Annotated in this window: 57 protein-coding genes, 1 tRNA gene and 1 pseudogene (1 of these 59 running past the window's edge); 43 read left to right on the top strand and 16 right to left on the bottom strand. The window is 54.8% G+C overall.

Annotation, left to right across the window (positions count from 1 at the left end):
* Positions 1-208 (top strand): annotated as a pseudogene (locus UF64_RS20565) (IS110 family transposase); the annotation flags it as partial.
* 30 nt (positions 209-238) lie between these two features.
* On the opposite strand, the gene UF64_RS13860 reads toward UF64_RS20565, so the two are convergent.
* Entirely contained in the window at positions 239-1,459 is a 1,221-nt protein-coding gene (locus UF64_RS13860; RefSeq protein ID WP_152630694.1) for a threonine ammonia-lyase, read from the bottom strand.
* 354 nt (positions 1,460-1,813) lie between these two features.
* A complete protein-coding gene (locus UF64_RS13855) occupies positions 1,814-3,301 on the bottom strand; it encodes an aldehyde dehydrogenase family protein (protein WP_044829190.1) in 1,488 nt (495 codons plus the stop codon).
* A 242-nt stretch (positions 3,302-3,543) separates the two neighbouring features.
* Here UF64_RS13855 and UF64_RS13850 point away from each other — a divergent pair, with 242 nt between their 5' ends.
* Together UF64_RS13850 and UF64_RS13845 are read left to right on the top strand one after the other, a co-directional pair.
* Positions 3,544-4,728, top strand: a complete 1,185-nt coding sequence (locus UF64_RS13850; protein ID WP_235285067.1) for a type III PLP-dependent enzyme — start codon at positions 3,544-3,546, stop codon at positions 4,726-4,728.
* A gap of 158 nt (positions 4,729-4,886) precedes the next feature.
* Positions 4,887-6,404 carry a malonyl-CoA synthase gene (locus tag UF64_RS13845; protein WP_044829220.1) on the top strand — a complete coding sequence of 506 codons (1,518 nt, stop codon included), beginning with the start codon at positions 4,887-4,889 and terminating at the stop codon, positions 6,402-6,404.
* A gap of 98 nt (positions 6,405-6,502) precedes the next feature.
* Here the strand turns inward: UF64_RS13845 and UF64_RS19945 are convergent, their stop codons facing one another.
* Positions 6,503-6,661, bottom strand: coding sequence for a DUF1127 domain-containing protein (locus tag UF64_RS19945; protein ID WP_081579314.1), 159 nt, complete (start codon positions 6,659-6,661; stop codon positions 6,503-6,505).
* Between the two features lie 480 nt (positions 6,662-7,141).
* On the opposite strand from UF64_RS19945, the gene UF64_RS13840 reads away from it, so the two are divergent.
* A complete protein-coding gene (locus UF64_RS13840; RefSeq protein WP_044829189.1) occupies positions 7,142-8,104 on the top strand; it encodes an HAD-IIA family hydrolase in 963 nt (320 codons plus the stop codon).
* Positions 8,105-8,196: 92 nt separating this feature from the next.
* Here UF64_RS13840 and hemB read toward each other — a convergent pair whose 3' ends face one another.
* The 4 genes from hemB to UF64_RS13820 all read right to left on the bottom strand — a co-directional run bounded on the left by hemB (position 8,197) and on the right by UF64_RS13820 (position 12,670).
* Positions 8,197-9,204 carry a porphobilinogen synthase gene (gene hemB, locus UF64_RS13835; RefSeq protein WP_044829188.1) on the bottom strand — a complete coding sequence of 336 codons (1,008 nt, stop codon included), beginning with the start codon at positions 9,202-9,204 and terminating at the stop codon, positions 8,197-8,199.
* Between the two features lie 56 nt (positions 9,205-9,260).
* A complete protein-coding gene (locus tag UF64_RS13830; protein WP_044829187.1) occupies positions 9,261-10,454 on the bottom strand; it encodes an MFS transporter in 1,194 nt (397 codons plus the stop codon).
* Between the two features lie 34 nt (positions 10,455-10,488).
* Positions 10,489-11,250, bottom strand: coding sequence for a DeoR/GlpR family DNA-binding transcription regulator (locus UF64_RS13825; RefSeq protein ID WP_052657646.1), 762 nt, complete (start codon positions 11,248-11,250; stop codon positions 10,489-10,491).
* Between the two features lie 133 nt (positions 11,251-11,383).
* A complete protein-coding gene (locus tag UF64_RS13820; protein WP_044829186.1) occupies positions 11,384-12,670 on the bottom strand; it encodes an O-acetylhomoserine aminocarboxypropyltransferase/cysteine synthase family protein in 1,287 nt (428 codons plus the stop codon).
* Positions 12,671-12,897: 227 nt separating this feature from the next.
* Here UF64_RS13820 and UF64_RS13815 point away from each other — a divergent pair, with 227 nt between their 5' ends.
* The 9 genes from UF64_RS13815 to UF64_RS13770 all read left to right on the top strand — a co-directional run bounded on the left by UF64_RS13815 (position 12,898) and on the right by UF64_RS13770 (position 22,513).
* Positions 12,898-14,037, top strand: a complete 1,140-nt coding sequence (locus UF64_RS13815) for an isobutyryl-CoA dehydrogenase (protein WP_044829185.1) — start codon at positions 12,898-12,900, stop codon at positions 14,035-14,037.
* Between the two features lie 3 nt (positions 14,038-14,040).
* A complete protein-coding gene (locus UF64_RS13810) occupies positions 14,041-15,132 on the top strand; it encodes an enoyl-CoA hydratase/isomerase family protein (protein WP_044829184.1) in 1,092 nt (363 codons plus the stop codon).
* A 98-nt stretch (positions 15,133-15,230) separates the two neighbouring features.
* A complete protein-coding gene (mmsB, locus tag UF64_RS13805) occupies positions 15,231-16,121 on the top strand; it encodes a 3-hydroxyisobutyrate dehydrogenase (RefSeq protein ID WP_044829183.1) in 891 nt (296 codons plus the stop codon).
* A gap of 676 nt (positions 16,122-16,797) precedes the next feature.
* Entirely contained in the window at positions 16,798-17,721 is a 924-nt protein-coding gene (locus UF64_RS13795; protein ID WP_044829181.1) for a branched-chain amino acid ABC transporter permease, read from the top strand.
* Entirely contained in the window at positions 17,721-19,241 is a 1,521-nt protein-coding gene (gene livM / locus UF64_RS13790) for a high-affinity branched-chain amino acid ABC transporter permease LivM (protein WP_044829180.1), read from the top strand. The genes UF64_RS13795 and livM overlap by 1 nt, the downstream gene beginning before the upstream one ends.
* Positions 19,238-20,092, top strand: coding sequence for an ABC transporter ATP-binding protein (locus tag UF64_RS13785; RefSeq protein WP_044829179.1), 855 nt, complete (start codon positions 19,238-19,240; stop codon positions 20,090-20,092). The genes livM and UF64_RS13785 overlap by 4 nt, the downstream gene beginning before the upstream one ends.
* 20 nt (positions 20,093-20,112) lie before the next feature.
* Positions 20,113-20,823, top strand: a complete 711-nt coding sequence (locus UF64_RS13780) for an ABC transporter ATP-binding protein (protein WP_044829218.1) — start codon at positions 20,113-20,115, stop codon at positions 20,821-20,823.
* 11 nt (positions 20,824-20,834) lie between these two features.
* Positions 20,835-21,191 carry a DUF6867 family protein gene (locus UF64_RS13775; protein ID WP_044829178.1) on the top strand — a complete coding sequence of 119 codons (357 nt, stop codon included), beginning with the start codon at positions 20,835-20,837 and terminating at the stop codon, positions 21,189-21,191.
* Between the two features lie 206 nt (positions 21,192-21,397).
* On the top strand, positions 21,398-22,513 hold the full coding sequence (locus UF64_RS13770) for a branched-chain amino acid ABC transporter substrate-binding protein (protein ID WP_044829177.1): 1,116 nt from the start codon (positions 21,398-21,400) through the stop codon (positions 22,511-22,513).
* Between the two features lie 121 nt (positions 22,514-22,634).
* Here the strand turns inward: UF64_RS13770 and UF64_RS13765 are convergent, their stop codons facing one another.
* Positions 22,635-23,054, bottom strand: a complete 420-nt coding sequence (locus tag UF64_RS13765; RefSeq protein ID WP_044829176.1) for a MucR family transcriptional regulator — start codon at positions 23,052-23,054, stop codon at positions 22,635-22,637.
* 464 nt (positions 23,055-23,518) lie between these two features.
* Between UF64_RS13765 and rpiB the strand changes: the two genes are divergently transcribed.
* The 9 genes from rpiB to thiL all read left to right on the top strand — a co-directional run bounded on the left by rpiB (position 23,519) and on the right by thiL (position 30,637).
* Positions 23,519-23,962, top strand: a complete 444-nt coding sequence (gene rpiB / locus UF64_RS13760) for a ribose 5-phosphate isomerase B (RefSeq protein WP_044829217.1) — start codon at positions 23,519-23,521, stop codon at positions 23,960-23,962.
* Positions 23,963-24,048: 86 nt separating this feature from the next.
* Complete coding sequence (glyA, locus tag UF64_RS13755; protein ID WP_044829216.1) at positions 24,049-25,323, top strand: serine hydroxymethyltransferase; 1,275 nt, start codon at positions 24,049-24,051, stop codon at positions 25,321-25,323.
* A 24-nt stretch (positions 25,324-25,347) separates the two neighbouring features.
* The gene (gene nrdR, locus UF64_RS13750) at positions 25,348-25,821 is read left to right on the top strand and encodes a transcriptional regulator NrdR (protein ID WP_008891109.1); all 474 of its coding nucleotides are present in this window, start codon (positions 25,348-25,350) and stop codon (positions 25,819-25,821) included.
* The gene (gene ribD / locus UF64_RS13745) at positions 25,821-26,942 is read left to right on the top strand and encodes a bifunctional diaminohydroxyphosphoribosylaminopyrimidine deaminase/5-amino-6-(5-phosphoribosylamino)uracil reductase RibD (RefSeq protein ID WP_044829175.1); all 1,122 of its coding nucleotides are present in this window, start codon (positions 25,821-25,823) and stop codon (positions 26,940-26,942) included. The genes nrdR and ribD overlap by 1 nt, the downstream gene beginning before the upstream one ends.
* 4 nt (positions 26,943-26,946) lie before the next feature.
* Entirely contained in the window at positions 26,947-27,534 is a 588-nt protein-coding gene (locus UF64_RS13740; RefSeq protein WP_044829174.1) for a riboflavin synthase, read from the top strand.
* Positions 27,535-27,540: 6 nt separating this feature from the next.
* A complete protein-coding gene (ribB, locus tag UF64_RS13735) occupies positions 27,541-28,695 on the top strand; it encodes a 3,4-dihydroxy-2-butanone-4-phosphate synthase (RefSeq protein WP_044829173.1) in 1,155 nt (384 codons plus the stop codon).
* Between the two features lie 4 nt (positions 28,696-28,699).
* Positions 28,700-29,164, top strand: a complete 465-nt coding sequence (gene ribH, locus UF64_RS13730) for a 6,7-dimethyl-8-ribityllumazine synthase (RefSeq protein WP_044829172.1) — start codon at positions 28,700-28,702, stop codon at positions 29,162-29,164.
* A complete protein-coding gene (gene nusB / locus UF64_RS13725; RefSeq protein ID WP_044829171.1) occupies positions 29,164-29,661 on the top strand; it encodes a transcription antitermination factor NusB in 498 nt (165 codons plus the stop codon). Before ribH ends, nusB begins: the two co-directional genes overlap by 1 nt.
* Before the next feature lies 1 nt (position 29,662).
* Positions 29,663-30,637 (top strand): thiamine-phosphate kinase, encoded by a 975-nt coding sequence (gene thiL / locus UF64_RS13720; protein WP_044829215.1) that lies wholly within the window; start codon positions 29,663-29,665, stop codon positions 30,635-30,637.
* A gap of 27 nt (positions 30,638-30,664) precedes the next feature.
* Here thiL and UF64_RS13715 read toward each other — a convergent pair whose 3' ends face one another.
* Complete coding sequence (locus UF64_RS13715; protein WP_044829170.1) at positions 30,665-31,114, bottom strand: outer membrane protein assembly factor BamE; 450 nt, start codon at positions 31,112-31,114, stop codon at positions 30,665-30,667.
* A gap of 165 nt (positions 31,115-31,279) precedes the next feature.
* On the opposite strand from UF64_RS13715, the gene UF64_RS13710 reads away from it, so the two are divergent.
* The 7 genes from UF64_RS13710 to UF64_RS13680 all read left to right on the top strand — a co-directional run bounded on the left by UF64_RS13710 (position 31,280) and on the right by UF64_RS13680 (position 35,855).
* Positions 31,280-31,831, top strand: coding sequence for a ubiquinol-cytochrome C chaperone family protein (locus tag UF64_RS13710; protein ID WP_044829214.1), 552 nt, complete (start codon positions 31,280-31,282; stop codon positions 31,829-31,831).
* 12 nt (positions 31,832-31,843) lie between these two features.
* Positions 31,844-32,422, top strand: a complete 579-nt coding sequence (locus UF64_RS13705) for a DUF177 domain-containing protein (RefSeq protein ID WP_044829169.1) — start codon at positions 31,844-31,846, stop codon at positions 32,420-32,422.
* A gap of 256 nt (positions 32,423-32,678) precedes the next feature.
* A complete protein-coding gene (gene plsX / locus UF64_RS13700; protein WP_044829168.1) occupies positions 32,679-33,758 on the top strand; it encodes a phosphate acyltransferase PlsX in 1,080 nt (359 codons plus the stop codon).
* 40 nt (positions 33,759-33,798) lie between these two features.
* The gene (locus tag UF64_RS13695) at positions 33,799-34,770 is read left to right on the top strand and encodes a beta-ketoacyl-ACP synthase III (protein ID WP_044829167.1); all 972 of its coding nucleotides are present in this window, start codon (positions 33,799-33,801) and stop codon (positions 34,768-34,770) included.
* 155 nt (positions 34,771-34,925) lie between these two features.
* The gene (locus tag UF64_RS13690; RefSeq protein WP_044829166.1) at positions 34,926-35,216 is read left to right on the top strand and encodes an integration host factor subunit alpha; all 291 of its coding nucleotides are present in this window, start codon (positions 34,926-34,928) and stop codon (positions 35,214-35,216) included.
* 11 nt (positions 35,217-35,227) lie between these two features.
* Positions 35,228-35,710, top strand: a complete 483-nt coding sequence (locus tag UF64_RS13685; RefSeq protein WP_044829165.1) for a MerR family transcriptional regulator — start codon at positions 35,228-35,230, stop codon at positions 35,708-35,710.
* A gap of 68 nt (positions 35,711-35,778) precedes the next feature.
* Positions 35,779-35,855 (top strand) — tRNA-Pro (locus UF64_RS13680).
* A 44-nt stretch (positions 35,856-35,899) separates the two neighbouring features.
* Here the strand turns inward: UF64_RS13680 and UF64_RS13675 are convergent.
* A complete protein-coding gene (locus UF64_RS13675; RefSeq protein ID WP_044829164.1) occupies positions 35,900-36,478 on the bottom strand; it encodes a histidine phosphatase family protein in 579 nt (192 codons plus the stop codon).
* 121 nt (positions 36,479-36,599) lie between these two features.
* Positions 36,600-36,845, bottom strand: a complete 246-nt coding sequence (locus UF64_RS13670) for a hypothetical protein (protein ID WP_044829163.1) — start codon at positions 36,843-36,845, stop codon at positions 36,600-36,602.
* Positions 36,846-37,199: 354 nt separating this feature from the next.
* On the opposite strand from UF64_RS13670, the gene cutA reads away from it, so the two are divergent.
* Both cutA and UF64_RS13660 read left to right on the top strand, forming a co-directional pair.
* On the top strand, positions 37,200-37,556 hold the full coding sequence (cutA, locus tag UF64_RS13665) for a divalent-cation tolerance protein CutA (RefSeq protein WP_052657645.1): 357 nt from the start codon (positions 37,200-37,202) through the stop codon (positions 37,554-37,556).
* A gap of 63 nt (positions 37,557-37,619) precedes the next feature.
* On the top strand, positions 37,620-38,183 hold the full coding sequence (locus UF64_RS13660; RefSeq protein ID WP_044829161.1) for a septation protein A: 564 nt from the start codon (positions 37,620-37,622) through the stop codon (positions 38,181-38,183).
* Between the two features lie 83 nt (positions 38,184-38,266).
* On the opposite strand, the gene UF64_RS13655 is transcribed toward UF64_RS13660, so the two are convergent.
* Entirely contained in the window at positions 38,267-39,466 is a 1,200-nt protein-coding gene (locus UF64_RS13655; RefSeq protein WP_044829160.1) for a bifunctional 2-C-methyl-D-erythritol 4-phosphate cytidylyltransferase/2-C-methyl-D-erythritol 2,4-cyclodiphosphate synthase, read from the bottom strand.
* 122 nt (positions 39,467-39,588) lie between these two features.
* On the opposite strand from UF64_RS13655, the gene ccsA reads away from it, so the two are divergent.
* The 12 genes from ccsA to UF64_RS13595 all read left to right on the top strand — a co-directional run bounded on the left by ccsA (position 39,589) and on the right by UF64_RS13595 (position 53,341).
* Complete coding sequence (gene ccsA / locus UF64_RS13650; protein ID WP_044829159.1) at positions 39,589-40,395, top strand: cytochrome c biogenesis protein CcsA; 807 nt, start codon at positions 39,589-39,591, stop codon at positions 40,393-40,395.
* Positions 40,396-40,653: 258 nt separating this feature from the next.
* Positions 40,654-41,664 (top strand): tRNA dihydrouridine synthase DusB, encoded by a 1,011-nt coding sequence (gene dusB, locus UF64_RS13645; RefSeq protein WP_044829158.1) that lies wholly within the window; start codon positions 40,654-40,656, stop codon positions 41,662-41,664.
* 56 nt (positions 41,665-41,720) lie between these two features.
* Positions 41,721-42,866 carry a nitrogen regulation protein NR(II) gene (locus UF64_RS13640; protein WP_044829157.1) on the top strand — a complete coding sequence of 382 codons (1,146 nt, stop codon included), beginning with the start codon at positions 41,721-41,723 and terminating at the stop codon, positions 42,864-42,866.
* Positions 42,863-44,311 (top strand): nitrogen regulation protein NR(I), encoded by a 1,449-nt coding sequence (gene ntrC / locus UF64_RS13635; RefSeq protein ID WP_044829156.1) that lies wholly within the window; start codon positions 42,863-42,865, stop codon positions 44,309-44,311. Before UF64_RS13640 ends, ntrC begins: the two co-directional genes overlap by 4 nt.
* Complete coding sequence (locus UF64_RS13630) at positions 44,308-46,584, top strand: PAS domain-containing sensor histidine kinase (RefSeq protein ID WP_044829155.1); 2,277 nt, start codon at positions 44,308-44,310, stop codon at positions 46,582-46,584. Before ntrC ends, UF64_RS13630 begins: the two co-directional genes overlap by 4 nt.
* A 47-nt stretch (positions 46,585-46,631) precedes the next feature.
* A complete protein-coding gene (locus tag UF64_RS13625) occupies positions 46,632-48,011 on the top strand; it encodes a sigma-54 dependent transcriptional regulator (RefSeq protein WP_044829154.1) in 1,380 nt (459 codons plus the stop codon).
* A gap of 42 nt (positions 48,012-48,053) precedes the next feature.
* Positions 48,054-49,433, top strand: a complete 1,380-nt coding sequence (trkA, locus tag UF64_RS13620) for a Trk system potassium transporter TrkA (protein WP_044829153.1) — start codon at positions 48,054-48,056, stop codon at positions 49,431-49,433.
* Between the two features lie 63 nt (positions 49,434-49,496).
* Positions 49,497-50,183, top strand: coding sequence for an HAD family hydrolase (locus UF64_RS13615; protein WP_044829152.1), 687 nt, complete (start codon positions 49,497-49,499; stop codon positions 50,181-50,183).
* A gap of 122 nt (positions 50,184-50,305) precedes the next feature.
* Entirely contained in the window at positions 50,306-50,563 is a 258-nt protein-coding gene (gene hfq / locus UF64_RS13610; protein ID WP_008891082.1) for an RNA chaperone Hfq, read from the top strand.
* Between the two features lie 7 nt (positions 50,564-50,570).
* Complete coding sequence (gene hflX / locus UF64_RS13605; RefSeq protein ID WP_044829213.1) at positions 50,571-51,902, top strand: GTPase HflX; 1,332 nt, start codon at positions 50,571-50,573, stop codon at positions 51,900-51,902.
* A 14-nt stretch (positions 51,903-51,916) separates the two neighbouring features.
* On the top strand, positions 51,917-52,744 hold the full coding sequence (locus tag UF64_RS13600) for an inositol monophosphatase family protein (protein WP_082049771.1): 828 nt from the start codon (positions 51,917-51,919) through the stop codon (positions 52,742-52,744).
* Positions 52,745-52,849: 105 nt separating this feature from the next.
* The gene (locus tag UF64_RS13595; RefSeq protein WP_044829151.1) at positions 52,850-53,341 is read left to right on the top strand and encodes a hypothetical protein; all 492 of its coding nucleotides are present in this window, start codon (positions 52,850-52,852) and stop codon (positions 53,339-53,341) included.
* Between the two features lie 31 nt (positions 53,342-53,372).
* Here UF64_RS13595 and mazG read toward each other — a convergent pair whose 3' ends face one another.
* From mazG to ectB, 4 genes are all read right to left on the bottom strand, one after another.
* On the bottom strand, positions 53,373-54,197 hold the full coding sequence (mazG, locus tag UF64_RS13590; RefSeq protein ID WP_044829150.1) for a nucleoside triphosphate pyrophosphohydrolase: 825 nt from the start codon (positions 54,195-54,197) through the stop codon (positions 53,373-53,375).
* A gap of 170 nt (positions 54,198-54,367) precedes the next feature.
* A complete protein-coding gene (locus UF64_RS13585; protein ID WP_044829149.1) occupies positions 54,368-55,873 on the bottom strand; it encodes an aspartate kinase in 1,506 nt (501 codons plus the stop codon).
* 83 nt (positions 55,874-55,956) lie between these two features.
* Positions 55,957-56,358 (bottom strand): ectoine synthase, encoded by a 402-nt coding sequence (locus tag UF64_RS13580; RefSeq protein ID WP_008891076.1) that lies wholly within the window; start codon positions 56,356-56,358, stop codon positions 55,957-55,959.
* 66 nt (positions 56,359-56,424) lie between these two features.
* Positions 56,425-56,588: the 3' end of a diaminobutyrate--2-oxoglutarate transaminase gene (gene ectB, locus UF64_RS13575; protein WP_044829211.1), read on the bottom strand. The gene runs 1,120 nt beyond the window's last position; only the last 164 of its 1,284 coding nucleotides appear in the window; its start codon lies off the right edge, out of view; it ends in the stop codon at positions 56,425-56,427.

The raw sequence follows: 56,588 nt of genomic DNA, 5'->3' as shown, positions 1-56,588 counted from the left end.
TGGCGGCGGACGTTTGGAAGTGCGCAATGCTCTTTACTATGCTGCATTACCGGCAATACGCTTCGATCCTCTGCTACGCGACTTCTACAAACGCCTGACTGAAAACGGAAAACCCGGCAAGGTTGCTGTGATTGCTGTCGTCAGAAAAATGGTCACCATCCTCAATGCGAGAATGCGTGACCATTATGCTTTAATACTTGACGGCTAATACCGCTGCTTTTTGTTTGTGAATTGTTGATCAGTCGAGCGAGGTGTTACCGAGCAGTCGACCGCCAAAGCCTTCCTTGATCAGGCGATCGATGACCTGCTGACCATGCAGGGTGTCGCGGACCTCAAGCACCATGTCGACATCGGTCTGCTTGGCCGGAACGTCATAGAAATGGCGCTGGTGATAGACTTCGATGATGTTGGCGTCTTCTTCGCCGATCAGGGCACTGATGGTCGAAAGTGCACCCGGCACATCCGGGATTTCGATGCGCACACGAACAAGACGACCTTCGCGCGCCATACCGCGCATCAGGACCTGGGCGAGCAGGCGGGTATCGATATTGCCGCCACTGACGATCAGGCAGACTTTCTTGCCCTTGAACCGTTCCGGGTGATCGAGAAGGGCAGCCAGCGGGGCCGCACCGGCACCTTCGACCACGCTTTTCTCGATCTCGATCAGCATCTGGATCGACCGTTCGATCGAGCTTTCCTCGACCAGAACAACGTCATCGAGCTTTTCCTTGCAGATTTCAAGCGTGAGGCCACCGGGTTGCTTGACAGCAATGCCTTCGGCAATGGTCACGCCACCGCCAGTAAATTCCTTGTCGTGCATGCCTTCATACATGGACGGGTACAGCTTGGTCTCGACGCCAACGACTTCGATGTCCGGGCGGCGCGATTTGATGGCGGTCACAACACCCGATGCCAGACCACCACCGCCAATCGGCACAACGATGGTGTCAATGTCGGTGTTTTCATTAAGGATCTCGAGCCCGACGGTGCCCTGGCCTGCGATGATATGCGGATCATCAAACGGGTGGACAAAGGTCAAGCCGCGTTCCTGCTGAATGCGTGCGGCGGCTTCGAGGCTTTCGGCAAAGACATTGCCGGTCAGAACGACTTCCGCACCGTGCGAACGGGTATGGTGGACCTTGGTGTAGGGGGTGTTTTTTGGCATCACGATGGTGGCGGGAATGCCAAGGCGCTTGGCGTTATAGGCCACACCCTGTGCGTGGTTGCCTGCCGAGACGGCGATAACGCCTTTTTCGCGTTCCTGGGGTGTCAGGCTTGCCAGTTTCACGTAGGCGCCACGTTCCTTGAAGGATGCGGTATATTGCTGGTTTTCAAGTTTAAGATAAACTTCTGCCTGGCAAATGTTTGACAGGGTTAGAGATTTTACCAGCGGCGTTTTCGCAACAATGCCTTCAAGCAAGCCGGATGCGCGAACGATATCGTGATAGGAAACAGTCATAATTTCCATGCTCCTGCGGCCACCATCTTTATGGTGAGGTGGCAATATTATCATGTGTTGGGTGAAAAACGGTAATCAACCGGACCTGTCATCCGCAGATGACAGGGATCACATTCGCAGGTCGGAAATGCCCATAATCATGGCCATCACACCGGCACGAAGCGTCGGGCGGGAGTGTGATGCGAGGATGTCAGTAGCTGCAGACATAGCCATGTACTTTCCGGGTTTGGATGTGTTTAAGAAGGGCACCTTTGCGGATTGCACGCGCAAGGTCAAGCACCGGAAAAGAAAAACCGGGTTGCGTGATGTGCAACCCGGTTCCTTAAAGTCAGGCGTATCTGACGGAAGACGATGTTATTCCATGTTCAGAATAACGGTTTTCTTGTAGGTGAAGTGTTCGAGCATGCTTTCAAGCGATGCTTCCTTGCCAAGGCCGGAAAGCTTGATGCCGCCGTAAGACAGGTTCGGCTGAACAACAAGGTTCTGGTTGACCTGTACAAAGCCGGCTTCAAGGCGCTTGGTTGCGACTAGGGCGGTTTTCAGATCCGTCGTCCAGACGGTCGCCGCCAGACCGAAGTCACTGTCATTGGCAAGCTCAAGCGCCTCTTCAAAGGTTTTGAACTTGAAGACGCAGGCGACCGGGCCAAAGATTTCTTCACGGGCCACACGGGCATTCGGATCAACATCGGTGAAGATCACCGGACGGACAAACAGGCCATCGGAAAGGGCGCTGTCGGTGGGAAGGGCGCTCAGTTCGTTCTTGGTCGCACCTTCTTTCTCGCCGGTTTCTATATAGCCGCAAACCTTGTCGAACTGTTTGCGGTTGATGATCGTGCCGATGTCGGTTTCTTCATCCAGCGGATCGCCCATTTTAAGGGTGTTGACCTTGTCAATCAGGCGTTTGACGAATTCGTCATGCAGGCTTTCATGCACCAGCATGCGCGATGCGGCCGTGCAGCTCTGTCCCTGACGGGTGAAGCGCATGCCGCCAATCGCACCAGCGATGGCCTTATCAAGGTCGGCGTCGCCCATGACGATCATCGGTGACTTGCCACCGAGTTCGAGGGTGACGGGAATGAGTTTTTCGGCAGCGGCGCGATAGACCGTGCGACCGGTTTCAACCGACCCGGTGAAGGAAACCTTTTTGACATCCTTGTGTTCGACCAGCGGGCCACCGCAAGACGGGCCAAAGCCGGACAGGATGTTGAATACACCAGCAGGCAGAACTTCCTGCATGATCTGGCATACGCGCAGGACAGCAAGCGGGGTGTCTTCGGCGGATTTGACAACGACCGCGTTACCGGCAACCAGTGCCGGGGCGACCTTGATCGCCATCAGCATCATTGGCACGTTCCACGGAATGATCGCACCGACAACGCCGACAGCTTCGCGCGTGGTCAGGGTCATCATGTTCGGGTTGAACGGAACCGTTTCGCCCTTGAGCTCGGATGCGAGACCACCAAAGAAGACGAACATATCGGCCAGGACAGATGCCTCGACCCGGCTTTCGGTGCGAAGGGCCTTGCCGGATTCCAGTGCGACCAGACGACCGAGTTCTTCGGAATGAGACATCAGGACGCGACCACATTCAGACAAAAGCTTGCCGCGTTCACGCGCCGGACGTTCTGCCCAATCCTTCTGGGCGGCCTTTGCTGCGGCGACGGCAAGTGCGCCGTCGTCGGCGTCACCGTCGGCTGCCTGACCGATGACCTTGCCCGTGGCAGGGTTGAGAACATCAAAGGTCTTGCCGTTTTTCGGGGCGACAAGTTTTCCGTTGATCAGATGATAGCCGGACAGTTCCTTGGCCAGAACGGTTGGATCAAGGATCGGATCGATGGGCATTTCAGGCTCCCTGTAGGTTGACGTGCGGGACCGCTCAAACGCGTGGGGCGCACGATATTGGTTATTTGGTATTGGTTTACCAAATTATCGGCAGGGCGATGCAATATCAAGCGCAATTACTGCCTATTACCTGCAAGGCATGCGCAAGGAGCATGACAGGGGGAAAAAGGGCTGGTACGCTAATCGGGCTAAAAGGCCAGCCCGGCGGCGGTACGTGTCTGGGCGCCTGATATTCGTAAACGATGGAGTATATTGTGCCACGTCATTTCGATACGACGTTCGATGTTGTTAAGGAACTCAAACCTTCCTATCCGGTGTATTGCCTCAGACCCAATATTCTTCGAGAAACAGCGCAGCGCTTTGTCGAAATGTTCCCGGGCGACGTCCTTTATGCGGTGAAATGTAATCCGCATCCGGAAGTCATGCGATATCTTCACGAAGGCGGGGTGCGTCATTTTGATACCGCTTCGCCCGAGGAAATCTCTATCGTGCGTCGTCAGTTCCCGGGGATGAAGGCCTATTTCATGCATCCGGTCAAAAGCCGTGATGCCATCCGCAATGCCTATCGGGTGTTCGGAATTGATCACTATGTGATCGATACCATCGAAGAGCTTGAGAAAATCCGCGAAGAGACCGAGGGCGACAAGAACCTGGTCATCCATGTCCGTCTGGCGACCCCGCCGGCCGGTGCGACCTATAACCTGTCGGCCAAGTTTGGCGCGCGTCCGATGGTCGCGGCCGAGCTTTTGAAAAAGGTTGATGAATACGGATACCATGCCGGGCTTTGCTTCCATGTCGGGTCGCAATGCACGACGCCGACCGGTTATCGGATCGCGGTCGAGATTATCCGTCAGGTCGTTGATTTTTCCGGTGTTAAGGTCAAGCATATTGACGTCGGGGGCGGTTTCCCCGGTCAGTATATGAACCAGCGCGGGGCGAGCCTTGACGAGTTCATGGACGAGATCAAGGATTGCATCCGCTGGCTTGATATGCCCGATACCACCTATATGTGCGAACCGGGCAGGGCGCTGGTTTCCAGTGGTATTTCCCTGATCACGCAGGTGCATCTGCGCAAGGAAGACACACTGTTCATCAATGACGGGGTTTACGGCAGTCTTTCGGAAACCGTGACCGGGCAATTGCGTTATCCGGTGCGCCCGATGCGCATTGATGGTGATTTCGATCCCGAGGAAACGCTGGACTTCACGATTTATGGGCCGACTTGCGACAACATGGATGTCTTGCCAGCAACCGTGACGTTGCCTGCCGATATTCGCGAAGGCGACTGGATCGAGTTTGGTCATATCGGGGCTTATAGCAACGCGCTTGCCACCCATTTCAACGGGTTCCATCCCGAGGTGCAGGTAACTGTTGGTGAGGCGTTCCCGTATATCGATGGTGAATTCCCGTCTGTCGCGCTGGATTAAGGCCAAACCCGCAAACCCGGTCTGTTTGACAGACAAAATTGACCATTGCGGTAAAAAGGTACTTGTTTACCTATAATGGTTGGTTGCACTATGCTGCCCGCACAAAAGACCGGCAGGGAAACCTGCCGGTCAAAACGAACTCTCGGGGAAGCAGTAAAGTGACCAACAGCCTATTCATGCGCATTCGTGACCGGTTTCCGGCAGACCTGTCTTCGGTTCTGATCGAGACGCCAGATGGCAAGACCTATAGCTATGGCGATGCCGATCATGCATCGGCCCGAATTGCAGGGCTTCTGACGTCGCTTGGTGCGAAAAAGGGCGACCGGGTTGCTGTTCAGGTCGATAAATCCCCCGAAGCACTGTTTCTTTATCTTGGCTGCATTCGTGCGGGCCTTGTTTACCTGCCGCTTAATACGGCCTATCAGGCAGGTGAGCTTGCCTATTTCATGGATAACGCATCGCCGGTGATTTTCGTGTGCCAGCCGCATCGTGAAGATGAGGTCAAGGCAATCGCGAGTGAGCAGGGTGTGTCGCATGTTCTGACACTGGGCATGCAGGCAGAGGGCAGCCTGATGGACGGGGCAGCATCGCAATCCACGGATTTTGCGCCGGTGGCGTGCGAAGATGATGAGCTGGCGGCCATTCTTTATACATCCGGCACGACGGGCAAGCCCAAGGGTGCCATGATGACGCAGATGAACCTGTGGTCCAATGCATCGACGCTGGAAAAGCTTTGGGGCTTCGCGGGCGATGATACACTTTTGCATGCCTTGCCGATCTTCCATACCCATGGGCTGTTTATTGCATGTCACTGCGTGATGCTGTCGGGATCGAAGATGTTCTTCCTGCCGAAGTTTGATCGTGACCAGGTGATGGCACTTCTGCCGCGCAGTACGGTGATGATGGGCGTTCCGACCTTCTATGTGCGTTTGTTGTCGGGTGATGATTTTACCGCCGATGTGACATCAAGCATGCGGCTGTTCATTTCAGGCTCCGCACCGCTTCTGCCCGAGACCTTTACTGCGTTCAAGGAACGCACGGGCAAGGCGTTGCTTGAGCGTTACGGCATGACTGAAATGGGCATGGCGACGTCCAACCCGCTTGATGGCGAGCGCATTGTTCATACCGTCGGCCCGGCATTGCCAGATGTCGAGGTGCGCGTGTGCGATGAAGACGGCAATGCCTTGGGTGTCGATGAGATCGGCGTGCTCGAAGCGCGTGGACTGAATGTGTTTGCCGGTTACTGGCAGATGCCGGAAAAAACCGCCGAGGAATTCCGCGATGACGGGTTCTTTATCACCGGTGACATCGCCAAGATCGATGCCAAGGGTTATGTCCATATCGTCGGGCGTGCCAAGGATCTTGTGATTTCCGGCGGGTTTAACGTGTACCCGAAGGAAATCGAAACCCTGATCGACAAGATGGATGGTGTTGTTGAAAGTGCCGTGATCGGCGTTCAGCACCCCGATTTTGGCGAGGCGGTTGTCGCCGTCATCGTCCCGGAAAAGAAAGGCGGCTTAAGCGAAGAGGGCGTGATTGCCGCGATCAAATCCGAGCTCGCCAATTTCAAGGTGCCCAAGCGTGTGTTCTTTGTTGATGAACTGCCGCGCAATGCCATGGGCAAGGTGCAGAAGAATGTCTTGCGTGAAGAACACAAGGCGCTGTTTGCCAACTAGTTCAGCGAGCGTTTGTTCCGCGATCCCGAAATGTAGACAAAGAAAAAGCCCCGACAGAAACTCTGTCGGGGCTTTCTCGTGGACGTTACGGTCGTGGCTTAGCGACCGAAAGCAACACGGTGTGCTACATCGTCGATCATGTCGCGGTTCAGACCGATGTCTGCCAGTTCGCGCGGATCGAGTTTGCGCAGCGCAGTCTGGGTCTGGTACTGAACGCGCAGAGCGCGAAGGAAAGCAAAAATCTTGGTTACGATCATTTCATCACCTATTTCAAACCGGCCGATTAATCGGCGTCTAATTCAGTTAACCGGCATGTTCTCACCGAGATATTCCGCATCGGAATAGTTAGCTGGTTTGACGTGTCGGTTTGCATGGGGTGTATCGAGTGATCAACTGCTTGGTGGCGCATTCATCAGTCGATACGTCCTATTCATTTCGTGAGGGCAATCTACGGGTGAATACGCAGTTAATCCAATGCGTTTTTTGCATGCCTGCGGCTTGAAAAGTGCAGAAACCGGTGAGATCTCTCGTTAACTGTTCTAGAAGGGCTGTTCGACGTGGGTTTTAGGCTCTTTGTAGGCATGCGCTGAGCGCATGGGTGGTCGGGCTGCGTGATGCGTTTTGGTTGATTATCCGCGTTTGTGGTGTTGCGAATAATTTTAGGTGTAATTAAAGCGCTAATCGGTTTGAATACGCCGGAATTTGAATGACGTGCTGTTTGTGTGGGAGAAACGACTATGAGTGCCAATCGGTTGCAACTGGATTTTGCGCAGGCCATGGATGCCTATTTGCGCTATGCACCGCGTCTGCCACAGGTTCAGCCCGATGCGGTTCCGGCCGCGACCGATTATGTCGATAACCTTCTGGCGATTGCCGATCAGTTTGACCTGATCGTGTTTGATGCCTTTGGCGTGCTCAACAGCGGCCAAAGCGCCATTCCCGGTGCGGTCAAGACGGTTGCCGCCCTTCAGGATATGGGCAAGAAGATTGCCGTTGTGACCAATGATGCCTCAAGCTCGGGCGAGGCCATTCTGGCGCGTCACCGCAATCGCGGTTTTGATTTTGACAATAACAGCTTGATCAGCAGTCAGCAGTTTGTCGCGCCGCTCATGAATGAATATGCCGATATCACCCATTGGGGCGCGATGGCACCGACCGACTGGCCGTTTGATATCCTGCCGGGCGATGTTGAGCCGCTTGGCAGTGATCGCGCGCTTTATGACGCGGTGGGCGGGTTCCTGCTGATTGATTCCGATAGCTGGACCGATACGCAGCAAGCCCTTCTGGAAGCGAGCCTTAAGGACAATCCGCGTCCGATCCTTGTCGGTAACCCGGATATCTGTGCGCCGATGGGGGATTTCCTTTCGGTTGAGTCGGGGTATTTCGCGCATCTGGCGGCCGATGCATCGGGTGTGATGCCGGAATGTGTCGGCAAGCCGTACCATCATGTGTTTGAGGAAGTGCTGAAACGTCACCCCGGCGTTGATCGCAGCCGTGTGCTGATGGTGGGCGATACGGTTCATACCGATGTGCTTGGTGGGCTGGCATCGGGGATCAAGACCCTTCTGGTGCACCGGGGCGGGTTCCTTGACGGGCAGGATATCGAAGGGGCGTTTGCCCGGTCCGGCCTGCGCCCGCATTTCTGCGCACGCGCGATTGGTCATGGCATTGAAGATGATGCTGGGGCGGTTGCTGTTTAACCCGCGCATGCCCTATCGGAATTAGCCAAAACAAAAGGGCCTCGATTGAGGCCCTTTTTTAATGCGGATTTCGTGGCTGTTTGGCGGGAAGGTTAGCCTTCCAGTGCCTCGGCGACTTCGATGGCGCTATAGGTCAGGACACCGGATGCGCCAGCACGTTTGAAGCAGGACAGCGTTTCAATGGCGCAGCCGATATAATCAAGCCAGCCGTTTTGACCCGCCGCACGCATCATCGCGTATTCGCCAGATACCTGATAGGCAAAGACCGGTACGCCGAATTCCTGTTTGACGCGATAGAGCACATCAAGATAGGGAAGGCCGGGTTTGACGATGACCGAGTCTGCGCCTTCATCAAGGTCATAGGCGACTTCGCGCATGGCTTCATCACTGTTGGCCGGGTCAAGCTGATAGGTTTTTTTGTCGGCCTTGCCAAGCGCACTGGCCGAGCCGATCGCATCACGGAACGGGCCATAGAAGGCGGATGCGTATTTGGCCGAATAGGACATGATCTGAACGTTCTTGAGGCTGGCTTCCTCAAGTGTTTTGCGGATCGCGCCAATGCGGCCATCCATCATGTCAGACGGTGCAACCACATCACAGCCGGCCTGTGCCTGCACAAGCGCCTGACGCACAAGTGCCTCGGTGGTTTCGTCATTGAGGATCTGGCCATCGACCACGATGCCGTCCTGCCCATCGGCATTGAAGGGATCAAGAGCGACATCGGTGATGACACCCAGATTGGGGCAAGCATCCTTGATCGCCTTGACTGCACGGCAAACAACGTTGTCGGGGTTATAGGCTTCGCGCGCGTCCTTGGTCTTCAGGCTTGCATCGATATAGGGAAACAGCGCCAGGGCCGGAATGCCAAGCTTTTCGGCATGTTTGGCAGTTTCGACCAGAATATCGACAGACTGGCGTTCAACGCCGGGCATGGACGGGATCGGGGTGCGTTCGTTTTTGCCATCAATGACAAAGACCGGCAGGATCAGATCATGGGAGGTCAATCGGGTTTCCGCGACCATGCGGCGCGACCAGTCGGTCATGCGGTTGCGGCGCTGTCGGGTGCTGGGGAAGGTGCCATAGGCGAATTTATTGACCATGATCTAATCTCTGTAATGTGAGGCTGGGCAATTTATGGGACAGATTGCGCCTTTGATCAACCATTGGCCGCAATTTGCAAGCGGCTACGCATGGTTAGCAGGTATACCGGAATGATCATGGCAAGGAAGATCGCGGTCAGGGCAAAGGCCGTGACAAGGCCAGCCGCCTCGCCAATCGCACCGATCACCGGTGGCCCTGCCATGATGGCGGAATAACCTGTTGCAGCAATGATCGAAACAACAGCGCCACCGCCCTTGCCGGTTGCCTGTGATGCGGCGGATAACAACAAGGGCAGAATCACCGCAAGCCCCATCCCGGCAATCGCACAGCCCAGCCAGGCAATGGCGATATGCGGCGAGAAGGTCAGAACAAGTGTCCCAAGCGATGCCAGCACGGAACTTGTCAGCAAGACCTGCACCCGGCCAAAGCGTGTCACCAGCGCATCACCCGACAAGCGGGTTGCGGCCATGGCACAGGAATAGATGGCAAAGCCGACGGCAGCCAATGTCGGGCCAGATGACAGTTCGGAATTCATGAATACCGTCGCCCAGTCGGTCAGGACACCTTCGCCGAACTGGCCGATAAAGGCGCAAACCCCGAATGGCAATAGCATCAGGAACAGGTTGCGGTCCTTTGTGGTCGCAGCGGTGTTTTGCGCACCGTCCTGTTTGCGGGCAAGGTAATCATGCGCATCACGGTCGGTCAAAAGCCCGGCCTGCGCGATCATGTGGGCGATCAGGAACAGCGACAGCACGATGGGCAGGTGAAACTCGTTGCCAATTGGCAGGGCAAACCATGCGGCAGCGATGCCAGCCCCGACGAACCCACCGAGACTCCAGAAGCCATGCAGGCCCGACATAATGCTGCGCCCCTTGACCCGTTCGACCTGCAGGCCATTGGCGTTCATAGCCACATCCAGAAAGGCGCCGGAAAAGCCAAGGGCAAACATCGCAATCGAAATGCTGAGGTAATCGGGCATAAAGGCCGGGATGCCGACCGCAATAAAGTAGAACAAGCCGGAAAAGCGCACCACGCGTTCGCTGCCAAACCGATCAGCAAGCCGGCCGGCAATCGGCATTACGGCAAGAACCCCGATGGCGGCGGCCAACAGAATGCCACCCAGATCATCATGCCCAAGGCCAAGACGTTCCTGCACCAGCGGGATATGGGGCACCCAGCTGGAAAAGGCGGCGCCATGCAAGAAGAAGATGGCGCGCACCCGGTTATGGGCAATGGCGTGGCTTTGCATGTTTTAAACGGCTCCGCAGGGCGAGGGGTGATGATCAGGCCTGAATGACATTCAAGCCGCGCCGGGTGTAATTGGAAAGATAACCGGTCGAAAGCTTCCGACCCGTCACCAGATGCGAAATCGCATCAATGTCACAGACCCGATGCGGCAGGCTGGTTTCAAGCTTGTCGGCGGTGGTGATGGCAATGACTTCTGCCGACTGGGCGATCATTGCGGCCTTGGTCGCGCGTTCTTCGGGGCTGCTGGTCGAAAGACCGGCTTCGGGGTGAAGGGCGCAGGTGCCAAGCAATGCGATGTCGGCATTGAATTTGCGCAGCTCATCAATGGTTGTCGGACCACATACCGCCATGTCGGTTTTGCGGAACGTGCCGCCCAGCATGATGACTTCGGCATTTGGATGATTGGCAAGTTCAACCGCGATCATAGGATTGACCGTGATCACCGTGCCCCGAAAGGACGGTTTCAGGTTGCGCGCGACTTCACAAATCGTGGTGCCACTATCAAAGAAAGCCACACAATCATCAGGGATCAGATCACGTGCGGCCTTTTGGGCGATGGCGGTGCGTTCGGGTTGCAGTTCCTGTGCGCGTTCCGTGTAGCTTTCATGCGCGGTATTGGGCAGAACCGCGCCACCATGAATACGACGCAAATGGCCGTATTCTTCCATCTGGCGCAGATCGCGCCGGATCGTATCGAGCGATGCGTGGAATAGGGCGGCCAGATCATGGATATGAACCGTGCCCTGACTGCGCAGAAGTTTCTGGATTTCGTCCTGACGGCTGGTAACGCTCGACATCGCATTGCCTGTTTTGCATGTTGTGCATGTATTGCCGATATTGGTTATCCCGGCCCTGCAAAAGCGTCAATAGAAAAACCGGCCAGACGAGGGTCTGACCGGTTCCTTGATCTCGTAGCGATGCGGTGATCGATCAGGCTTTATCAAGTGCCTGGGTCAAGTCCGCCAGAATGTCATCAATATGCTCGATACCAATCGAAAGGCGGACATAGCCGTCGGTTACACCCGATGACAGGCGATCTTGTTCTGACAGCTGGCTGTGAGTCGTCGTGGCCGGGTGAATGGCAAGCGAGCGCGTATCACCGATATTGGCCACGTGGTAGAACAGCTCCAGCGAGTTGATGAACTTCTCACCGGCGTCCTTGCCGCCTGCCAGTTCAAAGCCCATAAGGGAGCCAAGACCACCTTTAAGGTATTTGTCGGCGCGACGGCGGCTTTCGCCATCCTGTTTGCTGGGGTGAATGACCTTGGTGACTTTCGGGTGGGCAGCCAGGAAGTCGGCAACCTTGATCGCGTTTTCGCAATGGCGTTCCATGCGCAGCGGCAAGGTTTCCATGCCCTGAATGGTCTGGAACGAATTGAACGGGGATGCGGCGGCACCAACATCGCGCAAAAGCGTGCAGCGCAGTTTGATCGCATAGGCCACCGGGCCGATCGGCTTGACGGCTTCGGTCCAGACAGCGCCGTGATAGCTTGGGTCCGGTTCATTGAGAAGCGGGAAGCGCTTGGCGTGTTTTTCCCAATCGAACTTGCCGGAATCAACCACGATCCCGCCAACCGAGGTGCCATGACCGGCAATGAATTTGGTGGTCGAATACATGACAATGCTTGCGCCATGTTCGATTGGCTTGCAGATCACCGGTGCGGCGGTGTTATCGACAATCAACGGAATGCCAAGATCGTCACCGATATTGGCTACTTCGCGGATCGGGAAGACCTGAAGTTTCGGGTTGGGCAGGGTTTCAGCATAGAAGGCGCGCGTCTTGTCATCGGCAAGGCGACGGAAGTTTTCCGGATCTGCCGGATCGGCAAAGCGCACTTCGATGCCCATCTGTTTGAAGGTATTGGCAAACAGGTTCCAGGTGCCGCCATAAAGGTCAGTCGAGCTGACAATGTTGTCGCCCGCCTGTGCGATATTGAGAACCGCAAAGGTGGACGCCGCCTGACCCGATGCCAGTGCGACCGCCGCAGCACCGCCATCAAGGGCAGCAACGCGCTGTTCAAGCACATCATTGGTCGGGTTCATCAGGCGGGTATAGATGTTGCCCAGTTCCTTGAGCGCAAAAAGATCGGCGGCATGCTGGGTGTCGCGGAACTGATAGCTGGTGGTCTGATAGAGCGGCACGGCAACGGAACCGGTTGTCGGTTCGGCGCGATAGCCTGCATGTAGGACAATTGTTTCCGGCTTGGTCGAAGACATGATGAATGTTTCCCTGATTTATCGTTGTTCCTGACGCGAGGAGGGTATGCGCAGCCACCCGGTATCTGCAAGGAACATTTGGCGAAATAGCGCAAAGTCATGCACGTGCCGCGCGCTCGGGAGCCCAATTATGATAATTCGGTACGATTATACCGAATGAATTGACAAAATGCCGATTTCACGTTTACGTAAAGGGAAAATAGAAAAGCAATAGAGGCGGCGATCCAATGGAATTCAACCTGTCTGAAGATCAGCAGGCATTTGCCCAGGCTGCGCGTGATTTCGCGCAGAATGAAATGGCCCCGCATGCGGGCGACTGGGATGCAAATCATATCTTTCCCGAAGAAACCCTGCGCAAGGCAGCCGAACTTGGTTTTGCCGCGATCTATACCGGCGAGGAACATGGCGGTACAGGGCTTGGGCGCCTTGATGCGGCGGTCATTTTCGAAGAACTCGCCGCAGCCTGCCCATCAACGGCGGCCTATATTTCGATCCATAATATGGCCTGCTGGATGATTGATACGTTTGGCAATGACGCGCAGCGCGCGAAATATTTGCCCAAACTGGTCACGATGGAGCATTTCGCCAGTTACTGCCTGACCGAGCCGGGGGCAGGGTCTGATGCCGGGTCGCTTCGCACCCGTGCCGAACGCGATGGGGACCATTACATCCTGAACGGTGAGAAGGCGTTTATTTCCGGCGGATCGCGCAGCGACGTTTATGTCGTCATGGCACGCACCGGCGATGACAGCCCGAAAGGCATTTCGACGTTTATCGTGCCAAAAGACGCCGAAGGCCTGTCATTTGGCAAGCTGGAAGAAAAAATGGGCTGGAACAGTCAGCCGACCGCAGCCGTTATCTTTAGTAATTGCAAGGTGCCGGTCGAAAACCGTCTGGGCGAAGAGGGCGAGGGTTTCAAATTCGCCATGAAGGGCCTTGATGGTGGTCGCCTGAATATCGCGGCCTGTTCGATCGGTGGTGCACGTGCAGCCATGGAGCATGCCCGCGAGCATATGAAAGTCCGCAAGCAGTTTGGTAAAAGCCTTGATCAGTTTCAGGCGCTGCAATTCAAGTTCGCCGATATGGTGACCGAACTCGAAGCCGCCCGCTTGATGCTTCATAAAGGGGCATGGAAGCTTGATCACAAGACCGACGATGCCACACAATTCTGTGCCATGGCCAAGCGGTTTGCGACCGATATCGGATTTAATGTTTGTAACGAAGCGCTGCAGCTTCATGGCGGATATGGTTATATTCGGGAATATCCCATCGAGCGGCTTTTGCGCGATCTGCGGGTGCACCAGATCCTTGAAGGTACCAACGAAATCATGCGCCTGATTATCGCGCGCGCTGCCCTGAAAGACTAGGTTATGAGCACAGTTTCAAATTCATCGGAAAATACCGCCGAGGCACCAGTTCTGTTTTCACAGGATGGTCCGGTTGGCCGCATCCTGTTGAACCGTCCCAAGGCGCTGAATGCGCTTGATCTTGCGATGGTCGATATGATGATGGCGCAGCTGAAGTCCTGGGAACAGGATGCGTCGATCAAAGTCATCATCGTCGAGGGTGCCGGTGAAAAGGCGTTTTGTGCCGGGGGCGATATCCGCGGCCTTTATGATGCGCGGAAGATTGATGACGAAGAAATGCTCGATGCGTTTTACCGTCGGGAATATCACCTGAACCATTATATCGCGACCTATCCAAAGCCCTATATCGCGCTGATGGACGGGATCACCATGGGCGGTGGTGTCGGAGTTTCGATCCATGGCCGGTTCCGGGTTGTAACCGAACGGACCCTGTTTGCCATGCCCGAAACCGGGATCGGTTTCTTCCCGGATGTTGGCGGGGGATATTTCCTGCCGCGGTGCCCGGGCAAGATCGGGATATATCTTGGCCTGACCGGGGCGCGGATCAAGGCGGCCGATTGTCTTTATGCGGGCCTTGCCACCCACGGGGCACAAAGTGCGGATCTTGATGCGATCAAGGGCGCACTTGCCAGTGCAGAATGGGTTGGCGATGGTTTTGCCACTGCCGAGGAGATCCTTAAAAAGCATGAAACGCCGTTCGGTGTGGCACCGCTTTCGGAAATCCGCGACGAGATCAATCATTGCTTTGCGGGCGACAGTGTCGTTGCGATCTTTGAGGCCCTGCAAAATGCGGACAGTGCGTTTGGCACAGAAACGCTTGAGGTGTTGCGCGGTAAGTCACCGACAGCGCTTTGCGTCAGTTTCGAGCAGATCCGTCAGGGTGGCGACATGTCACTGGCCGATGTGTTGAACATGGAATACCGCCTGTCGCAGCGCATGGTCTGCAAGCAGGACCTGTTTGAAGGTGTGCGGGCCGTGATCGTCGATAAGGACCATGCGCCGAAATGGCAGCATGGCGATATCGGGCAGGTCGACCCGCGCGAGGTGGCGGAGTATTTCGAAATGCTGCCAGAAGACAAAGAACTTAATCTTTAGAATGGATTGGGCAGGGATCTTGTCCCGCCAGATCACCATAAATCAGAACAAAACACTCAGAACAAAACACCCGATCGGGTGACAGAGGAGACTTCAAAATGGCGAATATCGGTTTTATCGGGCTGGGCAATATGGGCGGGCCGATGGCGGCAAACCTGGTCAAGGCAGGCCATACGGTCAAGGTATTTGACCTGTCGGCAGATGCGGTGGCAAAGGCCGTTGATGGTGGTGCCAAGAAAGCAGCCTCGGTCGGTGATGCGGCAACCGACGTTGAGTTTGTTGTGACCGTTCTGCCGGCCGGGAAGCATGTTCTGGCGGTTTATGATGGCGCAGATGGCGTGATTGCCCATGCCAAGCCGGGTACGGTTCTGATTGATAGTTCGACCATTGATGTGGACTCGGCCCGTAAGGCATCCGACCTTGCCAAGGCGGCAGGGCTTGGCGTTGTTGACGCCCCGATTTCGGGCGGCACCGCCGGTGCGGCCGCCGGGACGCTGACCTTTATGGTTGGCGGTGCCGAAGCAGATTTCGCCAGTGCCGAGCCGATCTTGTCGGCGATGGGTGCGAACATTATTCATGCCGGTGACAGCGGTGCAGGGCAAGCGGCCAAGATTTGCAACAACATGGTGCTGGGTGTCAGCATGATCGCGGTTTCCGAGGCCTTCATGCTGGCAAAGCGCCTTGGTCTTGATGCGCAGAAGCTGTTTGAGGTGTCGTCAAAGGCATCCGGCCAGTGCTGGGCGCTGACAAGCTATTGCCCGGTCCCGGGGCCGGTTCCGACATCGCCGGCAAACCGCGATTATCAGCCGGGTTTTGCGGTTGATATGATGCTTAAGGATTTGAAACTGGCCCAACAGGCGTCCGCATCGGCAGGCGCGACGACCCCGATGGGCGCGTTGGCCGAAAGCCTTTATGCGCTCTATTCAAACGGCGGCAATGGCGGGATGGACTTCTCGGCCATTGTAAAGATGCTTGATGGCGAGAAATAAGCACTTTTCAGTCTAGGTCTGAATGAAGCGGGTCCGGTTTTCCGGGCCCGTTTTGTTATATGTTGCGTTGTTTGAAAATGGGAGCACAATAGCCTAGTTCGCCTAGTACAGTTTTCGCAACAGCAGTGCACAAATGACCCGACGATATAACACCTCAAACGAGATTTACTTTGAGCTCCGCCAGGTCGGAACCTATTTGCGGTGTACGGCAATCGACGGGAAAACCGGCGTGGAAGTCACGGTAGCCGGACCTGTCAGCCGGAATCCGGAGCAATTGAAGCGCGTTGCTGCACAAAAACTTGAATACGTCCTCAAAAAGGGATAATGTATACAATATAAAGCGAGGGTGACTTTCAAAGTCAGTGTTTTATGCCAATTTCAAATCCTGTTTTGGTGGTTTTCACTAAAATGTCAAAGCGTCTTGCGGGGTTTGAAATCGTGTGTCTAATGTCCTCGCTCTAATCGCGCTCTTTATGTATGGCCACAAAAAGAATGGCTGGCATAAGGGGTTAAAACCGGGGGTTACCCGATAACAATAAGACGGAGGCTTTGCGGGTTTGCCAGGGGGCTATGGGGAGACATTGTCTCATCCAATCAGTACATCTGTGTGTGAATTGATACCTTCTGTTGATCTGGCGAAGTCCTTGTATGTCTGTGCCAAATCTAAGGTTGTGCAATGGATTGGGCTTATTTCCTACAACAATTGATCAATGGTCTGACGCTGGGGGCCATTTACGGTCTGATCGCCATCGGCTACACGATGGTTTATGGCATTATCGGCATGATCAACTTTGCGCACGGCGAGATCTATATGATCGGTGCGTTCCATTCCCTGATTACCTTCCTGATCTGTCAGGCTGCGGGTATTAGCGGAATCCTTCCTCTTACGCTTCTTTTGATGCTGTTCGTTTCAATGGTTCTGACCTCTATATACGGTTGGGGCGTGGAACGGGTCGCATATCGGCCGCTGCGCGGCTCATTCCGTCTGGCTGCGCTGATTTCAGCCATCGGGATGTCCATCTTCCTGCAGAACTTCGTTCAGATTTCGCAGGGTGCGCGCGTGAAACCGATGCAGCCGCTTGTTGAGGGCGGCATTACCCTGATGGAAAGCGCGAATTTCGACGTCCAGCTGAGCTACATGCAGATCGTGATCATCGTTCTGACATTCGTTCTGATGGTTGTCTTCTCGCTGCTGATCGCCAAAACGTCGCTTGGTCGTGCACAGCGTGCTTGTGAGCAGGACCGCACGATGGCAGGTCTTCTTGGGGTTAACGTTGACCGTACCATTTCCACCACCTTTGTCATGGGGGCTGCCTTGGCATCGGTCGCGGGCATGATGGTGACGTTGTATTATGGCGTGATCGACTTCTATATCGGCTTCCTTGCCGGTGTTAAGGCCTTCACCGCAGCCGTTCTGGGCGGTATCGGATCGCTTCCGGGCGCAATGCTTGGTGGTCTTCTGATCGGCCTGATCGAAGCCTTCTGGTCGGGTTATCTCACGATTGAATACAAGGACGTCGCAACATTCGGCATTCTGGTTCTCGTGCTGATCTTCCGTCCGTGGGGTCTGCTCGGCAAGCCGGAGGTGGAGAAAGTCTGATGTCTGCTGCACTTGCTTCTTCTCGTACCAACGGCTCGGAAGTGGTCAAGGAACTTGCGTTCTTTGCTGTGATCGCGCTGTTGATGTCGGTCATGCTCCTCGGTGTCGAGACGGTTGACCGTCCGACCGGTCTGGAATTGGCCGTGCGTTGGGACCTTGTCCTGATTGCCATCGGCTCGACCGTGATCGGTCGTCTTGGCCTGATTTTCCGTCGCGAGAGCATTTCGCGTCTTTGGCAGGCCGTCCTGATTACGGTTACGGCTGTTGCGGTCTTTGAAATGTTCGTGCGTTTCCGCGAACTTGATGACCGCTGGGTTTCGCCGGTTGTTCTCGATATGGCGTTTGGCAGCGTGGTCAGCACGATCCTTGCCATTGCGTTTGTCGTCATCGTTTTTGCCACGGCATACTTCACCATGAAGGTGCAGGGTGCTGTTGAAGTCGACCAATCCAAAAAGCTGTCTGCAAAGATCCAGCTGACCTATCGTTCGAACACCAAGAAAATCGGTCTGATCGGGATTGTCTTCTTCTTCATCTTCCCGCTGCTGTTTGGTGATGATCGTTCCGCGATCGACCTTGCAACCCTTGTAATGATTTACATCATGCTGGGTTGGGGGCTTAACATCGTGGTGGGTCTGGCTGGTCTGCTTGACCTTGGATATGTCGCGTTCTACGCGGTCGGTGCATATTCCTATGCCTTGTTGTCGCAGAACTTCGATCTGAGCTTCTGGCTTTGCCTGCCGCTGGCCGGTATTTTTGCCGCAAGCTTCGGGATTATCCTTGGTTTCCCGGTTCTGCGTCTGCGCGGTGACTATCTGGCGATTGTCACACTTGGTTTTGGCGAGATCATCCGTGTGGTCTTGATCAACTGGTATGACTTTACCGGTGGTCCGGACGGGATTTCGTCGATCGAACGTCCGAGCTTCTTCGGCCTTGCCGATTTCTCGCGGCGGGTTCCGGAAGGGGCGGTATCGTTTGGCGATCTGTTCGGTCTTGATTACTCGTCAATGCATCGTCTGATCTTCCTGTACTACCTGATCCTTGTGCTGGCACTGGTGACGAACTTCGTAACCCTTCGTCTGCGTAAGCTTCCGATCGGGCGTGCGTGGGAAGCGCTTCGCGAAGATGAGATCGCCTGCCGTTCGCTTGGCATCAACCCGACCAACACCAAGCTGTCGGCATTTGCCATCGGCGCGATGTTTGGTGGTTTTGCCGGTGCGTTCTTTGCCACCCGTCAGGGCTTTATCAGCCCGGAAAGCTTCACGTTCCTTGAGTCCGCTGTGATTCTGGCGATTGTGGTTCTGGGCGGCATGGGCAGCCAGATCGGTGTCGTGTTGGCAGCAATTGTCATGATCGGGTTCCCGGAAATGTTCCGTGAACTGGCAGAGTATCGCATGCTGATCTTCGGGGCAGGCATTGTTGCCATCATGCTCTGGCGTCCGCGCGGTTTGTTGTCCTTCCGTGATCCGACCATTCTGCTCAATATGAGTCAGAAAGAAAAAGTTGCCGGAGAAATCAAATGACCGACAACAAACTGCTTGAAGTCGAACACCTGACCATGCGTTTCGGCGGTCTGGTCGCGATTGATAATCTGTCGTTCAACGCCAACAAGCGTGAAATCACGGCGATTATCGGCCCGAACGGGGCAGGGAAAACCACCGTGTTTAACTGCCTGACCGGGTTCTATGTTCCGACCGAGGGGCGTTTGACCCTTCATGCCGAAGATGGCCCGCGTTTGCTGGAACGGACCGAAGGGTTCCGCATTCCGCGCAATAACGGCGTTGCACGTACGTTCCAGAACATTCGCCTGTTTACCGGGATGACTGTTCTGGAAAACCTGATCGTTGCCCAGCATAACCGCCTGATGGAGGCTTCTGCCTTCTCTATTGCCGGTTTGTTCAACCTTGGCTCCTATGCCAAGGCGGAAAAGGAAGCGGTCGAAAAGGCAAAATTCTGGCTTGAGAAGGTTGGTCTGTATGAACAGGCCGACTGGAATGCCGGTAACCTGCCTTATGGTTCCCAGCGTCGTCTGGAAATCGCACGTGCGATGTGCACTGATCCCTCACTTCTGTGCCTGGATGAGCCGGCAGCGGGCCTTAACCCGCGTGAGTCGGCGGAACTGAACATCCTGTTGCAGAGCATCCGTGATGATCAGGGCGTTGGCTGCCTTCTGATCGAGCATGACATGAGTGTCGTCATGCAGATTTCCGACCATGTGGTCGTTCTTGATTACGGTAAAAAGATCGCCGATGGCGATCCTGAAGCCGTCAAGAATGATCCGGCCGTTATCCGCGCCTATCTTGGCGAGGAAGAGGATGACGAGCTGCCGCCGGAAGTCGCTGCCGACCTTCATCTTGATCCGAAAGCGCATTGAGGGAGTCCATCGATATGTCCATGTTAAAAATCGAAGGTGTTCATACCTTCTATGGCAATATCGAAGCCCTCAAGGGCATTGATATGGAAGTCAATGAAGGTGAAATCGTAACCCTGATCGGTGCCAACGGTGCCGGCAAGACCACCTTGCTGATGACGTGCTGTGGTTCGCCGCAGGCCAGCAAGGGGCGCATTCTTTTCGAAGGCCAGGATATCAGTCGCATGCCGATGCATGAGATCTGCCAGCTTGGCATTCAGCAGTCGCCGGAAGGGCGTCGTATTTTCCCGCGTATGTCGGTTTATGAAAACCTACAGATGGGCGCGATCACCCAGGATCCGAAACATTTCAATTCGGATATCGAAATGGTGTTTGATCTGTTCCCGCGTCTGAAGGAACGCATCAACCAGCGTGCCGGGACGATGTCGGGTGGTGAACAGCAGATGTTGGCAATTGGCCGTGCTCTTATGGGCCGTCCGCGTCTTCTTCTGCTTGATGAGCCATCCCTTGGCCTTGCGCCGCTGATCGTGAAGCAGATTTTCGAAACGATCGAGAAGATCAACCGCGAGAAAAAGATGACGGTCTTCCTCGTTGAGCAGAACGCGTTCCACGCGCTCAAACTGGCTCATCGCGGGTATGTGATGGTCAATGGCAACATTACGCTCTCGGGGACGGGTGCGGAACTTCTGGCGAACCCGGAAGTCCGTGCAGCCTACCTCGAAGGTGGCCACTAGGGAGTTCTGAGATGGAAGCGATTACGGGTACCAGCATTGGTGTCACAATCGGAATGACCATCATCCTGATGGGGTTCTGCGGCTTTATGACCGGACAGGCCATTGCAAACACCTGGCGTCCGTCCTGGCAGCTTGTGCCGTATGCCTTGCTGCTTGGCTGTGTCGACCGCTTCATGGTTTTTGCCCTGTTCGAAGGTGAGCTGCTGTCACTTTCCGGCTACATTTTTGATACGGTCATCTTGTTTGCCATCACGTTTACGGCGTTCCGCCTGACGCAGGTGAACAAGATGCTGTCGCAATATCCGTGGCTGTATGAACGGGTTGGTCCGTTTGCATATCGCGCCCGTGAAGGTGCTGATGTTCGGTAATATTTGCGGGGACGCCCGGCGTCCCCGCACGGTTGCCCGATAACGGGCAATCACAGGGTTTGTACTCATGCACACCAATTCTGGCGTGCCGCAGTACGTGGGACCTGAGACCGGTAATCGGCGAAAAATACGGGCCGGTTTCAGATCCAAAAAGATGATTCTGTCATGGTGATGGGATCAACCTTTGGAACAGGGAGACTTCTCTAATGTCGAAAACCAAGCTCGGCCTTCTTGCCACTGCTTCCGCGCTTGTTCTTTCAATGGGTGTAGCAAAAGCTGACATCGTTGTTGCGACCGTCGGTCCGATGACCGGTCCGTACGCTGCATTCGGTGAACAGATGACCCAGGGTGCAGAGAAAGCAGTTGCCGACATCAACGCAGCTGGTGGCGTGAACGGCGAAATGCTCGTTCTCGAAATCGGCGATGACGCTTGCGATCCGAAACAGGCTGTTGCTGTTGCAAACCAGCTGGTAAGCAAAGACGTCGCACTTGTTGCTGGTCACTTCTGCTCGGGTTCCTCGATCCCGGCTTCTGAAGTGTACTTCGAAGAAGGCATCATCCAGATTTCTCCGGCTTCGACCAACCCGCAGCTGACCGAACGTGACATGGACAACGTATTCCGTGTTTGCGGCCGTGACGATCAGCAGGGTGAAGTTGCTGGTAAATACCTTGCTGCCAACTATGGCGACAAGAAAATCGCCATCGTTCACGACAAACAGGCTTATTCCAAAGGTCTGGCTGACGAAACCAAGAAAAACCTTAATGCAAGCGGCAAAGAAGAAGCCCTTTACGAAGCAATCACCCCGGCTGAGAAAGACTACTCGGCCCTGGTGACCAAGCTTAAAGCCGAAGGCATTGAAGTTCTGTATTATGGTGGTTACCACACCGAACTCGGTCTGATCGTTCGTCAGATGCGCGCACAGGGCATGGACACCATGGTTATGTCCGGTGACGCAATCAACACCCTTGAGTATTGGGCGATCACTGGTGATTCCGGCGAAGGCACCATCTTCACCGCTTCCCCGGCGATTGAAACCGATCCGCGCAACGCTGACCTCGTCAAATACTTCGACGAAATCGGCTACAAGCCGGAAGGTTATACCCTGTTCACCTATGGTGCGATCCAGGCTTGGGCACAGGCTGCCAACAAAGCTGGCTCGACCGATTTCGAACCGGTTGTAGATGCCCTGCATTCCGAGACCTTCAACACCGTTCTTGGCGACATCTCCTTTGACGCCAAAGGCGACGTTGATGCACCGGGTTACTGGATCTACACCTGGAAAGACGGTCAGTACACTGACGGTGCGATCCAGAATCCGTGATCATCTGCAAATGGTCAGCCCGGTGTGAAGCCGGGCTGACCTGACCTTGCAGTCAGATACGAAAAACGCCGCCCTGAAACGGGGCGGCGTTTTTTGTTTGCGACAGTCGTGGGGAAGGGCGTTATTTCGCCTTGCGACCCAGGCCGATTTTCTTGGCGAACTGCGAACGCTGTTTGGCATAGTTCGGGGCAACCATCGGGTAATCGGCCGGCAGGCCCCACTTCGCACGGTATTCTTCCGGGGTGAGGTTATAGGTCGTGCGCAGGTGACGCTTGAGCATTTTCAGCTTTTTGCCGTCTTCAAGGCAGACAATATAGTCATCGCCAATGGATTTCTTGATCGGAACAGCCGGTTTCAGCGGTTCGGCTTCCGGTTCTTTTTCAACTTCGTGTATTTCATCAAGAGAAGCAAAAACGGTCGAAATCAGTTCCGGAATCTGTGCCGCTGCAAGCGCATTGTTGCTGACATAGGCAGATACAATGTCGACGGTCATCTGTAAAAGTTCGTCGCGGTCAAGCACGCTGTTCTCGGTTTCAGCCATAATTGAAGTAATCCTTCATTTGATAATTCAGATTAAACTTAATGCACTATTCTTTCGATATAATCAAACCACAGAAAAACACAAGGTAATTTATTAAATCCGCACTGTATCAGGTTATATTGGGCCTATATTAAAGTTTATGTTCTGGCGGCATTCATTTAAATCCGCATGCTTTCAGATGACGCAAGAAATACAACCAAACCGATTGCGCAATACTACTGTTTAAATGGCCGGATCATCCTGTACGGCGATATCGTCCTTCTGTTACCTCGTTTGACCTTGTTGACGGCGTGAAAACCGACATATGTGTTCAGTATGTGGAGCGTCTGAACCTTAGCGGTTTTGCAGCGTCTGTTCTGTTTGGAAAACTTGCCGTTTTGGGTGAGCTGCGCGTTGGCAGGTCCGACGCTATATGCTACAAGGCGCTCAAATTTTATCTTCTGCTTTTGGATGAAGGCACGCCTATGACCGTCAAGACCCTTGCCATTGCTTCCGATCACGGTGGTGTGGACCTGAAATCAACCATTGCCGAGACCCTGAAAAAGCGCGGAATTGAAGTGCTTGATCTGGGCACGGATGGTTCGTCTTCTGTCGACTATCCGGACTATGCGCAGGCGGTAGCCAAGGCGATTATCGATGGCAAGGCCGAGGCGGGTATTCTCGTCTGCGGGTCGGGCATCGGTATGAGCATCGCAGCCAACCGTTATCCGCAAATTCGCGCAGCACTGGTTCATGACCGTCTTTCCGCAGAACTTTGCCGTCAGCATAACAACGCAAATGTTCTCTGCCTTGGTGCACGCCTTCTAGGTGAAGCCACGGCACTGGATTGCGTGGATGCATTCATGTCGACCGAATTTGAAGGCGGTCGTCACGAAGGTCGCGTCGCAAAAATGTCCTGCTCCATCTGATTTTATCGCCATCTGGCATCAACCGGAACGGGCAGGCGGTCCAGATGGATCGTTCCCCGTCACATCGCATCGAAAGAGGCCCCCGCATGTCGTTCAAAGGCTTTTTCACCACCAGCTTGGCCGAAGCTGATCCGGCACTGTACAAATCTGTCACCGACGAACTTGATCGTCAGCAGAACCAGATCGAGATGATTGCTTCGGAAAACATCGTTTCCAAAGCGGTTATCGACGCACAGGGCACCGTCCTGACCAACAAATACGCCGAAGGCTATCCTTCGCGCCGTTATTACGGTGGTTGCGAGTATGTTGACGTTGCCGAACAGCTGGCAATCGACCGCGCCAAGGAAATCTTCGGCTGCGAGTTCGTAAACGTTCAGCCGCATTCCGGTGCACAGGCAAACGGTGCGGTGATGCTCGCACTTTGCAAGCCGGGCGACACCATTCTGGGCATGTCGCTTGATGCGGGTGGTCACCTGACCCACGGCGCACGTCCGGCTCTGTCGGGCAAGTGGTTCAATGCGGTTCAGTATGGCGTTCGTGAAGACGACCTGACCCTTGATTACGATCAGGTCGAAGCGCTTGCGGTCGAGCACAAGCCGGCCCTGATCATTGCGGGTGGTTCGGCCATTCCGCGTCAGATCGATTTCAAGCGTTTCCGCGAAATCGCCGACAAGGTTGGCGCGCTTCTGATGGTTGATATGGCGCACTTCGCTGGCCTCGTTGCCGGTGGCGTTCATCCGAGCCCGCTTCCTTATGCTGACGTTGTTACCACCACCACGCACAAAACCCTTCGTGGTCCGCGTGGCGGCATGATCCTGTCAAACAACCTCGAGATCGGCAAAAAGATCAACTCCGCCGTCTTCCCGGGTCTGCAGGGTGGTCCGCTGATGCATGTGATTGCGGCCAAGGCCGTTGCCTTTGGCGAAGCACTGCGTCCGGAATTCAAGGAATACGCCCAGCAGGTCGTTGATAACGCCAAGGCGCTTGCCGAAGTCCTCGTGAAACGTGGCTTTGACATCGTGACCGGCGGTACCGACACCCACCTGATGCTGGTTGACCTGCGCCCGAAAGGCCTGAAAGGCAACGCGGCGGAAGTCGCACTTGAGCGTGCGGGTATCACCTGCAACAAGAACGGCATTCCGTTCGATACTGAAAAGCCGACCATCACCTCTGGTGTGCGTCTTGGTACGCCGGCTGGCACCACGCGTGGCTTCGGTGTTGCCGAATTCCAGCAGATCGGTGAACTGATTGGTGACGTTCTTGATGCAATGGTCGACAGCCCGGAAGGCAATGCCGAAGTTGAGGCAGCCGTCCGTGCAAAGGTTGAAGACCTCTGCAAGCGTTTCCCGATCTATTCCTGATCGATTTGAGGCTTAGATAAACATATGCGTTGCCCGTTTTGCGGACATACCGATACCCAGGTTAAGGACTCCCGTCCGACCGAAGAGCATCATGCCATTCGCCGTCGCCGGTTCTGTCCTGCCTGTGGTTCACGCTTCACGACATTTGAACGTGTCCAGCTGCGTGAATTGATGGTTGTGAAAACAGACGGGCAACGCGAATTGTTCGACCGCGACAAACTGGCGCGGTCGATCTTTCTTGCCTGTCGCAAACGCCCGATCGAAGACGAACGTGTTGAAAAGGCCCTTAATGGCATTCAACGTCGTCTTGAAAGCAGTGGTGAGAGCGATATTTCCACCGATACCATTGGCGAAATGGTGATGGAGGCGCTCAATGCCCTCGATCAGGTGGCCTATGTACGCTACGCTTCGGTGTACAAGAATTTCCGTGAAGCGCGTGATTTCGAACAATTCGTCGAAAAAATGCATGATGGGGAAGAAGAGGCGGACGCAGAGTAATGACAGCCCCCGCGTTTAGCGAAGACGACCGGCATTTCATGCGGGTCGCATTGAGCCTGTCAAAACGTGGTTTGGGAAATGTCTGGCCGAACCCGGCCGTTGGCTGTGTCCTTGTTTCTTCTGATGGTACCATTGTTGGCCGTGGTCACACACAGCCCGGTGGTCGCCCGCATGCCGAACGTGTTGCACTTGATATGGCCGGTGATCTGGCCCGTGGTGCAACTGCCTATGTCACCCTTGAACCTTGCAGCCACGTTGGCAAAACGCCACCCTGTGCGACCGGCCTGATCGAAGCTGGTGTGTTGCGCGTTGTCAGTGCATTGACCGATCCGGATCCGCGCGTATCGGGCAGGGGCCATGACATGCTGCGTGCTGCCGGTATTAAGGTCGATGTCGGGCTTTACGACGATGAAGCCCGCCGGGTGAATGAAGGGTTCCTGTCCAAGGCCGAACGTTTACGTCCGTTTGTGACGTTGAAACTGGCATCGACCCTTGATGCGCGTTCCGCCACGAAAACTGGCGAAAGTCAGTGGATTACCGGTCCTGCGGCGCGCGAAGCGGGCCACCTGTTGCGTGCTAATCACGATGCCATTCTGGTCGGTGCAAATACGGTGATTGCCGATGATCCCAGCCTGACCTGCCGACTTGCCGGGCGCAGCCATCAGTCCCCGCTGCGGGTAATTCTGGATCGTGCAGGCGATGTACCGATTACCGCGAAGCTGATCGAAACGGCCGATACCGTGCCGACATGGCTTGTGACGGCAGAGCAGAATTTCGCCGAACTATCGGAAAAATTTGGAAAAACTTCCGTAAAAGTGATTGCTGCGGGATGCGCGGATGCACATCTGGACCTACATGACGTCATGCGCAAGCTGGCAGATGAAGGTCTGAGCCGCGTCCTTGTTGAAACTGGTGGCAACCTAGCCGCTGGCCTGATCAAGGCGGGCCTTGTTGATCGCATCATTCATTTTGTCGCACCTTCTGTGATTGGTGGCGACGGCAAGGCAATGATTGCGGACCTTGGTCTGGAAAAGCTTGAAACGGCACCGCGCTTCAAACGCATTTCTGATCAGAAACTGGGTCAGGATATTGCGGTAACCTACGATAAAATAACGGAATAAGTGAATGTTTACTGGCATCATCACCGATATCGCAACCGTTCGTGCAATCAAGAAAACCGGCGACACCCGGTTTGAGTTCACCACATCTTTTGATACCTCAAAGATCGTTCTGGGGGCGTCGATTGCATGTAACGGTGCCTGCATGACCGTGATTGAAACCGGTGATGACTGGTTTGCCATCGAAGCATCAGCAGAAAGCCTGTCGCGTACGACACTGGGTGATCTTGCTGTCGGATCGAAGGTCAATCTTGAGCAGGCCACCCGCGTTGGCGATGAGCTTGGCGGTCATATCGTTTCGGGCCATGTCGACGGTGTTGCGACGCTGACCAAACGGGTGCCGGAAGGCGACTCTTTGCGTCTGACCTTCGAAGTGCCGGAAGAATTCGCAAAATATATCGCCTCCAAGGGGTCGGTGACGCTTGAAGGTGTGTCATTGACCGTCAATGAGGTTGACGGCAACACGTTCGGTATCAATCTGATACCTCATACCCAAACCGAAACCACGTTGGGTTCAAAGCAGCCGGGCGACCGGATCAACTTTGAAATCGACATGCTGGCACGTTATGTCGCGCGTATGCTGGGCAAGGATTGATCAACAATGCCGCATAATTACCTTTCGCCGATCGAAGACGTCATCGAAGAAGCCCGTAATGGCCGGATGTTCATCCTTGTTGATGACGAGGACCGCGAGAACGAGGGCGATCTTGTCATTCCGGGCCAAATGGCAACCCCGGATGCCATCAATTTCATGGCAACCCATGGCCGTGGCCTGATTTGTCTGACGCTTGAGTCTGAACGTTGCGATGAGCTTGGCCTGACGATGATGAGTGCCCATAACGGCACCCGCCATGAAACCGCCTTTACCGTTTCGATCGAAGCCAAGACCGGCGTTACCACTGGTATTTCGGCACCGGATCGCGCACGTACGGTTGCGGTCGCGATTGACCCTAATGCCGGTCGTCATGACATCGTCACACCGGGCCACGTGTTTCCGCTGCGTGCCCGTCCGGGTGGGGTTTTGGTACGTGCCGGCCATACAGAGGCATCGGTGGATATCGCGCGCCTTGCCGGGTTGAACCCGTCTGGTGTGATTTGCGAAATCATGAGTGATTCGGGCGAAATGGCGCGTCTGCCGGAACTGGTAGAGTTTGCCAAGAAGCATGATCTCAAGATCGCACAGATTGCCGATCTGATCCGCTATCGCCGCAAGCATGAAAAGGTTGTCCAGCGTAAAGCGACGACCAAGATCAAAAGCGTCAATGGCGGCGAATTTGACATGCATCTGTATGTCAACAACGTCACCTATGCCGAACATATCGCACTGGTCAAAGGCGACATTTCTGATGATGCGCCGGTTCTGACCCGTGTGCATGCGCTGAACGTCATCGAGGATGTTCTGGGTGACACCCAGGACGGTCATCAGGGGCAGCTTGCTGCTGCCATGCGCCAGATCGGCGAGGAGGGCCGTGGTGTGGTCGTTCTGATCCGTGAGCCGCGCCCCAATACCCTGTCATCATCGATTGCCAAACTGATTGAGCTCAATGGTGGCGATGGTACTGCCTTACGCAAAGAGCTGGCCGATGAAAATGGCGATGGCGATTTGCGCGATTACGGTGTTGGCGCGCAAATCTTGCATGATCTTGGCATTCGCGACATGATTCTGCTTTCAAATACCAAACGCCACATTGTAGGACTTGACGGCTTCGGCCTAAATCTGGTTGATCAGCGTCCGCTTGTCGTCTCGGAGGAATAAAATCATGAGCAACGCCCCCCACATTCTGATTGTGGATGCGCCGTATTACACGCATATCGTCGAAGACCTTGTCAAAGGGGCTGCTTCGACGCTGGAAGCTGGTGGCGCAACATGGGACCGTATTTCGGTTTCGGGTGCGTTTGAGGTGCCGATCACCATTCGATATGCCGTGCAATCGATGGAAGAATTGGCAACCGGTCCGCGCTATGACGGTTATCTGGCGCTTGGCTGTGTGATTCGTGGGGAAACCACCCATTACGACCACATTTGCGAAGAAGCCAACCGGGCGCTGATGCAGCTTTGCCTTGACTACAAACTTGCAATCGGCAATGGCATTCTGACTGTCGAGAACGAGGCGCAGGCACTTGCACGGGCCAAGGCTGACGAGAAGAACAAGGGCGGCGAGGCTGCCAAGGCTGTTCTGCGTCAGATCGAAGTTCAAAACCACTTTGGAATACATCACAAGTAATGACCGAGAAACCAAAGGCATCACCCGCACAGCGGCGCAGCGCCGCGCGCTTTGCCGCTATTCAGGCGCTTTATCAGGCAGAACTGTCGCAATTGTCGGCTGCTGATATTGTGCGCGAATATTCCGACTTCCGCCTTGATGGGACGGGTGGTCGTGATCTTGATGTGCCGAACGAAGACCTGATCGATCCGGATCGCGGCTTTTTCGCCGATCTGGTACAGGGCGTTGCCGCGCGCATGGTAGATATCGATGCGCTGATTGATGGTGCGCTTGAAAAAGGCTGGACCACGCAGCGTCTTGAAACGGTTCTGCGCAGCATTCTGCGTGCAGGCACCTATGAAATGATCGCGCGTGAAGACGTGCCGATGCGGGTTGTCATCACGGAATATGTCGACGCGGCGCATTCGTTCTTTGACGAGAACGAACCGAAGCTCGTCAATGCCGTGCTGGACCGTATCGGGAAAACCCTGCGTCCCGGTGAAGCCGGACAAAATTGATATGGCAGCGCGATCCGGCGAATTTGAACTGATCGCGCGCCATTTTGCGCCCATTGCGCAAGGTGATCCGGCCGCGTTGTCCCTTAAGGATGACGCGGCCGTATTTTCACCACCAGCCGGGCATGAGGTTGTTGTCACAACCGACGCCCTAGTCGCCGATGTCCATTTCCGAAGCATTGATGAACCCGAACTGATCGCGAAGAAAGTTCTGCGCGTGAACCTGTCTGATTTGGCTGCCATGGGGGCTAGGGCAGGTGGTGTGGTGCTGAGTGCCGGGTATAACCGCGATCTGTCTGATGACTGGATCGAGCGGTTCGCCAAGGGCTTTGGCGAAGATTGTGCCGCTTATGGTGTCTCGCTTTTGGGAGGGGACACGGTGGCAACACCCGGGCCGACATTTTTCAGTCTGACTGCATTTGGCTATGTGCCAACAGGATGTGCCCTTCGGCGTGACCGGGCAAAACCGGGTGATGTTCTGGCTGTGACCGGAACGCTGGGTGATGCGGCGCTGGGACTGGCGGTATTGAAGGGGGACTTCCCCGATCTTGCGCCAGAATTGGCGGATTTCCTGAAAGACCGATATTGGTTGCCGCAGCCGCGTATGTTGGAAAGCGAAGGCTTTGGTGCTACGGGCAAGAGGTTGGCTGCGATGGACATCTCTGACGGGCTTGCCGGGGATTGCCGCAAGATTTGCGCGGCCTCGAATGTCGGGCTGGTGATCAACCGCGATGCGATCCCGTTATCTGACGCGGCACGTACTGTGCTTGATCAGGACGACGCCTTGTGGGAGCGGATTCTTGCCGGCGGTGATGATTACGAGCTTTTGATTGCCGGTGCACCGGATGACGTCGCGGGCCTTGGCGATGCGGTTACCGTTATCGGTGCTGTGACCGATGAAGTTGGCGTTGTGTCATTGATCGGGGCAGATGGAAAAATGGCCGAACTCGCAGAGGACGGGTTCGACCATTTCAAATAGCGGCAAAGACATTGACCGGTGAGGGGCTTATTGCCCTTCGCTGAACCGGCCAAGGTTACCAAAGAGCTGCTGTAGGATCGTGATTTCACGACCGGCAGTCGGGGTGACGCGGTCCGTCGGGATAACCGGTTTGCCGTCTTCGAGGTCATATTCACTCAGGATTTCGACGCGATTGGCGGCATCGAAGCTGATCAGAATGACTTTCTGCTGGACGGTTTCGGGTTCGAAGAACGCAACGGTCTCGGTCACACTGGAAATATAAAGCCAGACATTCTCGTCAAAGGCGGCAACCGATGATGGCGATCCCAGAATATTGGTGACATCACCCTTGGTCGATTCTCCGACAGAGATCTGTTCAAGCTGTTCGGGCTCCGGGGCGTTGCCGCGGGTGGCAATTCTTGGGCTACAGGCAGCGACAAAGGCAACAGCCAGCCCTGCCAGCATGATCAGGGGAATGCGGGTAGTTTTGTTATGCATGAAGCTCACCTGAGCGACCCTCTTCTTGAAGCCAAACCGGAATTGCCTTGAGTTTCTGCGCGAGGCGCATGATATTGCCGGGCAATGACTGGGGCAGACATGCCCCAATGAGATTTACGGCATTCTGCGTGCCATGACAGGAATGTCAACGAAGGAGTGTTACTGTTGTTTGGATGGCTTAAGAAAAAGGACCGCAAGCAAACCGCTGCGTTCGAGCTTTACAGGGCAATGGTAACCCAGGCGCGCCAACCGGACTTCTACGCAAAGCTTGGCGTTCCCGATACGATGGAAGGCCGTTTTGACCTTATTCTCGTGCATGCCTTTATCCTGTTCCGCCGGTTGAAGGCGGATGATGGCGACCGTGATCTGGCGCAACATATTTTTGACGTGATGTTTGCCGACCTTGATCAGAACATGCGTGAAATGGGGATTGGCGATGTCGGTATCCTCAAACGCATCCGCAAGATGTCTGAATCCTATCATGGGCGCATTGTTGCCTATGAAGAGGGTGTTCAGTCTGGCGCAGCCGAGCTTGCTGCCGCACTGGACCGCAATCTTTTCGCTGACTGCGAGGTCAGCAATGAACAACTGATGGCAATGGTTGGCTATATCCACGACGCGCTGACCGGCCTTGAAAATCAAACCATTTTGCAAATGCAGAACGGCGCGGTGCATTTTCCCGATGTGCCGGATGTTGCCGTATCCGCCCCGCAATAGAAAGAAGACCTGATGCCTGATAATTTTACCCCCGAGTTTTCCCGCATTGTCAAAACCGACGAGATGGTGAAGGGCAAAGAGAAAATTACCGTTGAAGCCAACGAAAAGGAACGTGCGGCACTGGCCAAACGGTTCGAGCTGGTTTCGATCGACAGCCTGCGGGCCGAGCTTGAAGTCAAAACTGCGTCAAACGGCGAAGTCACCGTCCGTGGCCCGATGAATGCCGAGATCGTGCAAAGCTGTGTCGCGACCCTTGAGCCGGTTCCCGAAACAGTTGAAGACACGGTTGAAGTTCTTTTCTCGCCGCATGTTTCCGAAGAAGACATGCCGTCAAACCCCGATGATCTTGAAAATCTGTCGGAAGACGAACTGATGGCGCTGCTTGAACAGCCCGAGCCGCTTGTTGATGGCAAGATTGATCTGGGCGAGGTCGTTGCGCAGTTCCTGGCAGTTGCGATGAACCCGTATCCGCGCAAGGATGATGCGGAATTGCCGGAATCGATCCAGTCCGAAGAAGAGGCCGAAGCCGACAAACCCAATCCGTTTGCGCAGCTTGCCGGCCTTAAAGAACAGCTTGAAAAGAAAAAATAGTAGTCATCTGCGTGCGAACGTCTGATGATTAGGCCTGATGAATATGCCGGTATTTACCGGCATTTCACTTTTGGTCGGCACGATGACCGTGTTTCAGCTGTCATACTGATGGTCACCGGAACAGGCTTTACCTTGTATCTGGTGGAGAATTCCGGTAATTACGGGCGTTCCGGCCTATGAATGAGAAGCTTGAGCCCCAAGGCTCGGCTGCCGGTGATCCGGTTCAGAGATTTTAGAACAACCATAAGAGAATACGTTGCCTGAACAGGTTTGCATATCACTTGACGCGATGGGAGGAGACCACGCGCCAGAGATGGTTTTGGCCGGTGCAGAAATTGCACTCAAACGGTTGCCCCATCTCAAGTTTCTGATGTTTGGTGATGAAGCACAGCTCAAACCGATGCTGGCCAAATATCCGACATTGGAAGCTGTCAGCGAGATCCGCCACGCATCCCAGGAAGTCTCGATGGAAGACAAGCCTTCCGTCGCCCTGCGTCAACGCCGTGATTCCAGCATGCGGCTTGCCATCAATGCCGTTAAGGAAGGCGATGCACAGGGTGTTGTGTCTGCCGGGAATACCGGGGCCCTGATGGCGATGGCGAAGTTCGTCCTCAAAACCGTCCGCGGCATCGACCGCCCGGCGATTGCCACCTATATGCCGACCCAGCGCGGCGAGACGGTGATGCTTGACCTTGGTGCGAACATCGAATGTGACGAGCACAACTTGGTGCAGTTCGCCCTGATGGGTGAGGTATTCACCCGTATTCTGTTTGGCCTTGAAAAGCCGTCTGTCGGCTTGCTCAATGTCGGCATCGAAGAGCTTAAAGGCAATGAGTCGGTCAAGAAAGCCGCCGCGATCCTGCGCGATAGCGATCTTCCTATCCGCTTTGAAGGCTTTGTCGAGGGGGATGACCTTGCCAAGGGGACCGTTGATGTCATCGTGACCGACGGATTTACCGGCAACGTGGCGCTCAAGACCGCAGAAGGGACTGCGCGCCTGTTGGTGCATTTCCTGCGCGAGACGTTCAAAAGCTCCTTCTTTGCCAAGATCGGTTATCTTCTTGCCCGTCGTTCGCTTCAGCGTTTCCGTGATCGGATGGATCCGCGCCGTTATAACGGTGCGATGTTGCTGGGCCTGAATGGTATTGCGGTCAAAAGCCATGGCGGCACGGATGCACTTGGTTTTTCCAATGCCATCGGGGTTTGCCACGACCTGATCGTCAATAACCTGAATGACAGCATCAAGCATGAGCTCTCGATCTTTGAACAGGCCATGAGCGGCCTTGAAAATGACGAGCCAGAAGAAGTTGCCGTTCCTGTTGGTCAAGCCAACTGATTAACCCACCAGAAAACAGAAAGCCGGCGGTCCCCAAATCATGACAACTCGTTCTCGCATTATTGGTTGCGGTTCATATCTACCTGCAAACGTTGTAACCAATGATGATCTCGCCAAGCGCGTCGATACGTCAGATGAATGGATCGTGGCACGGACGGGCATCCGCCAGCGCCATATCGCCGCTGAAGGCCAGACCACCAGCGATCTGGCCTTTGAAGCCGCCCAAAAGGCGATGGAACATGCCGGTGTCACGTCTGAAGACATCGACCTGATCATTGTTGCGACCGCGACACCCGATAATACCTTCCCGGCGACCGCGACCAAGGTTCAGAACCGCCTTGGGGTGAAGGGCTTTGCCTTTGACGTGCAGGCTGTGTGTTCCGGCTTTATCTATGCCCTGACGACGGCCGATATGTATATCCGCAATGGGCAGGCGAAAACCGCCCTTGTCATTGGGGCCGAGACGTTTTCGCGTATTCTTGATTGGGAAGATCGTCGGACTTGCGTGCTGTTTGGTGATGGTGCCGGTGCGGTTGTGGTGCAGGGTGTTGAAGGCAATGGCACCATGGAAGATGTTGGTATTCTTGCCAACCGTCTGCATTCCGATGGCAGCAAGTATGAACTGCTTTACGTTGATGGCGGCCCGTCTTCGACCCAGACGGTCGGGCATTTGCGTATGGAAGGCCAGGAAGTCTTCCGCCATGCGGTTACCAACCTTGCCGGTGTGATCCGTGAAGTTCTGGCTGATACCGGGCTTGAGCCCACCGATATTGATTGGCTTGTACCCCATCAGGCCAACCAGCGTATTCTTGATAGCACCGCGCGCAAGTTCGGAATTTCCAAGGATAAGGTTGTGGTGACGGTTGATCGTCACGCCAACACGTCTGCGGCGTCTATTCCGTTGGCGCTTGCCGAAGCTGTGCACGACGGACGCGTTCAACGCGGTGATATTGTCGTGCTTGAAGCAATGGGCGGCGGCTTTACCTGGGGTGCATCTTTGGTGCGCTGGTAAGGCCGGATTGCTTGGGCGGAATGAGACAAATTCACGTGAATTTCTTAATTTTCACAACATTCCGTCAAAAAGCAGTGTATCCTGTTGATATTGACTGATTTCGCTACCAGATATAGCCTTGTAAATTAAGTCCCGTAATTAGGAGGCGGCCTGTCATGTCGGAAACAACGATTACCCGTGCGGATCTCGCTGAAGCCGTTTACCAGGAAGTAGGTCTGTCGCGGAACGAGTCCGCCCAGCTACTTGAAACTGTTCTCGATGAAATTTCATCGGCACTGATCAAAGACGAAGTGGTGAAAATTTCCTCGTTCGGAAGTTTCTCTGTGCGTCAGAAAGGTCAGCGCATCGGACGAAACCCGAAAACGGGTGAGGAAGTACCGATCCTTCCGCGTAAGGTACTTGTTTTCCGGCCGTCACAGGTCCTGAAAGCCCGAATTAACAATTAAGAAAAAGACGCATGAAAACGAACTTGGGGGCTGCGGCGGGGAATTCCCGCCGGACAGCAAAGTCTGACTCTGCTTTTCGCACAATTAGCGAGGCTGCCAAGGAGCTTGGTCTTCAGCAGCACGTCCTGCGGTTCTGGGAATCCAAGTTTCCCCAGATCCAGCCGATGAAACGGGCAGGGGGCAGACGCTATTACCGTCCTGAAGACATTGATTTCCTGTCCCATATCCGCACCCTTCTGCATGATCAGGGGTTCACGATCAAAGGGGTACAAAAGCTTCTTGATCAGAACAAGGGTAAGCTGCCCTCAGAGATCGCCGTCACCGGGCAGGATACCGAGGCAGCTGGTTCGGATATGGCACCAAGTGCTGCTGCACCGGCTGCTGGCAGCGTTTCCGGCCCGGACAAAGCAGCGCTTAAAGCTGTTTTGGGTGAACTTGAAGAACTTCAGGCAATCCTGCGCTCAGGCCTGCAGGACGCCCAAAAAAATCCATAAAAACCATTTGCGTCTTTGGCGTGGCGCCGCTATTTATCGAGCCGCGCCAAACGGCGCAACTCTACGGTCGGAGCGTGGCGCAGCCTGGTAGCGCACCTGCATGGGGTGCAGGGGGTCGGAGGTTCGAATCCTCTCGCTCCGACCAATTATCTCTCCCTTGAAAAAATCAATCACGCGTTTCCCGTGCTGCTACTGCATCAGGCGGGCAAGCACGTCTATGTCTGTTCCGTTATCCGCCATTCTGAACAGAATGATCTCGCCTGATCGTGGAAAAATCCCGGTCAGGGCGGTGATGTTGACCTGATGGGTGACCAGCAGCAGTTTTTCATCATCTGCCACAGTGGTTAGCCGTTCCTTGATTGCAGCGCTCTGCGCAGCTTCGGTGCTGCGGTCACGGAAAAAGGAATTGAGGGCGGGTTCCTCAATCACCGGACCAAGACCGAGCATGCGCGCGGTATCAACGCAACGGCACCACTGGCTTGTCAGCACCGAGGTGACCTTGATCCCCATATCACGAATGACAGCACCCGTGTTTCGGGCCTGTTCACGGCCAGTGTCATCAAGATTGCGCTGGGTGGAACAATCGCCCAGCGTGAAGTTCGCCGGGTCACCGGTGCCGGGCGCAATGGCATGCCGCATCAGGGCATGCACCCCGTCCGATTTCCAGATTTGCCATGCATCTTCCGAAGCCATGGCGGGGGGCGACCAGCACATCAAACCCGCCAGAACCAACACAATCCGGAGCATGTTTCGGTGCAGTATCGACATGATTTTTACCCATCTGTTGCCCACAAGGGAGATGAGTCTGATACCCGAAAGCGATGGTTTCGGATCAAAACGGCGGAGATTTGACGGGATTTGACAGCAGAAAGTCGATTGCCGGGCTGTGTTAAATGCCCGCACTTGCGACGCGGCGGCCCTCATCAGTCAGTTTGCAGATCAACCAATCGGGTTTGACCGGGTTATCAAACCAGGGGGCAGCCCAGCCGTGATCAATGCAGCTTCGGACCGTTTTTTCGCTGATCTGTTTGCCATTGCCGTCAAAAAGCGGCAATTTTCCACCGGGCTGACTTAAGCCACGGCGCAGCCATTCCAGCTGCACATCGGTCGGTTTCGAATGTTTTTTCCCCGTCATCGGTACTCCCCGCACCGTTATGATATGATTGGTGATACAAACATCAGATGTTAGGGTCAGGACCTACTAATTTGGTTCGACTGGTTAAACAGATTTGTGCGGGTACGCAGAGCTAAACCGCCGGAAGATAAATATCTTTCAAGGTTTTGCGATAAAGTAGCCCGTGCAAATCCGTTTAATCCGAAGGACAGACGTTGTATTTGCAAACTCCGGCGTCAAACCACTTGGCCGGGATGCCAACCCGCCCGGCGGGCTTTTCCTTGGATTTCACAAATACAACGTCTGCCAGTCCAATCAAATTAGTAGGCCCTGACCCTATCAGTGTGACGCATATTCAACCATGGAGCAATCGCAATGACGCCAGAAGAGTTCCAACCAAGCGAGATGTCATTTCTGTATGTCACGGTGCCGGACATGGATATTGCACGCGTGATTGCCGGTGGGGCGATCCGTGAAAAACTGGCGGCGTGTGCGAATGTCTTGCCGCATATGACGGCGATTTATGAATGGGATGGCGATGTCGAGGAAGAGAGCGAAGTTGTTGTGATCCTCAAAACATCCAAAACAACTGCTGTGGAACTGGCGCAATGGATTGAGGATCACCATCCTTATGAAGTTCCCTGCATCCTTGAACTGCCTTTGGGGCGGGGCAATCATGATTATGTGTCGTGGCTGCAAACCCAGTTGGGATCAAGATCACGGCTGATGTGATTGCATCTGGCGGGCATGCCCCCTAGGATGGCGCAAATTTTAGTCCTTGGATGATACGAGTTAATGAATCAGCTTACCAAAATGGCCATGGAGATGGGGCCGTTGATCCTGTTCTTTGCGGTCAATGCCACCACCAACCTGATGACGGCGACGGCGGTTTTCGTTGTCGCGACGGTTGTTGCCCTTGCAACATCTTATGCGCTGGCGCGCACCATTCCGGTCATGCCGTTGATTGGCGGGGCATTTGTCATCGTGTTTGGCGGTTTGACGCTTTATCTCGACGATGAGCTGTTCATCAAGATCAAGCCGACGATTGTGAACCTTCTGTTTGCCAGCATTCTGTTTGGTGGTCTTGCCGCACGAAAATTGTTCCTGAAACTGGTTCTGGAAAGCGCTTTCAAGGCAACCGATGAAGGCTGGCGTATCCTGACCTGGCGCTGGGCGTTCTTCTTTGTGTTTCTGGCCGTGGTCAACGAAATCGTCTGGCGCAACTTCTCGACCGATACCTGGGTCGCCTTCAAGGTCTGGGGCATCATGCCGATCACCATGGTGTTTGGCATGGCACAGGTGCCGGTCCTGATGAAGCATCAGTTGCCCGAAGAAGAGGGCGGCGAGGCGGCGTCCTAAGTTTCAGGCGCAAGCACATCGCGTTGATATGCAAAAGGGCAGGATCGAAATCCTGCCCTTTGTTTGTTGGTGGTCGCGTGTGATCAGCTGATCGGCAGGGCGACGCTGACGGCAGCCTGTGCGGCAATGCCTTCTTCGCGGCCGGTAAAGCCAAGCCTTTCGGTCGTGGTGGCTTTGACATTGACGCGATCAACATCAATCCCAAGGATTTCCGCCACTTTTTCACGCATTTCAGGCGTGTGCGGGCCGATTTTGGGGCGCTCGCAAATCAGTGTGACGTCGACATTCACGATTCGACCGCCACGTTCGCGCACCAGATCAGCCGCGTGTTTAAGGAAGATGTCCGATGCGGCACCTTTCCACTGCATGTCGCTTGGCGGGAAATGCTGGCCAATATCGCCAGCGCCAATCGCGCCCAGAATGGCATCGGTCAGGGTGTGCAGGCCGACATCGGCGTCAGAATGACCTTCCAGACGGGCGGTATGCGGGACCTTGACGCCACACAGGATGCAATGATCGCCGGGGGCGAAGCGGTGAACATCAAATCCGGTGCCAGCCCGGTATTCTTCTTGCGACATCTGCGCTGTTTCCTTGTTTGTGCTGTCCGCCCAGCTTTGCGCGCGGCCGAAGTCATCACGATGGGTGATCTTGTCGTTGTTGGTGGTACCCGCCACGCACATCACATCAAGTCCGATGGCCTCAAGCAGGGCGGCATCATCAGTAAATTCCTGGCCTTCGAATTTCTGGTGCGCATCAAGGATGGTCTTGAAGTCAAATCCTTGCGGCGTTTGCGCCCGTTGAAGACTCTCTCGCGGAATGGTTTGCGTGATCACTCCATCCACATCGGTTTGCTTGATGGTGTCGGCAACGGGCAGGGTCGGGATGGCGCCACGATGCGTTTCAAGGGCTGCCATGACACGTTCGATCACGTCATCGGAAATGCCCGGACGGGCCGCATCATGGATCAGTACACGATCAGGCGCCTTTGCGACGAGTGCGCGCAAACCGTTCAGAACCGATTGCTGACGGGTTTCACCACCTGCCACCGGTGCCGGGAGTGATGTGGCATCATACAGGGACGTGGTTGCGGCGCAATACCAGTCCTGATGGGCCGGGTTATAGACCACCTGAATAAGGGCAGGGTCGGTATGTCGTGCAAAGCATTCGATGCAATGGGCAAGGATGCTTTTGCCGCCAAGCATGTGATATTGTTTTGGTATTGGGTCGCCAAATCTGCTACCGCTGCCGGCAGCAACGATGACAACGCCGGTTTTTTGGGTCATAAACGTAATGCCATGGCTTGTCTGAAGTGCGCCGCAGGCTATCTTTCTGTGACGGATTTGCCAAGTCGGCAAATGCAATATCGGGATCAAGCCTGATCCGGAAGACAGAAACGGGTTCCAAGATGCTCGCTGCCTATATTCATATCCTTGCACTATTGCCCCTGACCGGGCAGATCATGCGTACCGAACCGCGTCGGGATGTATGGCTTTATGCATCGATTTGTCTGGCGGCAGTTGGAACGATGTTTTTGCTTGGCGTAACCGGCGAGGAAGTCCAGTCACGCGGATTTGCCGCAGCCCTGCATTGGTCGGAACTGACCGTGATCATGATCTTTGGCGGTCTGGTCATGTGCAAGGGCCCGCATCAGGTCTGGCGACTGGCGGGCTATATTGGCGGCTATCTGCTTTTGTTTGCAGTGCTTGCCGCCATCTTCCGTGTGTTTGGCGATCATGACCCCGAAGTGGTCAATGGCCCGGCGCTCTATTCCGGTTGGCTTTGGGCCCATATTGGCAGTTCCCTGATCACCTATGCCTTGGTGACTTTGGCGGCAATTGCCGCTATGGCCTATGTCGTTCAGGAATATGCCCTTAAAAAACGCAAGCCGACCCGTTGGAGCCGCCGTCTGCCGCCCCTTCGTGACAGTGAATACATGTTGGTTGGCTTTTTGAAATGGTCGGCATGGGTGCTGGTGATCGGGATTATTTCCGGTTTCGCGCTGCGCTATGTCGAGGGCCGCAGTCTTTGGGAAATTGATCACAAGATGCTGCTGACATTGCTTGGCTTTGTCACCATTTGCATCCTGATCATTATCCATGAACGCTCCAACCTGCGCGGGCGTATGGCTGTGCGGTTCGTGCTGGGGGCTTGGCTGTTGCTGACCCTGGCATTCCCGGGGGTTCGGTTGGTGACGGGCTACATCATCGGATAGGCCTTTTGGCTTATCTGCACCTAATATGCCCAATTTTTACGATCATTTCGCCGACGCATGCATAATTGCTAGTCATTGATTGGCTTTTTGCGCCGGTTTGTGAGCCGTTCATTCATCGAGACTCTTCGAAATTTCTGCAGTTTTTCTGCGAATTAACCGTCATCGGGGCATGATATTTGCGCCAATGCGGCGAGAGTTGTTGCATGTCGTTGCCAGTTTTATTAATCTGCCCAAGTTTTAGGCAATTGGAATTCCTTCATGTCATTGCAGATCGGTTCTGTACATGTGCCAGAGAATGTTGTGCTGGCACCGATGTCAGGTGTGACTGACCTTCCGTTTCGGCAACAGGTCCGCCAGTTTGGCGGCCATCTTGTTGTGTCCGAAATGATTGCGTCGGACGCCATGACCCGCATCCAGCGGCATGAAAAGGAAGTCCGGAAAATGCATGGCGATTGCGCCGCCGAAACACCGCTTTCGGTCCAGCTTGCCGGTACCGAACCCGAAGAGATGGCCGAGGCCGCAAAGATGAACGAGGCCCGCGGGGCCATGATCATCGATATCAATATGGGGTGCCCGGCCAAAAAGGTGACCAAGGGCTATGCCGGTTCGGCGCTGATGCGCGATGAAAAGCTTGCGGCAGAAATCATCAAGGCGACGGTTGATGCGGTATCCGTTCCGGTGACGCTTAAAATGCGTCTGGGCTGGGACGATGATAACCGCAATGCCCCGGCTTTGGCGCGTATCGCCGAGGACCTTGGTATTGCGATGCTGACCATTCACGGGCGCACCCGTTGCCAGTTTTATAAGGGGGATGCAGACTGGGATGCGATTGCACTGGTCAAGGATGCTGTCTCCATCCCGGTTTTGGGCAATGGCGATGTGAACAACGAAGAAGACGCCAAGGAGCTTCTTGATCGATCCGGTGCAGATGGCGTGATGATTGGCCGGGGCGCGCAGGGGCGTCCATGGTTCCTTGCGCAAGTTTCGCATTACCTCAAGACTGGACAAAAGCTTGCCGCGCCAAGCCTTGAAACTCAGCTTCAAACCATCCTGCGCCACTATGACGCGATGATTGATCATCATGGCCGTCAGGGTGTGCGCATCGCGCGCAAGCATCTTGCGTGGTATTGCAACAGCTTGCGCAATGCGACGGAATTTCGTCGTGTTGTCAATGTGTTGGATAATCCGGCTGAAGTGAAAGCGCAAATCCGCGCGTTTTACGAACCGCTGATCGAAAACGAAATCAAACTGGATCAGGAAGCAGCCTGATCACTTCATAACAATAATATGGCGACCATCAAAAACAGTCGTCGGGGAAGAATTGCATGAGACTGGGATTTGGAAAAGGCAACGGGGTCGACCCGACGGGCGTTCTCAACGCGATTGCGAGCGCGGTCGTTGTCGCCAACCGGGATGGCAAGATCAAGTTTGTCAATCAGGCGACCGAACAGCTGTTTAACACCAGCGCAAGCGTGCTGTGCCGCAGCGATCTTACGGATTTTATCCCGTCAGACAGCCCTGTCTTTTCCCTGATCAAGCAGGCGATTGATGAAGCCACGCTGGTGGCCGACCACAATCTGCTGATCGAAAGTCCCAAGATCGGCAAGCACACGGTCAATCTGACCGTGGGGTCCATGCCTGATGAAAGTGATTGTGCCGTTCTGACCTTTGAACCGCGATCAATTGCGCAAAAGATCGATAACCAGTTGCTTAGCCGAAATTCGGCACGTTCGGTCAGTGCAATGGCGGCCATTCTGGCCCATGAAATCAAAAACCCGCTTTCGGGTATTCGCGGTGCCGCGCAGTTGCTGGAACAGACCAGCAATGAAGATGACCGTGTTCTGACTCGCCTGATCTGTGATGAGGCTGACCGGATTGTCGAGCTTGTCGACCGCATGGAAATCTTTTCCGACAAGCCGCTGGAGCGCGGTGCGGTCAACATCCACACGGTTCTTGAGCATGTCCGCCGTCTGGCGGAGAACGGGTTTGGCAAGAACCTGACATTCGAAGAGATCTACGATCCGTCCTTGCCGCCGGTGTTTGGCAATCGTGACCAGCTTGTTCAGGTATTTCTGAATCTGATCAAGAATGCCGGCGAGGCGGTTGATCCCAAGGATGGGAAAATTACCATTTCGACACGCTATCAGCATGGCATCCGCTTGGCGGTTGCTGGCGGTGACGCACGCGTTCATCTGCCGCTGGTGGTATCGGTACGTGACAATGGGCCGGGCATTCCGCCAGACATGCGTGAAAGCCTGTTTGATCCGTTTGTCACGACAAAGCCTACCGGTTCGGGGCTTGGCCTTGCGCTGGTAGCGAAAATTATCAATGACCATGGTGGTGTGATTGAAGTGAAAGATGTGCCTGGGGGAGGTGCAGAGTTTCAAATCATGCTGCCGATTTACAATCGGGCACTGGCCGAAGGGGCATCTGACCCGATCATAATCAAAAACAGGGAAGAAACCGCATGAGTACCAGCCCTGCGAGAATTCTGGTTGCCGACGATGATCGGGCCATTCGCACTGTTCTGACGCAGGCATTGTCGCGTCAGGGGCATGAAGTCCGCAGCACCGGCCATGGCCGCACGCTGTGGGATTGGATCGCCGACGGGGACGGTGATCTGGTGATTACTGACGTCATGATGCCTGACGAGAACGGGCTGGACATGGTGCCGCGCATTCGCAAGCTGCGCCCGGACCTGCGCGTGATCGTGATGAGTGCCCAGAACACCCTGATGACCGCAGTCAAAGCGGCCCAGCGTGGTGCGTTTGAATATCTTCCAAAACCATTTGATCTCAATGAGTTGATGGGGATTGTTGATCGCGCGCTTGAAACGCCGCAGGAAAGCCAGGCCGGCAAGGACGAGGATGAAGAGGGCGATGATCGCTTGCCTCTGATTGGCCGGTCACCGGCAATGCAGGAAATTTATCGTGCGCTCGCACGCCTGATGAACACCGACCTGACCGTCATGGTTACCGGTGAAAGCGGCACGGGTAAGGAACTGGTCGCGCGCGCCCTGCATGAATATGGCGGACGCCGCCATGGGCCGTTTGTTGCCATCAATATGGCGGCCATTCCGCGCGAGCTGATCGAAAGCGAGCTTTTCGGTCATGAAAAGGGCGCCTTTACCGGTGCGAACGAGCGCAAGGTCGGCCGGTTCGAGCAGGCCGAGGGCGGCACGCTGTTTTTGGATGAAATCGGCGATATGCCGCTTGAGGCCCAGACGCGGTTGCTGCGTGTTTTGCAGGAAGGCGAATATACCCGTGTTGGTGGTCGGACACCGATCCGGGTGAATGTTCGCATTGTCGCCGCAACGCACCGTGATCTGCGCAAACTGATCCGCGAAGGCACGTTCCGTGAAGATTTGTTCTATCGCCTCAATGTTGTGCCGATCCGTTTGCCGTCGCTGCGCGAACGGCTTGAAGACATTCCGGAACTGGTCAATCACTTCCTGATGCAGGCAAGTGAAGAAGGCCTGCCGCGCAAGACCCTGTCGAACGAGGCGATGGCGCGTTTGAAGGCGCATCGCTGGCCGGGCAACATCCGCGAACTTGAAAACATGGTGCGTCGCCTGACAGCGCTTTATTCGCATGACGTGATCGGTGTTGATGTCATCGAGACCGAGTTTTCCGAAAACAATGTCAGCGAAGCCGCACCGAGTGCCGAGCCGCAGTCGCTTTCTGAATCCATCGAACGTCATGTGCGCGAATATTTCGATGCGCATGATGATGATCTGCCGGCGAACGGTCTTTATGACCGGATTCTGCGCGAAATGGAGCGACCGCTTTTGAACGTGACGCTTGAAGCGACCCGGGGTAATCAGGTCAAGGCGGCAGAAGTTCTGGGCCTTAACCGCAATACGTTGCGCAAGAAGATCCGTGATCTTGGACTGGAAGTCGTCAGGGGCACGAAATGAATAATACCGACCGTTCGATCTCCAACCGGTTCTTGCGGTCGGGCTTTGTACGGTTTCTGGGGCGGCTGGGCCAGTCACGCAGGTTTGCGTTCGGGCTGGTTACAGCGGCCCTTGTTTCGGTAACCGCGACCTATCTTGCCATGACCGGGACGGCGCCATTTCGGCCTGATCCGCGTCTGATCCTGCTGCTTTTGAACATTGATCTGGTGCTGGTGTTGCTTCTGGCCACGCTGGTTGCGCGCAAGCTTGTCCAGATCTGGGTTGAACGTCGGCGCGGGGTGGCAGGTGCAAAGCTCCATACCCGAATGGTTCTGATGTTCTCGCTGGTGGCGGTGACGCCAGCGATCGTGGTTGCCATTTTCTCGGCACTGTTCCTGCATTTCGGTATTCAGGGCTGGTTTAGTGACCGCATTCGAACTGCGGTTGAAGAAAGTATGGTGATCGCCGATGCCTATCTGCGCGAACACCAGGAGCTGATCCGAGCGGATGCCTTGGCCACGACCAATGATTTGCAGCGTTTCGGGGTGAATTTCTCGACCAGTCCGGACCGTATTTCGAACTTTCTGACTGATCAGGCGCTCGCACGCGGTTTGCCGGAAGTCATGATGATTGATGGTTCAGGTCAGATCATCGCGCAATCCGAATACAGCTTTTCCTACGACACCAATCAGGCATCGGTTCCGGCAGAAGTCTTTGACGAAGCGCGTCAGAAAGACGTCGTTTTGATGATCGGATCGAGTGACAACCGCATCCGTGCGATTGCCAAGATCCCGAGCTTTATTGATGCATTCCTGCTGGTCGGGCGGTTTGTCGACCCGAACGTGCTGGATCGTATCGACAAGGCGCGTCGGGCGGTTGATGCCTATGAAAGCCTTGAGGGCGAACGTTCGGGGATTGTGATCACGTTTGTCATGATCTTTGTGCTGATTTCGGTGGTGCTACTGCTGGCTGCCGTGACGCTGGGCCTTATGGTCGCAACGCGCTTGGTGCAGCCGGTTTCAGAGCTGATTACCGGGGCTGAGCGTGTGCGCGACGGGGATTTATCGTTCCGTGTGCCGCTTGACGGGCAGGGCGATGAGCTTGAAGCCCTTGGTCGGGCGTTTAACCGCATGACGGCACAGCTTGAAACCCAGCGCAATGAACTGGTCGCAGCCAACCGACTGAATGACGAGCGACGTCGCTTTACCGAGGCGATCCTGGGCGGTGTGACCGCAGGCGTGATTGGCCTTGATCCGGAACGCAAGATTGATCTGCCCAACCGAAGTGCGTCGGACCTTCTGGGGGTTGATCTGGAAGATTATCTGTCACAGGAACTGACAGAAGTTATCCCGGAATTCCTGCCGCTGTTTGAGGACTTTGGTCGCGATGGCGACCGCAGCAAACCGCGCCAGATCGAAATCCGCCGCGATGGTGTCAACCTGACCCTGATGGCTCGGGTGACAGCCGAGTGGGCCGATGACGGCACGGTGTTTGGCTATGTCGTGACGTTTGATGATGTGACCGAACTGCAGACCGCACAGCGTATGGCAGCTTGGGCGGACGTTGCGCGGCGTATCGCGCACGAAATTAAAAACCCGCTAACCCCGATCCAGCTTTCGGCAGAGCGCCTTAAGCGTCGCTATCTCAAGCAGATCACCGATGATCAGGAAGTCTTTACGACCTGTACCGATACGATCATCCGGCAGGTTTCCGATATCGGGCGGATGGTTGACGAGTTTTCCAGCTTTGCTCGGATGCCATCGCCGACCATGCGGCTTGAGAACCTTGGTGAGCTGGTGAAAAGTGCCATGTTCCTGCAAAAGCAGGCGCATAGCAACATCACCTATGATTTTGATCGCAGTGGTATCGAAGATTTGCAGATTTCCTGCGATGCGCATCAGGTCAATCAATGCCTGACCAACACGCTTAAAAACGCGGCGGAAGCCATCGAGGGACGTGAAAAACCCGAAGAGGGCGAACTGCCAAAAGGCAAGATCGAAATCTCGGTGGCAGAGTCGCCGGATAATCAGCGCGTTTTCGTTGCTGTTTCGGATAACGGCAAGGGCCTGCCAGCAGAGCATCGTGAACGCCTGACCGAGCCCTATGTCACGACCCGATCTAAGGGAACCGGGCTTGGTTTGGCCATCGTAAAGAAAATCATGGAAGACCATGGCGGAGAGCTTATACTCTCTGACGGCGTTGAAAGCGGAGCGACGATTACGCTATCCTTCCCAAAGGTTGTTGAGGTCGAAAACGAGGACCTCAACCCGGACGCAGACTCCTCAGGCAATTGATTTAATTGTCAAAATCGCAACAAGAAAAAGATTGATTTGGTCACGACATGGCGCACGACATTCTTATTGTCGACGATGAAGAAGATATCCGGGCACTGATTTCCGGCATCCTCGAGGACGAGGGCTATACAACCCGTCAGGCGGGATCAAGTCAGGGCGCGCTGTCCGAAGTCGCTGCCCGCCGACCGAGCCTTGTGGTGCTTGATATCTGGATGGATGAAAGCGATCACGACGGGATCGAGACGCTTAAACTGATCAAACGCGAGCATAACGAAGTGCCGGTGGTGATGATTTCCGGTCATGGCAATATCGAAACCGCACTCGAAGCATCGCGGATCGGCGCATACGATTTCATCGAAAAGCCGTTTAACACCGACCGTCTTTTGATGGTGGTCGAGCGCGCCATTGATGATGCGCGCCTGCGCCGCGAAAACCGCGAGCTTACGCTTCGTGCGGGTGGGGACACCGAACTGATTGGTAAATCATCGGTTGTGAACAACTTACGCCAGTCGGCCGAACGTGTCGCGCGGACCGGCAGCCGCATTCTGATCCATGGCCCGGCAGGGTCGGGCAAGGAAGTTGTTGCGCGACTTATTCACCAGAAATCAGCAAGGGCCGAAGCGCCGTTTGTGGTTCTAAACTGTGCGAATATTTCGCCTGACACTATGGAAGAGTCGCTTTTTGGTGCGGTCGCAACCGCGGACCGCGAAGCACGCACCGGCGTGCTTGAACTGGCCCATGGCGGGACCTTGTTGCTCGATGAAGTGGCCGACATGCCCCTTGAAACCCAGGGCAAAATTGTCCGGGTGTTGCAGGACCAGACCTTTGAACGCGTTGGTGGATCGGTGCCGGTCAATGTGGATGTGCGTGTGATCGCAACGACGGCGCGTGATCTGGAACAGCGGATCGAAGAACAGAAATTCAGACAGGACCTGTATTACCGTCTGAATGTTGTGCCGCTTGAAGTGCCATCACTGCAGCAACGCCGTGACGATATTCCGGTTTTGGCGGAGATGTTCCTTGATCGGTATGCCGATGCGACGGGTCTTCCGAAAAGAAAGCTCTCGCCCGAGGCGATGGCGACGCTGCATGCCTATGACTGGCCGGGCAATGTTCGCCAGTTGCGGAATGTGATCGAAAGATTGATGATCATGGCGCCGGATGATGAAGACAAGGTGGATCTGATCAGCGGTAAAATGCTGCCGTCAGAGCTGTTTTCTGATGTGCCGACGTCGCTAAGTTTTGACAAGACCAGTGAAATCATGGCATTGCCGCTCCGCGAAGCGCGTGAGATGTTTGAAAAAGAATATCTCCAGACACAGATCGACCGTTTTGGCGGAAATATCTCCAAAACGGCCAGCTTTGTCGGCATGGAACGGTCAGCATTGCATCGCAAGCTGAAAAGCCTTGGTGTGAACGGGCAATAAGCCCAGGATCACCACGGACTGTTGTGAACGGGAGAACTCAACATGAAGGTCATCATTTGCGGCGCCGGGCAGGTGGGCTTCCACATTGCTAAATATCTGGCTGCGGAAAACAATGATGTAACCGTGATCGACCAGTCCGAAGAACTGGTGCGCAAGATTTCCGACACCCTTGAAGTCAAGGGCATCATCGGGTTTGGCTCGCACCCGGACGTGCTGCAGCAGGCCGGTGCCGAAGAAGCCGACATGCTGATCGCGGTGACCTTTGCCGATGAAGTCAACATGACGGCCTGTCAGGTGGCGCATTCGCTGTTTAACGTGCCGACCAAAATCGCGCGTATCCGCAGCCAGACCTATCTTCAGCCGGAATGGGCCAGCCTGTTTGGCCGGGAGAAGCTTCCGATCGATGTGGTGATTTCGCCGGAAATGGAAGTGGCCCGTGCGGTTGCGCGCCGTCTGCAGGCGCCTGGCGCGTTTGACATGATCCCGTTTGCCGATGACAAGGTCAAAATCCTTGGTATCCGTTGTAGCGACGATTGCCCGGTGATCAACACGCCGCTTCGTCAGCTCCATCAGCTTTTCCCGGATCTTAATATCTCGATCCTTGGCATGATCCGTGGCGACAAGGCGGTCTATCCCAAGGGTGATGACCAGATGTTGGCTGGCGACCTTGTTTACCTTGCCGTTTCGAGCGATCAGGTCGACCGTGCCATGTCAGCATTCGGCCACGAAGACCCGGAAGCACGCCGTATCGTGATCTTTGGCGGCGGTAATATCGCGTTGTTCCTGGCCGAGGAAATCAATCAGAACTTCCCGGGGGTTACCACACGACTGGTAGAATCTGATCCGGAGCGCGCACGCTTTGTTGCCCAGAAACTGCCGAAGAAAAGCGTTGTTCTGCGCGGTGACGTTCTTGATCCGGAACTGCTCGAAGAGGCCAATGTCGGCAATGCCGAGGCGGTTGTTGCACTGACCAACGATGATGAAACCAACATTCTGGCGTCACTTCTGGCCAAACGTTATGGCTGCCCGCGTGCGCTGACGCTGATTAACAAAAGTACCTATAACTCGCTCGTGTCCGAGCTTGGCGTTGATGTGGTCATCAGTCCGCGTATGACGACGGTGTCGACCATCCTGCATCATGTGCGCCGTGGTCGTATCCGGGCGGTTCACAGCCTGTCGGAAGGCTTTGGCGAGGTGCTTGAGGCGGAGGCGCTTGAAACGGCCCCGATCGTTGGCAAGGCGATCAAGGACATCGCGATGCCAGCCAGTGTGGTGTTTGGCGCCATTCTGCGCGATGGCGAAGTCGTGATGCCGCGTGCTGCAACCGTGATCGAGGCCAATGACCGGATCGTGGTATTTGCTGGGTCCGAACAGATCAAGAAGGTCGAGAAGATGTTCGCTGTCCGCCTGGAATATTTCTGATCGGGCAGGCGGTTACCTTAATCCCCATACAAAATAACACCCAGCCAGCCACCGGAATTTCAAATGTCTGACCAATTGCCCCAACCGCCCAAAGCCGTCATTTTTGACTGGGATAACACCCTTGTTGATAGCTGGGGGACCATTCAGGCCGCCCTTAACATGACGTTTGAAGATTTCGGGCGGGAGAAATGGTCGCTGGACGAAACCAAGCAGCGCGTTGCGCGCTCGTTGCGCGACAGTTTCCCGGTCCTGTTTGGGGAAGATCGCTGGGAAGAGGCCAAAGACAGCTTTTATGCCCATTTCCAGTCGATCCATCTTGAAACCCTGACACCACTGGCCGGGGCGCATGATCTTTTATGTGCGCTGCGTGATAACGGCACCTATATCGGGGTGGTCAGTAACAAGAATGGAAACTTCCTGCGCAAGGAAGCCGACCACCTTGAATGGACCCCGTTTTTTGGCAAGATCATTGGTGCGACCGATGCCGCCAAGGACAAACCGGCACCCGATCCGGTGCATATGGCGATGGGCGACTCTTCGGCGTCGCAATATGAGAATCTGTGGTTTGTTGGCGATAGCGTGGTCGATATTCAGTGCGCGCGCAATGTCGGGGCGACTGCAATCCTGATCGGCGACGAAATTACCGGTCACGGCGACACGCAGAATTCTGCGACTCTTAGCCCTGATTGGCATTTCGCCGATTGCGAGGCGCTTGTAAGGGTTGTAAAAGGCTTCTCGAACGTCTTATAGTTCATGAAGGTCATTAAAAATGGGGCAGGAATCGTGACTGACCTGAAAAGTCGACGGTTCCACATTTTCCTTGGCCGCCCGAAACCAAAAAAACGCTCATAAAAGAAGGCTAGGTCTAACCAATGGCGGAAAAATCACAAAATGTTCAGGACGTCTTTCTGAACTATTGCCGTAAAAACAAAACGCCGGTTACCGTGTTTCTGGTCAACGGAGTCAAATTGCAGGGGATTATCACCTGGTTTGACAATTTCTCTGTTTTGCTGCGGCGCGATGCTCATACCCAGCTCGTGTACAAACACGCGATCTCGACGGTAATGCCGACGACCCCGATCAAGCTGTTTGATCCGAGCCAGCCTGCGACGGAAGAAGAAAATAGCTGACGAGTCTCTGACTTCGGGGGGCGGCGATACGCCAGATGCTCCCCGGGTCCTGGTTTTCCACCCGGAACTAAAACGCGCAGACCAGACAGGTGCTTGGCGCGACGCTTCGTCACGTCTGGAAGAAGCGGTCAGTTTGACGGGTGCGCTTGAATTTGAAGTGGTGGGCGCGGAAATCGTGCCCATCGCAAAGTTGCGTCCGGCCACATTGTTTGGCAAGGGGGTAACGGAACGGCTTGGTTTGCAAATCAAGGCCGACGAAGCCGACATTGTCATGATCAATGGCCAGCTTACCCCGATCCAGCAACGTAACCTGGAACGGGAATGGAAATGCAAGGTCATTGACCGTACCGGCCTAATCCTTGAAATCTTTGCCGATCGCGCGCGAACCCGTGAGGGACGCCTGCAGGTGCAGCTCGCATTGCTGAGCTATCAGAGATCCCGCCTTGTGCGCACCTGGACGCACCTTGAACGTCAGCGTGGTGGCCGTGGCTTCCTTGCCGGTCCGGGTGAAAGACAGATCGAGATTGACCGCCGTCTTATCGGTGACAAGCTTGCCAAGCTCCGTCGGGAGCTTGAGGAAGTCAAACGTACGCGTGAACTTCATCGCGAAGCGCGCCGTCGGGTGCCTTACCCGATTGTCGCCCTTGTCGGTTACACAAACGCCGGTAAATCAACGCTGTTTAACCAGCTGACCGTGTCCGAGGTGTTTGCCGAGGATATGCTGTTTGCGACGCTGGACCCGACCATGCGTGGGTTGATCCTGCCAAGTGGTCGCAAGGTGATCCTGTCTGATACTGTGGGCTTTGTTTCTGATCTGCCGCACGATCTTGTCGCGGCCTTCCGCGCGACGCTTGAGGAAGTGCTGGAAGCGGATCTGATTGTTCATGTCCGTGACGCGTCTTCGCCAGAAACCGAAGAACAGAAGCTTGATGTGCTTGAGGTTCTCAAGGAACTCGGGCTTCAGAAGGCGATTGATGGCGAAGAACTGGTCGAGGCGCTTAACAAGATTGATCAGCTTGAAGGCGAAGAACTGCAGGCGGTGTCGGAATATGCCGCGCGCCATGACAACACCATCGCGATTTCGGCCATCAAAGGCACGAATTGCGAGGCGTTGCTGCGCCTGGTCGAAGACCGCCTGACTGAAGATATGCCGGTGTTTGAGCTGTGCGTGCCTTATGCGGACGGTAAATCACTCGCCCGACTTTATGAGCAGGGTGAAGTGCTGAAACGCAACGAAGGTGCAGACGGCATTTCGGTTCAGGTGCGTGTCGATACGACCCGCGTTGGCCGGTTCGAGGATTGGTGTGCCAAGGCCGGGCTTGATATTCATCTGGTGTGATAGGGAGAAAGCGCGTGGCGATTAAAGTCGATATGGACAAGGTGACTGAAATCATCCGGGAAGTGTCGGCGCAAGAGATCGCCCCGCGTTTCGGCCAGCTTGATGATGCCGATATCGACACCAAGACCCATGCCATGGATCTTGTTACCATCGCTGATACCGAGGCCGAACGGGTTCTGACCCGTCGTCTGACCGACCTTCTGCCCGGAAGCCGTGCGCTGGGTGAAGAGGCCGCGCACGAAGACCCGAGCCTCCAAGATCGCGTGTTCGCCGCCGATGACCCGTTCTGGATCATTGATCCGGTCGATGGCACGAAGAACTTCGCCCATCACAGACAGCCATTTCGCTGCATGGTCGGGCTTTATGCTGGCGGTGAAACCGTTGCCGCTTGGATTGTCGATCCGATTGAAGGGGCGGCAACTGTTGCGGAACTTGGGTCTGGCACGCGCTATCAGGATCAGGCGGTTTCGGTGCGATCCAACATCACCAAGGCATCAGATGCCAAAGGCTTTTTGATTTCATATGCCCGCGATCGCATCCGCAAGCATTACGGCCATCTCGATTTCTTTGCCGATGTGGCGCATTACTCATGCTGCGGGGCGGAGTACGAGGAAATGGCGCGTGGTGCGTTTGATTTCTGTGCCTATCGCACGCTGAAACCCTGGGACCATGCGCCGGGGACGTTGCTGGTCCGCGAAGCGGGCGGTTATGCGCGCTATATCACCGCGGACAAGGACAACGAATATAACGCCAATACCACGGCAGCAGGCCTTTTGTGTGCGAGTTCCGAGGAACTCTGGGCCGAGATCAATGAAATCCTGATGCCGCTATTTCCTAATTGATTTTGGCGGAAAGCCAGAAATTCTCGGAGCTCAAAAATCTTGTGATTTTGTATCACATCAAACACAAACCAGCCGGAGCTCTGGGTAAATATCGGGAGTGCACATATGAGTGTTTATGACAGTCTATTTAATCAGATGATCAAGCAATCTGTGCGTATAGCAAAGTCGAAGAATATCAAAATCTATACCTTCGCTTTTTACTATTCTCATGAAGATAGTGCGATATCAGTTTGTATCGATGATTTTCAGAACTCGCAAAAAACGCTCCTTAAGACCAAAAAATGGTCAGCCGATCAATTCTTAAGATGTTATAGGGCCGGTGATATTGAGGCTGCAGGTTTGTTTGGGAGAGGGGCGGTTGCTGGAAGAAGCCTATCTCTTGGTGACTTTGTCCTTTGGAATTTGGCCTGGAACCCGATTGCCAAACCAAAGAATTATAAAAATTTCGCACTAGCTATTATCAGAGCTGTTGAACGCAATTTCGACGAAATAGCATCTGAGGCGGTACAGGGTGAAAATCTGGTTTTTTGCTGCTCTGGGAAAGACGACGAGGTGCAGTACATTTGGCCTGCGTTGTCGTTTTCGCGAGATAAATGAGACCCTGATGCCGCTGTTTACCTGAGCGTGATCACAGCTGACCCCGTTCGGTCTTTTTTGCCAGGTTCCAGAGACTATCCATTTCAGCGAGGTCTGAGTCCGCAGCCGTTCGGCCGTCTCGGGCCAGTTCATCTTCGATGAAATGGAACCGCTTGGTGAATTTATGGTTCGCACCGCGCAGCGCCACTTCTGGATCAACACCGATCTTGCGGGCCAGATTGGCCATGACAAACAGCATATCGCCCAATTCATCCTGCAAACGTGCCGGATCGGGGTTTTCGGTCATTTCGGCTTTAAGCTCGTCAATTTCCTCGTGAAGCTTGTCAAAGACCTCATCGGTGCTGGGCCAGTCAAAGCCAACGCGGGCGGCCCGTTTGGTTAGTTTTTCAGCGCGCATCAATGCGGGCAGGGCGCTTGCCACGCCATCAAGGGCGCTGTGGCGTTCGTGGCCTTTGTCCTCGGCCTTGCGGGCGCGTTCGGCAGCCTTGATCTTTTCCCAGGTCTGATTGACGCCATCGGTCGTGGTGGCATCGCCATCGCCAAACACGTGCGGATGGCGACTGATCATTTTTGAAACGATGCTGTTGGCGACGTCTTCGAATTCGAAATGGCCGGCTTCCTTGGCCATCTGGGCATGAAACACGACCTGAAGAAGAAGATCGCCCAGCTCGTTACAGAGCTCGGGCATGTCGTTATCGGCAATGGCGTCGGCGACTTCGTAGGCTTCTTCGATGGTGTAAGGGGCAATGGTCGAGAAATCCTGTTCCAGATCCCACGGGCAACCGCCATCGGGGTTGCGCAGCTTTGCCATGACGTCGAGAAGTTCGTTGATGGCTTTGCTGTTATGCGTGGTCATGGTGAATGTCCCGTCTGCTTTGTTGGTTTTGCCCTGTTTGCTTCTTTAAGTCCTATCGCGCTGCACCACAACTGACAAGCAGATGATGCAGGCAAAACAAAACCCGCAAGGCCGGAATGGCGCTTGCGGGTTTTGCTGTGATGTTAGGATGCCCAATGGCTGTGGTTGGCTTATGCGGCCTTGAGCTTTTCCTGTGTGGTAGCGCTGTCATCGTTGGTTTTCTTCGATGATGCGCCACTCTCTTTTTTACCTTCGACGAGGCCGCGATGCAGGGCAACGATTGCCTTGTTGAAGTCACCTTCGGCAACAACAAACTGCAGATCAACGCGGCGGCTCGGATAGTGGGATGCCACCAGTTCAACACCGGCATCATCAAGGATCGATACCGCACGGGCAAACAGACCCGGCTGTTCGATATTGGCACCGATGACCGACACAATCGCGACCTTGCGGGTCTGAACGGTTGCCTCGGGCTGGTTTGCCTCGATCTCGTCAACGCAGCGGCGGATCTGCTTGAGCGGTGCCGCAACATAATGCGTGATCGTATTGGCATTCAGGTTCTTGGTGACGGTCGGAACCTTGTAACGTTTCAGAACGTTCAGGAGCGCTTCCTCGCCACCTGGAACACCAACCATGTCCTGATTGAAGACTTCAATCTCGAACGCGGTCGGAACGCCGGTCACGATTTCAACACGGCTGTTTTCCGGTTCCCAATGATCGTCAATCACCGTACCCGGATGTTCCGGTTCAAAGGTGTTGGCAATCCGAAGCGGAATGTCGTTCTGACGAAGACCCTTGGCTGCGCGCGGGTGGATGGCTTCCATCCCCATGTTAGACAGCTGATCAGCAACGTCATAGCTGGTGCGGCCAATCGGACGTACGGCATCTTCACCAACGATGCGCGGATCGGCACTCGAGAGGTGGAATTCCTTGTGAATGATCGCTTCGCGCGCCTGGGTCAGGCAGGCAATACGCGAGAAGGTCACTTCACTGTAGCCACGACCATAGATGCTCATCAAACCTTCGCTGCACTGGGCGTAACCCGTTGCAATCGCAAGCTGGCTTGAAAGGTCGATGTCTTCAAAGACCTTGTTGATGCGACCATCAAGGGTGGATGCCTCTGGCTCGCGCCAGCCCGAAAGGTCGGCGAATACGGCATTCACGCCCTTGGCGCGCAGCAGCAGCATGGTGTTATGCGCACTGTGGGCTTCACCAATGGCCGAAAGCATTTCGCGCACGGTCAGAAGGTGCTTTTCGAGCTTGAAATGACCGAAGCTGCACAGGCGATGAAGGTCCATCAGGCAACTGCGCGTGCCTTCGATGCGTTCCTGCACAAAGGCATTGGCCAGTTTCAGTTCCGGTGCGTCGCCAAAGATTTCTTCGTTAATCGCGCACATTTTTTCGGAAACTTTGGTCAGGGCATCGCCCCAAGCCCAATCGGTTTCCGAACCGGCGTAAAGCTGATAGACGCCTGCTTCGCCGGTCTTTTTGTTTTCAAGCAGAAGGTCGGTAAAGCCGCCATATGCCGAAACGACAAAGACACGGTTATAAAGTTCGTCTTCTTTGCGATTGCCGACCAGAATGTTGTCCATGACCGCATCAACCTGGGTCATCGACGTACCACCGATCTTGTGAACGCTATGCCCAGCGTCCTTATTTTTCTGGGCTGAAAGCATGTTGCCTCCTTTAGGGGCGTTTCCTTTAAAAAATATGCTCAGTGTTCGGGGCGGTCATTGACTGGCCGCCCCGACCGAAATGTTTAGCTGGCGAGAGCTTCGCCATCGAGCGGGTAGACGCCGTTTTCGTCATGGACTTCGCGACCATTAAGCGGCGGGTTGAAGGCACAAGCCACAACCATGTCCTCGGTGCCGCCACGCAGATAGTGACGGTCATGTTTGTCGAGGATGTAAACCGTGCCCGGCTCGATCTTGTATTTCTTGCCATCGGCGATGGTTTCAACTTCGCCGTTGCCCGAAATGCAGTACACCGTTTCAAAATGGTTGGCGTAGCAGATCTCGGTTTCGGTGCCGGCATAAATGGTGGTGATGTGGAACGAGAAGCCCATACCATCTTCGGCAAGCGACAGACGGGTGCTTTCCCAATTATCCGAAACCACGCGGCGACCGGATGCTTCACATTCTTTCAAAGTACGAACAATCATTTTTAACTCTTTGATCTAATTAAGTTGTGGGGCAGGGCGGCACACATGGCGCCGCCCCAACTTTTGTTACTCTGCGGCTGCTTTGGCCGGGGAGACTTCCTTGCCCATGGCTTTGGCGGTTGCCAGTTCAAGGATCTCCAGACCATGTGCAAGATCCTGCTTGGAGATGATCAGCGGGACAAGACATTTGACCACTTCATCTTCCGGGCCACTGGTTTCGATCACAAGGT

Origin of the sequence: Thalassospira sp. HJ (assembly GCF_000948415.1) — a bacterium.
Taxonomy (GTDB): Bacteria; Pseudomonadota; Alphaproteobacteria; order Rhodospirillales; family Thalassospiraceae; genus Thalassospira.
This window is presented reverse-complemented; position numbering and strand designations above follow the sequence as displayed.

What these genes read in the sequence shown, in the direction of transcription:
- UF64_RS13840 (WP_044829189.1), top strand. Translation starts at nt 7,142, where the DNA reads ATGAGTGCCAATCGGTTGCAACTGGATTTTGCGCAGGCCATGGATGCC.
- UF64_RS13675 (WP_044829164.1), bottom strand. Translation starts at nt 36,478, where the DNA reads ATGTCGATACTGCACCGAAACATGCTCCGGATTGTGTTGGTTCTGGCG.
- glyA (WP_044829216.1), top strand. Translation starts at nt 24,049, where the DNA reads ATGTCGTTCAAAGGCTTTTTCACCACCAGCTTGGCCGAAGCTGATCCG.
- UF64_RS13775 (WP_044829178.1), top strand. Translation starts at nt 20,835, where the DNA reads ATGGAAGCGATTACGGGTACCAGCATTGGTGTCACAATCGGAATGACC.
- UF64_RS13860 (WP_152630694.1), bottom strand. Translation starts at nt 1,459, where the DNA reads ATGACTGTTTCCTATCACGATATCGTTCGCGCATCCGGCTTGCTTGAA.
- ntrC (WP_044829156.1), top strand. Translation starts at nt 42,863, where the DNA reads ATGAGTACCAGCCCTGCGAGAATTCTGGTTGCCGACGATGATCGGGCC.
- UF64_RS13815 (WP_044829185.1), top strand. Translation starts at nt 12,898, where the DNA reads ATGGAATTCAACCTGTCTGAAGATCAGCAGGCATTTGCCCAGGCTGCG.
- UF64_RS13770 (WP_044829177.1), top strand. Translation starts at nt 21,398, where the DNA reads ATGTCGAAAACCAAGCTCGGCCTTCTTGCCACTGCTTCCGCGCTTGTT.
- UF64_RS13715 (WP_044829170.1), bottom strand. Translation starts at nt 31,114, where the DNA reads ATGCATAACAAAACTACCCGCATTCCCCTGATCATGCTGGCAGGGCTG.
- UF64_RS13655 (WP_044829160.1), bottom strand. Translation starts at nt 39,466, where the DNA reads ATGACCCAAAAAACCGGCGTTGTCATCGTTGCTGCCGGCAGCGGTAGC.
- UF64_RS13660 (WP_044829161.1), top strand. Translation starts at nt 37,620, where the DNA reads ATGAATCAGCTTACCAAAATGGCCATGGAGATGGGGCCGTTGATCCTG.
- UF64_RS13810 (WP_044829184.1), top strand. Translation starts at nt 14,041, where the DNA reads ATGAGCACAGTTTCAAATTCATCGGAAAATACCGCCGAGGCACCAGTT.
- hfq (WP_008891082.1), top strand. Translation starts at nt 50,306, where the DNA reads ATGGCGGAAAAATCACAAAATGTTCAGGACGTCTTTCTGAACTATTGC.
- UF64_RS13830 (WP_044829187.1), bottom strand. Translation starts at nt 10,454, where the DNA reads ATGCAAAGCCACGCCATTGCCCATAACCGGGTGCGCGCCATCTTCTTC.
- UF64_RS13670 (WP_044829163.1), bottom strand. Translation starts at nt 36,845, where the DNA reads ATGACGGGGAAAAAACATTCGAAACCGACCGATGTGCAGCTGGAATGG.
- UF64_RS13825 (WP_052657646.1), bottom strand. Translation starts at nt 11,250, where the DNA reads ATGTCGAGCGTTACCAGCCGTCAGGACGAAATCCAGAAACTTCTGCGC.
- nrdR (WP_008891109.1), top strand. Translation starts at nt 25,348, where the DNA reads ATGCGTTGCCCGTTTTGCGGACATACCGATACCCAGGTTAAGGACTCC.
- UF64_RS13785 (WP_044829179.1), top strand. Translation starts at nt 19,238, where the DNA reads ATGACCGACAACAAACTGCTTGAAGTCGAACACCTGACCATGCGTTTC.
- UF64_RS13795 (WP_044829181.1), top strand. Translation starts at nt 16,798, where the DNA reads ATGGATTGGGCTTATTTCCTACAACAATTGATCAATGGTCTGACGCTG.
- UF64_RS13820 (WP_044829186.1), bottom strand. Translation starts at nt 12,670, where the DNA reads ATGTCTTCGACCAAGCCGGAAACAATTGTCCTACATGCAGGCTATCGC.
- ribD (WP_044829175.1), top strand. Translation starts at nt 25,821, where the DNA reads ATGACAGCCCCCGCGTTTAGCGAAGACGACCGGCATTTCATGCGGGTC.
- nusB (WP_044829171.1), top strand. Translation starts at nt 29,164, where the DNA reads ATGACCGAGAAACCAAAGGCATCACCCGCACAGCGGCGCAGCGCCGCG.
- UF64_RS13595 (WP_044829151.1), top strand. Translation starts at nt 52,850, where the DNA reads ATGAGTGTTTATGACAGTCTATTTAATCAGATGATCAAGCAATCTGTG.
- UF64_RS13690 (WP_044829166.1), top strand. Translation starts at nt 34,926, where the DNA reads ATGTCGGAAACAACGATTACCCGTGCGGATCTCGCTGAAGCCGTTTAC.
- rpiB (WP_044829217.1), top strand. Translation starts at nt 23,519, where the DNA reads ATGACCGTCAAGACCCTTGCCATTGCTTCCGATCACGGTGGTGTGGAC.
- thiL (WP_044829215.1), top strand. Translation starts at nt 29,663, where the DNA reads ATGGCAGCGCGATCCGGCGAATTTGAACTGATCGCGCGCCATTTTGCG.
- UF64_RS13640 (WP_044829157.1), top strand. Translation starts at nt 41,721, where the DNA reads ATGAGACTGGGATTTGGAAAAGGCAACGGGGTCGACCCGACGGGCGTT.
- UF64_RS13850 (WP_235285067.1), top strand. Translation starts at nt 3,544, where the DNA reads ATGGAGTATATTGTGCCACGTCATTTCGATACGACGTTCGATGTTGTT.
- UF64_RS13855 (WP_044829190.1), bottom strand. Translation starts at nt 3,301, where the DNA reads ATGCCCATCGATCCGATCCTTGATCCAACCGTTCTGGCCAAGGAACTG.
- dusB (WP_044829158.1), top strand. Translation starts at nt 40,654, where the DNA reads ATGTCATTGCAGATCGGTTCTGTACATGTGCCAGAGAATGTTGTGCTG.
- UF64_RS13740 (WP_044829174.1), top strand. Translation starts at nt 26,947, where the DNA reads ATGTTTACTGGCATCATCACCGATATCGCAACCGTTCGTGCAATCAAG.
- ccsA (WP_044829159.1), top strand. Translation starts at nt 39,589, where the DNA reads ATGCTCGCTGCCTATATTCATATCCTTGCACTATTGCCCCTGACCGGG.
- UF64_RS13625 (WP_044829154.1), top strand. Translation starts at nt 46,632, where the DNA reads ATGGCGCACGACATTCTTATTGTCGACGATGAAGAAGATATCCGGGCA.
- UF64_RS19945 (WP_081579314.1), bottom strand. Translation starts at nt 6,661, where the DNA reads ATGATCGTAACCAAGATTTTTGCTTTCCTTCGCGCTCTGCGCGTTCAG.
- livM (WP_044829180.1), top strand. Translation starts at nt 17,721, where the DNA reads ATGTCTGCTGCACTTGCTTCTTCTCGTACCAACGGCTCGGAAGTGGTC.
- UF64_RS13695 (WP_044829167.1), top strand. Translation starts at nt 33,799, where the DNA reads ATGACAACTCGTTCTCGCATTATTGGTTGCGGTTCATATCTACCTGCA.
- UF64_RS13585 (WP_044829149.1), bottom strand. Translation starts at nt 55,873, where the DNA reads ATGCTTTCAGCCCAGAAAAATAAGGACGCTGGGCATAGCGTTCACAAG.
- ribB (WP_044829173.1), top strand. Translation starts at nt 27,541, where the DNA reads ATGCCGCATAATTACCTTTCGCCGATCGAAGACGTCATCGAAGAAGCC.
- UF64_RS13685 (WP_044829165.1), top strand. Translation starts at nt 35,228, where the DNA reads ATGAAAACGAACTTGGGGGCTGCGGCGGGGAATTCCCGCCGGACAGCA.
- UF64_RS13765 (WP_044829176.1), bottom strand. Translation starts at nt 23,054, where the DNA reads ATGGCTGAAACCGAGAACAGCGTGCTTGACCGCGACGAACTTTTACAG.
- UF64_RS13615 (WP_044829152.1), top strand. Translation starts at nt 49,497, where the DNA reads ATGTCTGACCAATTGCCCCAACCGCCCAAAGCCGTCATTTTTGACTGG.
- hemB (WP_044829188.1), bottom strand. Translation starts at nt 9,204, where the DNA reads ATGGTCAATAAATTCGCCTATGGCACCTTCCCCAGCACCCGACAGCGC.
- cutA (WP_052657645.1), top strand. Translation starts at nt 37,200, where the DNA reads ATGACGCCAGAAGAGTTCCAACCAAGCGAGATGTCATTTCTGTATGTC.
- UF64_RS13705 (WP_044829169.1), top strand. Translation starts at nt 31,844, where the DNA reads ATGCCTGATAATTTTACCCCCGAGTTTTCCCGCATTGTCAAAACCGAC.
- UF64_RS13580 (WP_008891076.1), bottom strand. Translation starts at nt 56,358, where the DNA reads ATGATTGTTCGTACTTTGAAAGAATGTGAAGCATCCGGTCGCCGCGTG.
- UF64_RS13630 (WP_044829155.1), top strand. Translation starts at nt 44,308, where the DNA reads ATGAATAATACCGACCGTTCGATCTCCAACCGGTTCTTGCGGTCGGGC.
- mmsB (WP_044829183.1), top strand. Translation starts at nt 15,231, where the DNA reads ATGGCGAATATCGGTTTTATCGGGCTGGGCAATATGGGCGGGCCGATG.
- trkA (WP_044829153.1), top strand. Translation starts at nt 48,054, where the DNA reads ATGAAGGTCATCATTTGCGGCGCCGGGCAGGTGGGCTTCCACATTGCT.
- UF64_RS13780 (WP_044829218.1), top strand. Translation starts at nt 20,113, where the DNA reads ATGTTAAAAATCGAAGGTGTTCATACCTTCTATGGCAATATCGAAGCC.
- ribH (WP_044829172.1), top strand. Translation starts at nt 28,700, where the DNA reads ATGAGCAACGCCCCCCACATTCTGATTGTGGATGCGCCGTATTACACG.
- mazG (WP_044829150.1), bottom strand. Translation starts at nt 54,197, where the DNA reads ATGACCACGCATAACAGCAAAGCCATCAACGAACTTCTCGACGTCATG.